The organism is Parabacteroides sp. merdae-related_45_40 (genome assembly GCF_001915675.1).
This window is the reverse complement of sequence record NZ_MNQY01000043.1, coordinates 1-57,671: the sequence shown is the minus strand read 5'-3', so window position 1 is coordinate 57,671 and position 57,671 is coordinate 1. Positions and strand designations below refer to the sequence as shown.

Genomic DNA, 57,671 nt, shown 5'->3' with positions numbered 1-57,671 from the left:
ATGAAGCTGATACGGGTAGCCAGCATAGAGTTTGCTGCGTATTTTATCATTTCCGCACTGGGTATATCGGTAAATATTACCCGGAAATTGTTCAGCAGGAAAGGACGGTAAAGTTTACTCATCAACTCCTTGGCTCTTTTCGATTCCACTCCTACCACAACCCTGTCTGGCGACATGAAATCTTTGATGGCTGCTCCTTCTTTTAGAAATTCAGGATTGGAAGCTACATCAAAGGGAACATTCACACATCGTTTATCAAGCTCTGCCTGAATAACAGCCTTCACTTTTTGGGCAGTCCCTATAGGAACTGTTGATTTGGTGACAAGCAGGGTATATTTCTGAATATTCTCACCAAATTGTTTTGCCACTGCCAATACATATCGTAAATCGGCACTTCCGTCTTCATCGGGAGGTGTCCCCACGGCACAGAACACAATGTCCACATCATTCAAGACAGACGTTAGATGGGTCGTAAAGCTCAACCTTCCTTCACGAAAATTGCGCATCACCATTTCATCCAATCCGGGTTCGTAAATAGGAATCCGACCGTTCTGTAAGTTTTCTATTTTTTCTCGATTCACGTCCACGCAAGTGACATGAACACCCATTTCCGCAAAGCAGGTGCCAGAAACCAATCCGACATAACCTGTACCAACAATTGCTATATTCATAACTATCTTTTAACGTCTTTTCCTGCATGTCGCATATACCTGTGAAAAGAATCCTATGATTGTTTTTCTCAATCCCACAAGTCTCATCGTGAATATAAGCGGATGCTGAATTTTGTTCTCAAACTTCTTTAATTGTATATCTTCCATATTTAATATGACAGGAAGAGCCACTTTCAAGAAAGGGATACCATGATGTGTTGATCTAAATGGCAGTAAATGGATTCCCTTTGTGTCTCCCAAATATGACCGCTGCTCGATGTCCCATCTGGATTGATTGGAAAAGAAATAATAAATATTCATCATAGGCATAATAAATGGGACAATATCAAAATACTTCCTATAAGGACCATCCTTTAATCTAAAGATTAGCGGATTTGTCTTTTCATTACTCTTTGTTAATAGGGATGTCAATTCTACTTGAGGATTGAAAGCAAATACCCTTTCGACTTTGAGGATGGAACCATACAAAATGGCCGCATAACCACCTGCTGAACTGCCAGACATGATAGTACGGTATCCATCGGTTTCATTTTTCAGAAATTCGATTAGTCTTTCCGGAGAATCAATGCTTTGGTTGATACCGGACAAATACCACTGCTTGAATACATCACGAACAAAAATATGTTTATACGCTTTTTCTATCCTTAAATTATACCATTCAAAGAAGTTTTTCTCTACAATCCTTTTCCTGAAAATATCTTCAACGTTTGGATAATATAGATCATTGCTGCAAAAATAGACAGCACAATACGTTTTATCCTTACATTGTTCATTATACTCAATCAGATAGTTGTGTTGGGTATCATACACATTACGTACAATATCCGAATCTGTTTGAAAAACAAACATGGATTTATTTATTGTTTCCATAATTGCGGAAATAAAACTCTTATATGAATTGTAATAAAATGCTTGACGGCTGTCACAAATCCGATGTGCCTTTTTTCAAAAAGGAAAAAAGGTATCGGTTCTGCATACCCTAAGGGGGAATAAAGATTTTTTATCCGCCTAATGAACGGGATCTCTTTTCTTGCCCATGCAGGCAACTTTGGATTGCTCTCGCAAATGCCTAGATATCCAGTAGCAACATAATTCTTAAAGCCGGCTTTCCGTACCCTATATCCATAATCAATATCTCCAATGGCATGACGATAAGTCCAATCAAGATTGCCAACCTTTTTAAAAACACATTGTGGTATCAAAACGCAATTTCCATTAAACTTTTCACATTCCTGCAACTTTCCATTAGGAGTTATTTTTTGCGAACCATCATATCCGCTATACGTAGTAACGCCTTTTTCCCTTAACCTCATTGGTGCTACTATTACGGCCTGATGATTGCATTTTGCAGAATTATCTAACAAAGTAAACAACGCACCGTCAAATAAATAGCTATCATCATTCAACCATAGATAAAAATTATAATCTTGTTTGGCAGCTTCTTCCCATGCCCTATACATTCCTCTGTTCCAAAATAAGTTACCATCACCTTTGATAATATGAACTTTCGGGAATTGCCTTTTAATCGCTTCCGGTGTTCCGTCCGTACAACCGTCATCGGTTAGATAAATATCGAGGCGCAAATAATTTGGCAATACTTGTTTATAAAGATTTTCCAAACATCTCAATGTTTTATTCTTCCTGTCATGAACTGTCAGTAATACGGCTATGTTTGCCTCTATCTGTTCCATTTTAAGATCCTTGATATAACTTGAATATTTGCCTTACGTTTGTTGGCAGAAAAAACTTTCTCATAACCATTTCATATCCGTTCTTGATTATCATTTCCTTTTCACCGCTGTTTGTCCTTAGCTTTTTGATTGCTTTTACGATCTCAGTCGATTGCTCTGGTATCAATAAAGAGCACAACTGTTCTTTATTGAAATCCCGCAATCCGGGAACATCATATAATATTGCCGGAATTTTGCAAGCCAAGGCTTCTATAGTAGTTAAGGAGATGCCTTCATAGTGTGAAGTCATAAGATATACATCAGAAACAATAAGGAATTTTCTCACCTCTTTTTGATTTCCCATAAAACGAATTTTGTTCTCAACTCCAAGTTTTCTTGCCAAAGTTTTTTCTTCTTCGGTAGTATCTCCTTGTCCAAGGTGAAGATACATTAGATTATTTTTTTCTTTTAGCAAATCGGGAAGTGCTTTGATAATGTCATGATGCCGTTTATTAACACTACAACCTCCTACGGAAATTATAACAAAACTATCTTTTGAGATGCCAAGTTCTTTTCTAACAGCTTGCTTCTCTGCCTTATCAGCCGGAAAGAATCGTTTATTCCCAAACCAATTATAGATTTTTATCGTGTCATTATGATAATATAAACGTTCATTATCGTACACACTATCTGATATCGTTTGGAATTTACAACTCAACAAATTCTTTGCACTCCATCTTAACCATATATGGTAAAGGTATGAAATAGGTCTGGACTTAAAGCAACTATGAAAAGTGTAGACAGAACGTATTCCCGCCAGACATGCAACCAAAGCCATATCCCATTTCATATTCGATGCATGGGTATGAATGACATCTATTCCTTCTTTTTTCACCAACCGGACTATTTGTTGGCAATAACTCCATCTGGTAATCAATCCACTCGGACAAGGTAGATGATATACTTTGTAACCTGCATCTTTAAACATGTCGGCATATTTACCCAACCTTTCTGCCGAATTTATAACATACAATTCACACCCAAGGCTTCTAAATTCATCGGCTGCATCAACATACATGATCTCAGCCCCAGAAAATTTCAATTCGTATAAAACATGCAATATTTTCATCGCTTATAGAATTACAACTTTTTAGTTACTTTGTGGATCAACAATTATTCAATAAATATACTACAGCTTCATTTCATCATTCATAAAAGAAAAAATCTGATTCAGCTAACCACATTTCAGTCATCTTACTTTTTTTGAAGAAAGCTCTGATTTCCATCTCTTTCTGTGCGGAAAAAACACGCTGATCCCCTAATCGAACCACTTTACCAGGACTACCTGCTATAAGTATTCCATCATCATGGTAACCTAAAAAACTCTTATTCACAAAACTCCTACTTGCCACAATGGTATTGTCGGGAAGTTGAGTACCCCGCATAAGGGTAGTAGAATTTCCAATCCAGTTCCTATTCCCCACTTCGATAATTCCCACACAATCCTTTACCAAGCCGTCTTTCTGAAGTATATAATGAAAGTTCGTATCACAACAAACACAATCGAAAGCGAACTGGCTATACGCTCGAATAAATATCCGATTGTTACATAAGATTTTACATCCACCTGAAAAACAGACATTTTCTCCCAGTTGCAATATTCCATCATTGATGCGCAAAGTACAGCCTGAAGAGAATCGAACGTCACCTTCTAGTACCATCGTACCATTTATCATAAACAATAATGAGGGAGCTGGGGTTGGATAAAAATATTCATGATTCTTGGCAAACTTGACTATTCCAAAACGAGGAGAACAGAGAAGCTTTACCGAAGAATTACTTATGATTAATTGCGTTTTCCCATAAATGACAATCGGCAAATGAATAGCTTGCTTGAAAGGAAGCAACTTAAAGTTTACAACCAATGTCTTCCATACATGAAAATGATATTTTCTGTATGTCTTCATGATTAATCGAAGTAAAGCATACATAAATCACCAATAACAATTGTTTTCTACTTTATCGCTATGTACCGTACGATATGCGTCTGGACTAACCCATGCAGGATTAGAAAAATATTTCAAATAGCAATCTTCTGGAAGCCCCACATCAAGTGCAATTTGTGGATTTTTCCAACGAATACCCTTGATACCAAACATCAATTGCAAGCCACCGCCAAAATGAACGGCTTGTTTGCCTATTTTTTTCACATGTGCAGCCAAAGGAAATCCATAAGCTCCGCATCCTATCAGACAGATATCAAAATCCGCTTTTCCTATTTCCCGCTTCATCCATTCCAGTGCGTCAAACCAATCTTTGAAACCTTGGTTGTCGCCACCCAGACTTTGTACAGCCTTTACTGTCCTTAGCTCAAAGTCCGGCAAAACATCTTTATTGTCAAACAAATCAGAACGACGGGCGTATTGCGCTTCGATCAGTTCGGCAAACGGATGAATCACAACAACCTTCTTCCCTTTCAATACTCTTGACCAAGGTCGAGATGTTACGAATGGATCAAAGAAAGATAAGGGTATAAATAATGGATTGCACATATAAGGTCGGAGAATATGTAATCCTCTCTGTACGGTCTCAAAAGACCCACATATATCCAGCAAAGAAGCGTCTTGAAGCATCATTTCGCAAAACCGGGAAAGATGCTCAATGTCAGGAGGGAAGAATCCACTCCAATTTTGCATTTGGTTCATGACGTTCTTGTTCCACCACCAATCAGAGACATCACCTCTCAGATATTTTTTTAGAAGAGGTTTTCCTTGGCGAATGCTTAAGTAATTGAGAATGCAAGCCATTTCCGTAGCTCCGAAGCGTGCAATCATGCAAGGCCTCTTGGAATCAAGTAAAGTATAGATTGCATCCGAAGCTTTCAGAGGATCGGTTTCTTCAACTATGACGGCTGATTTCTGAAATCCAGTCATCTTGCCATAAATTTTACGCAAGCTCCTCCATAGCACTGTTTCTATGTACGTCATTTGTTTACCAATTTAAATATTGTGGATTAATTTTATTCAAATCACATTTATCACCCCATGTAGGATACCTTCTTAACCTCCAGCGAACTTTCGTCAGGTTTATGTAAAGAATAGCGACTCTTGGATAATGCGCTATCAAGCTGAGCTCAAAAGGATAAAACAACTTTTTGACATCAAAGGAAAGACGTTGTATAAAACGGAGCAACGCTTCGTTATCTTTAAGAGAAAGTCTCCTTTTAAAGTCATGAAACAAAAAATACCTAAGATAAATATTCAAAGATTCATTCCCTTTTTCACTTACCCGCAAGCTATCTTCCATACCGATATTGTAATACATCAATTTGGATTCTTCAGCTTGAGGCGTATTGGGGTTTTGAGTCGTTTGACCTGGCACATCCCCCCTATACTTATTTAAAGGAATACCACAATAAAAAACTGGCGCTATCAAAGCAACAGCTTGTATAAGAAGATAATCTTCGTGATAAATCATGTGTGGAATATACCTATGCGTCCGATTAAATACGCTTTTCTTTAAGACAGTTCCGCTTGTCTGCCCAAACAGAGAAACATTATGAAACAGATTAATTTCTCCTTGATAATTCTCAAATCCTTTTGGTATACAATAAATAGAGCGAGAAGCACCTTGAGCGATAAATGCACATAGAAACAATCCGCATCGGGGGTTGTTTTGAATATGTTTGGTCATGATTTTCAGATAATCGGGATGCCATTCGTCATCGCCATCAAGCAAGGCTACATATTCACAGCGAGCTTCTTCTACCCCCCTATTCCGAGCGACACTTACGCCTTGATTTTCTTGATGAAATATCCGTATCCGGTTGTCGTGAAAATGTTGCTGGATTATCCCCACTCCATTGTCAGTCGATCCGTCATCGACTATAATGACTTCAAAATCCAGATACTCCTGTTTGAAAACCGCATTCAAAGTATGCACAATCGTATGCGCTTTGTTGTACAAAGGAATGACAATAGAAATCATATTACTTTTATAATTTTGTTATTAATATACTTCGATCCGCGATTTAGCATGAATGCCGTTACTATGGATAGTGTATAACATACTATTATCAATGTACCTCCATAAGAATAATAGTTTTTCGATAAATAAATAAAAATACCATGTACAAGATATAATTCATAGGAAATTCCTCCTAAAAATTTAAGACTAGTCAAGTTTACAATTCCTAATACCTGAATCACCCATACCATCACTATGGGCAATGTGACGTTTAATGCGATGAGAGAAGCGATTTTCATTCCATCAGAGACAAATCTGAGATAAATGAATATAAAAACCAACAAAAACAATATTGATCCAACAAAAAATGAGATCAGTTTTTTCCGCACAAACGATTGAACACCCTGGCTCATACAGGCATATTCTATACCAATATTAAAGGACAAGACGGACGTATACCACCAATAACCCCAGCCCAACAATAAAATGCAAGCGATATAGGCAAAAGAGCCAATCCACATCCAATTCAACGCTTTTCTACCTTGCACTCCGCATATGGAAAAAACGGCATGAAAAAAGATGTATAAAATGAAAAGTGCATACATATACCATGAATTGGGCAAAGGAGGGTTGCCTAAAGTCATTTCGTAGCAAATATTCCATGCAGACAGATGTTCAAAACACATCCTTATACAGATAAAAATACAGGTCGCAATGAGTAAAGGCGGTAACAGTTTCAAAAACCTTTTTTTATAGAATGAGTCCAAGTAAATTTTCCCTTTCTTATGTAAAGAAGCCATCAAACCATATCCGCTTATGAAAAAGAACATGGATACGGCCCCTCCTCCGAAAAAGGTAAACTGACTGACAAGCATACGAAAAGACGGCGATAAGCCCGGAAAAGAAGTGACACCGGACAAATGATGCAAAACGATTAACAAAACCAATATGCCCCGCAGGGAAAGGGTTCGGTCTACATTGAACGGACTGAACAATATCTGTGTTCCATTCCACCGATGTCTGAAAACAGTTAATCCCGCAAGAATCACCAATGCAATATAACAAATGCAATATAAGTACATGAGTTTATTTATCTGTCACAGGTAATCGAAAATACTTCTATACACGATGTCGTTAGAAGAAGCCAACCAAATAGATGGTGTGCTGAAAAAGCGGAAAGCAAAGCACAGCGGAACAGTTATCAAATAATAGTCACATAAACTCCCCTTTGCCGTAAAGAAATAGGGAACCACTAACGGCATGAAAAAGAAACGGATGATGAAATAACGGGTCTGCATGAGCGGCATCGAGGTCATGAGCAGGCACATGGAAATCAAAATCAAGAACAAGTTGTTAATATAAAGTTCGCACTTTCGCCGTTCGCTATCAAAGAAAAACGCTTTGACATAAAGAATAACCGTAACCGCCAAGAACGGATATACCGCCGAAGGCTGTATAATATCTTTCAATGCATATGCATTTGAAGCGGTAGCTAACCGCTGGAATGCATAAAAGCTACTGGAGGAAAATATGGACAGGTTGGTAAACAGGATGTAAAGTAATCCAAATCCCAAGACGATGTAGATGTAAAAGCGAAAAGAAGCTTTCTTTCCTAAACGAATAAACAAGAATGGAATAAAAAAACCTGTCATTGTATGCGTGAAAAAAGAGATAACCAGCAAAGGATAAAGAATACGTCCGTTGGTGCATCTTTCAATAATGGCATACAGCATCATTGACATGGCGAACTGCTGGCGCAGCAAATTATTGCAGATGCCATTCACTTCTGTCACAAAAGCAAATAGGCACAAAGAAGCAACAAGGAAACGGGGGGCAGCTTGAATATAGTTCCAAAATTTATAAATGGCAGCAAATGTGAACATATAGGTCAAAGCAACAATGAAATTCGCATAAGAAAGGAAATCTCCGTCAAACAGATAATAGCCTATCAGATTAAATGCCTGCCAGACATATTCCTTTGTCGTGAAAAAAAGATAAGTGAGTGTGTCGGTTATTGCCGCATTATGAAAATTATAATAATAGTTCCCCGCCCAGTCACTCGGCTCTCCTAAATGGAATGACCGTGTAGACTGCAAACACCACATGAACAAGGTAAGAATAATGACCAAGTAGAATGCCATTGATTTTTCTTTTGAAACAAAAACAAAAAACAATGTTGACAGTACCCCCAAAAAAGGGTTAAGCAAAAAAATCAGAGCCAATGCTGCCTGAATTTTCCAAACTGCTTTATTGTCGGTTATTTTTATCTGACAGTCCATCAATGATACCTCCCAATAGTTCATGATTCCTTTTTATTTGTCTTTATCAAAATAAATAGGCTATACAAGATTCTCCTTTCTTCCTTTTGGCAGCAGATGCAATAGAATGAGACTGCAAATATTAACATGGTCAATGTCACCGAGAAGACCAAGGAAGATATGGAATTTACAGCAATCGCCATCATACACGGATATGCAATGACCAATGTGAGCAGGACGGATGCGGATACAGGTAGTATCGCTTTAAGGATAAAATAGCGAGCCGGTATGTTACAATCAGTTCTTGCGCAATACAAAGCTATGGAATAAGTCATTATCGCACCAAAAAGCAATGCGATTATATACATGAAATAAGGTTGAAAACCCATATGGAAAACTATATATATAAGAGGTAGCTGAATGATATTGGTAAAACTGCTTAATATCTTAAAACGCCTGATACGACCAGTGGCTTCTATTGCCCTTGGAACGGTTACACACAAAATGTCGACAAAGGTCTTCAACAACTGAAAACGGATAAACACCACAGTCCACTCTGGAACTTCTTTTAGCCATATTTTTAAGATGTAGGGTGCCTCCAGAAATACAGGAATCGCAATTATCGAAAATAGTGCAGATGAGAATTTGGATCCATAAATTACAGATTTCAAAAACAGATTCCCATCATGGGCACCTGCACTCTTTCCAATTACCGGATTCAAAGCTTTAGTCATACCCGATGATAAAGCTTGTAGCTGCCCGTTCAGTTGAGTCGTGATACCCTGTGCCGCATTCAGAAGCGTTCCAAAAAAGTGGTTCAAAAGAACGCTTTGTCCCTGTATACTAATGATTACAATCATTGTATTCAACAGATTCCATCCGAAAAAACTTGCCATTTCTTTCATCGTATCCCGATCGAAATAATGTTGTATGGACAAGGTACATTCAGCATAATGTTTATGGCAATATAATAGCATGATAGAAAGAGTGATAAACGGAATACATGCCATCAATACCCCATAAACTATCAGCCTGTCATGCGATGCATATACACAGGCAAATGCCACAAACAGTTTTAAGACAGATTCCAGAATACCTACAAAAGCATAATAGCGCATATTCTCACGGGAATTAAGTACCGCATCGTATGGAACAGTCATGACCGTAAACATCGTACTAGCCACTAATCCCCCATAAACTATTTGGGCGGCATGAGCTCTTTCCATGGGTATGTTCAGAATCCCGTTAAAAAAAATATATCCATTGATTATCAATGCTATTCCCGCAACAATTGCCACAATGAAATGTAACAGGATACTAACATTGAATATTACCGTTTTCTTCTCATAGTTTCCGGAACCTTCGGTGTAGGACATAAAGCGTTGTGTGGCACTTGCCATGGATATATTTAGGAATCCCAACATCGCAATGGTGCCCCCAACGATATTAAATACGCCAAAATCCGAAGCCCCCAACGCCTGAAGAATGATACGGGTGGTGTACAAAGAGATGAACATAGTGATGCCCATCCTAACATACAGATAACCGGTATTCCTAATTACACGTGCGACCGTTGTCGACATAGTATCTATTACTTTCCTGTTATATATTCAAAACCTTTATCTGATCGTATTGCCAGTCATTGCAACGAACCTCATCTACAAAGCGCTATGGTATGCAATAATCAATTCTCATCTGTATAGTAATTATAAGAATGATATCCATATTTATAACCATAGTGTCCACCCCCCATGTCAGTCCCGTTAAGAACAAGCGACATGTTTTTATATGTATTTTTACGATAGATTTTTTCCAGTTCCGGCAACATGGCGCGATCCAGAAAACCTGCCCGAACTATAAAAATAGTGTAGTCGGCATATTGTCCAATGATCTGAGAATCCGCCATGATGTTGACAGGGGGACAATCAATGAAAATATAATCGTACCGAGTACGCACCTCCGCCAGCAGTTGTCCAAAACGGGCGTTGAGAAGTAATTCGGTCGGGTTCGGCGGAATGGTACCTACCGGAAGGACATGTAGATTATCGGACAAAAACCGTTTCCCATTCTCATCAGTGTATTCTGAGTCAGCATCCAGTTCTATTTTCGAAATGAAAAGTTTCTCGATGTCATTGAATTCACCAGCCAGATAATCACTCAACCCTTTTTTGTGAAAGTGAATAAACTTGGATATGGCATTCCTACGCAAATCGCCATCAATAATCAAGACTTTACTTCCTTTGACAGCCAGACTAATTGCGGTATTTATTGTAAGAAATGTTTTTCCAGAACCTTGAACGAAAGAAGTCAGTATAATTATTCTTGATTTTTGTTCCTTATTCACAATAAATTCCAGATTAGTCCGCAATACACGGAAAGCCTCATTCATGATGTCGCGTTTTCCATTCTCAACAAGTATGGCTGGAGAGTCCCAATCTGTTTTCTTTCCGTGAAAGTAATTTTTTCTTCTCTTTTTGGAATTCCACTGCGGAATTTCTCCGAGGAACGGTAAGGAAAGTTCCACCACATCCTTTTTATCACGTACTTTCGTATCTAAACTCTTCTTGATGAGAAGAATGGTTGCTGGTATCAATAAAGAGAGGACAAATGCGAACAGAACAATTTTTCTCTTTTGTGGCTCTACAGGAATATCATTTCCATAAGGAGGTGTTATGACACGTGTATTGTTGGTGATGAATGCCTGTGCCAGTTCGTTTTCCTCCCGCTTTTGAAGTAAAAACAGGTAGAGAGATTCCTTCACTTTCTGTTGCCGTTCAATAGATAGCAGGAACTTAGCTTGGCTTGGATTTGCCGCAAGATGTGCCGTAACCTGACTTTTGTCTTTTTGAAGGCTTCCTATCTGCATCTCAAGTTTGTGGTATTGGTTATCTATGGAAGCGATGATGGCTTTACGTAATTCAGCCAGAACTTCGTCCATATCCATAACCAGCGGATTCACTGTGCTACTATTGGCCATCAATCCATTACGTTGCAGTAATTTCCCATTATATTCCGATATTTGATTTTCGATACTCATATTCTCAATGCCGGAGTTGACAGGTAACAATTTCTCCTTGTTGGCATTGTCCAACAGATAATTCCGAACATAGCGAGTCATATATAATTGGTTGTTCAACGATAAGAGTTGTGCGTCAGCAGCACTGTTCTGTGATATGTATAAGTCAGAAGCTGCCTGTACATCCGGAAGCAAGTTCTCACTTTTATAAGAAGATATGTTTTCATCCACGCTTCCCAACTCACGTTCTATTATATTAATACGCTCGTTGATAAACATGGAGGTGGCCACCATTATCTGATTTTTGTCTTTCATCCAATTCTCGTTATAAACAGCTACTAACATGTTGAGTATTTCTTCTATTCTAGATATGCTGGTATCTTTGAAAATCAATTCCACAATAGAGCTTTTTTCATTGTACTGCGTGACGGTAAGTTTGTTGTTGAAATTTCTTATCGTAGATAACAGGGGATCTATCGTAACATGCAGGACATATTCGTTATCGGCCGTATATATGGGCGTAGGCTCAATGAGCAATCGTCCCAATGGAGATGCTATCGTATCAGAAAGAGTGGCACTGATGTCGGAAGGAAGTGAAATCGCATCCCCTTTCCAGATAAAATCTGATAACTTAACTTTGTTGCCTTGGAGGTGCATAGTAAACTCTCCGGACTCGTTACCCTGCCAATCGGGCATGGATACCAAGACGGGTAAGAAAGGACCATATAGTTCCTTACCATGAAACCTTCCCGGAATGGCATAATGAATGTATAGATTCAACCGCTTCACAACTTCGGTCATAATGGAAGGAGATTGCAGGGCAACTATTTCGTCCAAGACATTCGATTTAGGCTGGATGATACCTAAATCTTCAAAAGATTCGAAATTCGAGGGAAGCGATTTGCCTTGCATGTCACTTTGAATTTGTATCGTCATGGTACGACTAAAAACAGATGGGGATCTTAGTACATATACTACTCCCATACTAGTAATCAACAATATGGAAACCACAAACCATTTCCAATTTAAGATACAAAGAGAAATAAAATCTTTTATTCTAATAAAGTCTATTCTATCTTCTTTAGGAATTTCCATAAAATACGAATTATAAAAAGATTGATATTAATGAGGCAATAAGTGAGGTCACAGAAATCCAGAAAGATGTACTCCGAATCGTATTGCCATTGACCGTGGATTGATTGGCACGGACATTACCCGGTTCCACATAAACAATGTCATTCTGTTGCAAATAGTAAGCTGGGGATGAAAACAGATCCTCTGCGGAACATAAATTTACGCTATAAGAATACCGTGTGCCGCCATTCTCTCGTAATACAAATACTTTGTCCCGTTTGCCATAGATGGTCAAGTCTCCGGCCATACCGATAGCATCAAGCAGTGTGACCTTGTCCCGGTCTATGCTATAGCGCCCCGGCGTTTTCACTTCACCCAGAACCGAGATGCAAAGATTGGCGAACTCGACTGTTACCACAGGGTCTTTTAACAATTCGCGGGAAATCAACTCCTCTTTTATCAATGAGGCGATTTCTTTCCTTGTTTTTCCGTTTACATTTATTGCCCCCAATACCGGAAATTCTATATACCCCTCCAAATCAACCGTATATGAAAGAATACCGGAATTATTACTTGTCGTGCCAATAGCTTTAGCCGTGATTGCCAAATTGAATAATTCAGCCAACTGAGGTTCCCTGCTGTTTATCAGAATCGTTATCTTATCGCCGGGGAGCACTTTGATATAGTGGGGAGAGAGTGAAGTGAAAAGTTCACTCTCTCCGGGTTTCAAATCTTGAAAATAGGCTATTCTTTTACTTGAAGAACAAGAAGCTAAAAAGCACAAGAATGTCAATACAAGCAGGTACTTGTCTAATTTCCGGTAAAATACTTTCATAAAATCAATTGGGTTAAGGATTATCATTCCTTTTCGTTAGTTTCATTATCGTTTTCTCTGAAGAAACAGTTGTTATTATATACTCCCGTTTTTCGTTTTCGTTCGATTTCCCTTAGTAGCAATTCTGGCAGAGTAAATAGAATCATTCCACACCGCTTCAATTGCTTCTTGGGTTCTCTGAATATTCTGTACACGAACTCCAAGTGCCATTTGATGATCCACTTTGGAGCACGCCTTGCTTCCACGCCACTATAGAATTTAAAAACAGCCCCAACCGCAATCATGACCCCTCGTTTCAAATGGGGCTTTAATCTATCCATAAAATATTCTTGTTTAGGAGCTCCCAAAGCTATCCAAATAATATCAGCCTCGTCAGTTTCTATTTCTTTGGCTATGTTGGCATAATCAAATTCCTCTACCGACATATAAGGAAGTTCCAAGAAGGTCATATCAGCCACATCCGGGTTTTCTTTTGACAAATTGCTCTGCAACCCTCTCAATATGGCTCGTGATGTTCCCAAGAAGATCATCCTGTACTTCCTGCTATGAATGATGTCCATAAAGATTTGGCTTCCGCAATATTGCTCATAACGCTTTCCGTAAATCCAATGGATATACAACGGGACGTAACTGCTGTCACAAATGGAGAACATCCCACCATTGACTGTTCTCAGATAGTCAGACTTCCTGTTCGCTGTGCCCAACACTACACCATCTACTACACAGATATAGTCAGAACCTAATTTTTCCAGCTGCCGTGCTATAGAAGTATGAACCCGTTGTTTGTCAAACTCGTAGTGGATATTAAAGAATGTATTCATAATAACATAATGAATAGGTTTATTGTACAATCAATAAGTAAACTTAATCAGTCAGAAGAAATTATTTTTTTAATATTTCCTCATAATGCCTTACTAACTTTTTTGCTTTTGCTTCCCATGTTAGCTCTTGTCTCTTTTCTAACATTCTGGTTGATATGTCATTCAAGACAGCTCGGTTTTGATATAATAGTGAAAGTTCATGAGCAAAATCTTGAACTGATTTATAAGGATTAGATAATTCAACTGTAATACCTGCAAAATCTTTTACTATAGGACCAAAACCGCAAGTGTTAAAACACAGTATCGGCAATCCTACCGTTATGGCTTCAAGCACCACCGTGGATGTAGCTTCCATGATTGAAGTAAAAAACATCAAATCAGATGAAGCCATCATCTTCAGAATTTTATCATGAGACACATTCCCATGCCAGTGGCATTTCGAGGCTATTCCACAAATTTCGGCCATACGTTTCATTTCATTCACGGCATCATCGTTCCCTGTACCACAAATATGCAGTTCCACATTCCGCTGATTCATGGCTGTTATTGATTTAATCGCTATTGGAAGTTGTTTGCGAAAGTCAAATTTTCCTATCCATATAATTTTAAAAGGCTCGTCAGATTTACTTGTTTTTCTCCGAAAAGTAGAATTGGAGTCAATTCCAGTTTCATTGATTAGTAAACTGTTTTTCTGATAGTGATTCGATAGGATATCACTGACACTTTTTACAGCGGAAATTAATATATCCGCTTTTTGAATGGCTGCATGAACCCTTGACGAATATAAGTATTGATATTGGTTAATTATATTTTTAAGATAATTAAACAACCTCTGCTTCATTGGAACTCCTAGCAGATATTCCATTGGCATCAATTCCATCCCTCCGATGGGTCCCCAAACAAAAGGAACTTCTTTGATCTTCCACAAATAACCTGGTTCACGAAATCCAATCATATTCAGTTGATGAAGAATATCTATTCGGTTTTTTTTTATAATTTGTTTCGCTATTTTCAACGTTTGTTTTTGCCAGTTCCGATAATACCAGTAAAACCTCCAGTCACCTTGGTTCCAACACATCTTTCTCACTTTAGTGGGAAGTGGATTGTAATAAAAATGAAGATGATCCTTTTGAGAAAGTGACATCATAGCCTCCTCTATGTTATCCCGAAATTCACCCTCAGTTATCACATACACATTGCAGTATCTGGCGATGTTGACAACCCAATTCCACCCCATTCCTTGTTCGCTGCCCCAATAAGGATTGACAGCATAGGCATTTACAAGAACATTTATCATTTTCGTTTAGTGCTCAAATTAGAGTATACACCAATGTATAGGCACTTTTATAGTACCTATCTAGTGTTATGTTAAAAATTAAACGTCAGATAATCCCAAGTCTACTTATCTTGTAACTTCACTGTACTGATTATACTATGATTGAGCCCTAATTTGACTACCAACCACTCATCTCACACTCAGCCAATCTTTGTGCATGACTCAGTGACAAACTTCTTATACCTTTATATATAGATATGTATTCCACCTCCGGATCTTCTTCTCCAAAGATAGAACGTAGATTGGCGATAGTTACCAGCATATCTTTTGCCGCACCCTCCAGTTGAAACCAATTTAAAGTTCCGGGGGGATCGAAAACTTGGGAAACATTATAATAATCATTAAGAGACATGGAGATATTTTGGGCATCATCCCAACCCTGTGTCGATTCGCAATAGTTACCTCCAATTTCCAAATCACTCTCTTCAACCTTAACTAGTACAGCATTACTTGCCGAAGCCAACTGCATGATTTGACGAATCAAATCCTCATTATCTGTTTGGAACCGGATCTGTATGGTTACATCCGCAGTTCGAGAAGGACTATTGGCTCGCTGCCGGGTAAGACAGGCTTGTCGTAACCGAGCTTCCTCTGTTTTACGCTCAGCCTTTACATCACAATCGTCCAGCATTTTCCGCACATGGAAGGTCACGGAATGGGGCTTGGCTGTTTTTTCCATACAAGTGAAAGGCAGTAAAACCGTAATAAATTTTTCACTAACGGCCTTGACCGCATCTATGTCACACGACACGTACATCGCCCGAATGGCTTTTATCGCTAAATCGGCATTATGATTACATGTCTCCAACAATTTTATATATTTCTTCGCTTTCTCCATACCGTGGAAATGCCATGCCAACTCCAACACATTGTCCGGTTCTTCGGGATAATGACGGTGAAGTGATTTTTTATATTCTTCTTTATTCATTGTATATTATATGGAGAGAATTACCCCTTGATTGTTTTTGAAGTGTTTAGATATTTTTTGCAGATATTCCACGCTTTGTCACAAACTATATAGTTTCGCAATATCATCCGGATGTAAAAGCAATGAACAGTTTTCACCTAAAACTCTTTTTTAATATGAACAACACGAATTTCCGAATCCGCCCGTACTCCAAAAGGGAGTTGGCGAGGCTCTATTTTCCGGATACGGTCAACGAGGAATCTGCCATCGCAAACCTCCGCAACTTAATGAAGCATAACCCCCACCTGATCGCCGAATTGAAAGGAGCGTACTATAAGACTTATAACAAGACGTTTACACCTAGGCAAATAGGCATCATCGTACAGTATCTCGGTGAACCGTAAGCGGGGACTGAAGCCATTAGTTATTCACTTCCCGAGCCGCTAGTTATTCACTAGGTATAGCCGTTAGTTATTCACTTGACAAGCCATTAGTTATTCACTTCGGAAATGCCTTAAACGAAACAACCGGAATGAAACCGAAAGCATCGGAAAGTGAGGTTTTCGACTTCCTTACTTTTGTATCAGTCAATGACATTGATAAAAATAACAGAGTATTCACTATTAAAATTTTAACATTATGGCACAGCCTTTTTATGCTAGAAAAATCGATTTGAACATTGGCCCTCGTAAGGGAGAAACTGTTTACAGTGCTCAAGCTTATTATTATGGTACAATCACTACCAAGCAGGTGGCTACCCAGATCGCACAAGAGTCGGCCTTGACACCAGCCGACGTGATCGGGGTCATCGAACGTCTCGCTTATTTCTGCCAAACCCACATGGCGCTTGGTTACAAGATCAAGCTGGACGGATTGGGCATCTTCTACAACGAGTTGCTCACCGAGAAAAGCGTAAGCACACCCAAGGAGGTGACAGCCAAGCTGGTGAAAAGTATCCGACCGGCGTTTAACGCCGAGTATACGATCCTTAACGGGACGTTCCGTTATGCGCTCCTGCCCGAGAAAACCAATTTGGTGAGAATCGACTTTAAGGGTGGGGTACCTATCGTAACTCCCGAGGAAGGGGATTCCGAAAGCCCCGGTGAGATCTGATTTTCATAAACTATACATTATTTACCTCAAAATTTGAACAGACATGAGCAAATCAAGTAAAATCGATTGGAAGAAAATAGTCCAAGCTATCGTACAGGCTATTATCGCAGCCTTAACGGCATTAGGTGTATCTTCCTGTGTTTCTCACTTCTAAATTCTAGTGACAATGACGCAAGAAACATTTCCCATGATTGTCGGCGGAGAAGAGACGCTCAACGAGCGTACCCTGCTGACGCAAGTGGAAAGCGGATTAATGATGAATGGGGCGGACTCTGTCCGCTTCATCGTCATACATTGTTCCGCTACCCAAAGTGACCGTGACTATACGGTGGAACAGCTTCTCCGTGACCATAAGGTACGGGGATTCCGTACCATCGGCTATCATTTCTATATCCGCAGGAGTGGAATCGTGACACAGCATCGCCGACTGCTGGAAGTAGGTGCCCATGTCCGTGGACTCAATCGTTGCAGCATAGGTATTTGTTATGAAGGCGGATTGGATGAAAGCGGCAAAACCGCCGATACCCGTACCCCGGAACAGAAGGAGCAATTGAGGGAACTCCTGTGGAAACTCCACACGCTCTTTCCTCATGCGCTTATCGTGGGGCATCGTGACTTGCCCGGCGTAAAGAAAGCTTGTCCCTGCTTCTCGTGCGATGAATATCGTTACTTGTTCCATTAACTATCCCGGGAAATGTGTCGCTATGATGCCTTGCAACATTCGAGAGACATTTCCCGATATTCTTTTCTTCATAACACTTTCTTTCCAAAGCTTAAGGCTATGAATATCAGTTCCACAGAGTTGATAATAGCCGTTTTTCAGTAGCCACTCCTCCTTACCTCGAACCTCCGGACCATATGCACCAATCAAGGAAAGGAGATTCAATTGGAACCTCACGTTCATACCTTTCAATCGCCAATAATCTTTCTCATTCATATAGGTATATCGTTCGGGATGCGCCAGTACAGGTATATAGCCTTTTGCCTTGATCCGAAGCAGAATATTATTTAATCCCATCGGAGGATTAAAATAGGAAGTCTCCACTAGCAAATGTTTTTGAGCCTTGCCAATCGGCAACAAGTCTTCCGAGGCCAGTCGCTCCTCAAATAAGTTATCCAACATGTATTCCGCAGCTAAATGGAGAGCTATACCTCCGGAATAATATTGAAGAAGAAGCTGGAAACGTTCTCTCAATTTCTCGCTCGTGTTGGGAATGTCTTCCATGACATGGGGAGTAAGCCAAATAGATTTAACTCCTAGTTTCTCCAAACAATCCAACGTATCCAAAGATTCACCCAACGTCTGTATACCATCATCCACCCCGGGTAATATATGTGAATGGTAATCAGTAAATCCCTCCAAAATACCGCTTCCCACAAGACTGGTCTGCTTTTTGAAAAACCACATCCTATTTATTCCTCTTTCGTATATCCAGCGTAGCCGTAATGGTAGCCATATTTGTAGCCATAACGGTTACGAATAATGAGAACTCTTATTGATATAAAATTAATTGATTTCATTGATGCTACTTTTTTCCTTGTAAAGGATGATACACCGGTTGATGATAAGATGTATCAATGCCCACAACAACATATTTAGTACCAATAACCAAGTAAGATTTAAAACCGGGGACAGCAGGATATTCATCCCTATGAAAAAGAAGGAGATTAACAGGACCGTCACCAATACCGTACGGACACGCATACCAGTCCGCAACAACTTATGATGGATGTGATTCTTATCCGGTAAGAAGGGATTCCTGCCTTTACGTAATCGATGCAACACCACACGGAAGACATCAAGAAGAGGAACCAAGAGCGTCGAGAATGCTATAACCATATAAGGGTTTGTCCGGACCTCCCCATCTGAATGTACGACACTTAGTTGTATTACCAAGAAGCTGAGGATATAACCGATCGTCAAGCTTCCTGTATCCCCCATGAAAAGTTTGTGCCCACGCTGAGCGTTGCCAAAAACGTTATAGAACCAGAAAGGTATCAATATACCTAACGTAGCTAACGCCAACAATGCATAAAAATAAGATCCGTTAGATATACAGATAGCCGCCAATACGGTAAGCGCGATACAACTCAAGCCGGAAGCCAAGCCGTCTATACCGTCAATCAGGTTAATAGCGTTGGTTATATAAACGACTATCAAAACCGTCAAAGGAATACCCACCCACGAAGGAAGCATATAAATTCCGAACAAACCGCCTAACGAGTTAATCCATGCCCCCGGCAACACCAATAGGATCGCCGTAAAAACCTGAACAACAAATTTGTAACGATAACCGACACCCACCAGATCATCTGCCACACCAATGAGATAAAGTAGCATACAACCACTGACCCAAAACAGTAACTCCAACAAACTTCGATCGGTTAGCAAACGAGCTATCGGAATCCCAACGCAATGGAACAGACCGATTATCAAACAGAGCGACACGAGTATCGCCGGGAAGAAAGAGATACCTCCCAAGCGGGGAACAGGTATGGAATGCACCTTACGCTCGTCGGGCTGATCAAACAATCGTTTCTTATAGGAGATCAACAAGATATTGGGGATAAGTATCAATCCCTGTAAAATGGATATCAAAAAACCACCTGATAAAAAAAGACCGGTCTCTATTATCGTTCTCATATTTTTTGAATAAAGCTTTGTGGGATATAGGAGGTCGCTACGGCACAGACCCCCTGAATGGCGACAACCAAACGGCTGTTTTTCTTGATCCTGCAGATATATCCTTCCGCCCCCTTGAATTTCCCGTCAATCACTCTCACACGTTCTCCCCGACAAAACTTGGTACTGTCAGCCCCCAAATATTCCATTCCTTTCTCGCCGGATGACGTGACCAACATGAAAATATTCATCTCCCGGTCCGGAATGATAAGTGGCACCTTTTTCAATTCCTTATCTCTTGTATACAGGATCACCTTGTCCGTGAATTGCCTCTGTATCTCCATCGCACGCAATGTCGTAGAATGAAAGAACAGGATTGAACTGATAATTGGTTTACGTATGATCTTTCTTACTCCATTCCGCATGACCACCGCATACTCACAAGGGAAATAGCAATCGATATCATCCTTCTTGAGGGATTCCTCGATCTCAAAAACTTTGTTATAAAATACTTTTAGCGCAAACCAATGGTTGCCGTCAAGTGTTATTGTTTTCAATGAATTATACCGTTTTTATTCATGTACAAAGAGGATATACCTTCCATTCCTGTATTTCCTTATTTTTTGATTAAAGGATATACAGCAATCAAGGTTAATCCGGCTATTTTTATATAAAATTCCGAAATGAGGACCATTCCTGACTACAGTGAATGGGAAACCCTAACCCTATATTTCTACCGTTTCTTGGTAAGAAACAGTACAAATAGTTATTTATCTTATTATCAAATATATAATATATATATAAACTACTTTTTTACTCGGTTTACTCAATTTGATACTCGAAAAAAGATAAGGTTGTTGTCGAAAAAAGTATACACTCTCATTTTCCAGACCAGACAAAGAATAATAGAGAAGAAAACAATTAACGTATTTATATACGCTATTTGTTAACGAGTTACATCAACAGAGGATACAATTTATATCCAAAAATCCCCCCTTTATTTTTTTGTTTTGCAGATTATAATTACATTTGCGACGTATTTCTAAGATTTCTTACCAAGAGACAGTAGAATTTAGATCTTTTAAAATCCCATTATTCGCATTGTCTATCAACGAGTTATCCAAAGAGTCCAAATAAATAAGAGTTGTTTTCTCGGAGGTATGTCCCATTCCTGCGCTGATAACCGCAACAGGGATATTATGATTGCGTGCAGCGGTAGCCCAACTATGGCGGGGAGTGTATGAAGATAGAGGCAATGTCTCACCGATTAACTTCCCCAATCGCTTTAATTTCTGATTATGGTAATTCAATCCCGTTTGGTATTGCAAATAAGCCCGATCCGGATTTTCATCGGTAATGATTGGAAATACATAGGGAGTTTTCGAAGAGTCCGATAGATATCGTCTCAAGATCGCCTCTATACAAGGTTCAATACGCAACGTCAGGTTTTGACCGGTCTTATGGCGACAGTAAGTAATTACCCCTTTACCTATATTTTCTTTTTTCAAATAAGCCATATCCACAAACGCCATCCCTCGAGTACTATAGCTGAATACAAACAAATCCCGGGAGAGAGCCAAAGCCGATGAATAAGACAGGTCAAGTCTCTGCAATTTCAAAATGGTCTTTTCACTAACGGCACGTTTCGATGTCTTGGCGATCCCGGTATATACCTCATGAAAAGGAAAAGCTTGCTCCACAAGTTGCTCTTGTACAGCTTTATTATAAGCGGCACGCAAGATTCTCATATAAAATGAGCTACTATTCTTACTCACTCTCCTTCCCCATAGCCATTTCTCATATTTGCAAGCCGTATCGGAGTCTAATGCGGTGAGAGGTATATCACAATTCTCTAAAAAAGAGGAAAAGCTGTTCAATGTTCGTAAATAATTACGGGAAGTACTGAATTGACCGCTATCATGAAGGAGTCCAATCTCTTTTCTCAAATAGTCCAACATTCCGGTTTCAGTTTTTGGAGATCGAAATCTCCCGATCACATCGGACAAGATGTATTCATTCCCTACAGCATCTAATTCCCGAATGATTTTCCGGATCGCAGCTAAGTCCGCATTTATTCGTTTCTGATAAGAAAAAATAGTTTTTTCATTGTCAAACGTAACAACCAACTCTCGTTTCTCCCCATTCCACCAATGAGGAAATATCCGCATATCGGTAGTTATTTGCCTATTCTCCTGTCTGTGACAAAGTTGGTAACAGACAACACCCGCTTTGCCTCTCACCGTCGATGGACGAAACTTTACTTTTATTGTAGCCATACTTTTTTAAGCCAATTTTACACTAGCCAACCCGAAATGTCAATAGGTAGACAATAATAATTATCATAGAAAATCTATCATAATGTCCTCATTCAGGGGCTATTTAAAACATATGACTCACCCAAAAAGTTGTTTATAGGAGATATCTATCAGATTTTGCTAAAAAGATTGAATTTATGAAAAGAATAGTCTGCAACTAACACTTAATTATTTCGACGATATTCGGTTGGAGTGACCCCATAGCTTTGTTTAAAAGCCGTACTAAAATAACGAGCGCTGGAAAAACCGACACGGTCCGCTACTTCCTGAATACTCATATCCTTATGAGATGAAAGCAACCGAGAAGCCTCGACCATACGAAACCTAATCACATAATCACCAACCGAGACATCCGACAAATGACTGAACTTGCTATAAAGCGTCGTTCTACTCATCGCCATCGCAGAGGCGATAAAAGGCACATTCAAATCCGGATTACTCAAGTTCTCCCGAAGCAACGTATTCAATTTACACATGAATTGTTCGTCCGCATTGCTTGTCGCATCCTCTTTTGGAGAGAATAGACAACCGGACTCACGATAACGCACACGAAGTAGGTCTCGCTGTCTTAATATATTCCGCAGAATCACCAACAAGGAATCTATATCAAACGGCTTCGCCAAATAGATATCCGCCCCTGATTTATACCCCTCTACCGAGCTTGCTTGATCCACCCTTGCGGTCAACAGAACCACAGGAATATGGCTAACCGCTACGTCGTTCTTGATTCAGTAACACAGCTCAAAACCATCAGTCCGAGGCATCATGACATCACTGATTACAATATCCGGCTGACATTGACCCAAGATTTCCCAAGCCTCTTCCCCGTCTCCGGCTACAAAAACCTCCTTAAACTCTGCCTGCAAGACACCGAGTAAGTAGTTACGCAGCTCTATCTCATCTTCAACCACCAACAATGTATATTTAGCAAGCTCCGTATCTACCTGTACCCCGCACACATCTGTTTCCGGCTTGTCAGTGCCCTTCACGCTTAAATCGATAACGCTATCCGGTTCCGCGGCAACAAACGCTTGCGTGAAAGGAAGGTCGAAATAGAAAGTGGCACCTCCATCCTCATTATTGTAAGCACCTATACTTCCGCCATGCAACTCTATAAGTTTCCGGGCATAAGCCAACCCGATCCCACTCCCTTTACGGTCGTGTTCACCTTGGTAAAAACAGGTAAAAAGACGGTTTATATCCACATGTCTCAATCCGATCCCCTGGTCCGCAAGGAAAACCCGCACATTCTTATCCATACGCTCCGTACCAATGACTAATGAGGTATCCGGATCGCTGAATTTCATCGCATTTATCAATAAATTAGATAAAACGACACGGCATTTGGAAGTATCAAAGGGTACTTTCTCTACTGAAGCATCCAACTGGAACCGCACAGAAATCCTACGGGCTTCGAATTCCATGATAAAATCATCCGTTACCGATCGTATCCAATCGTTAAGATCGTAAAAACGAATATCCATAACATCGCCGTTCGTATCAGACTTCTGGGCATCGAGCACCATATCGACGATCTCCCGCATCCGGCAAGTTTGCAACAACAAACCATCCAATTGCCGGGATACATCTTTATCCGTCACCTTTCCGGATTTCAGCAAACGTTTGAGCGGAGCATAGATCAAAGTAAGCGGCGTACGTAATTCATGGCTGATGTTCACCATGAAACGGACTTTTTCCTCATAAAACTTTCGTTCATGTTCTTCCATGGCCCAAGCAAGTTTCCTTTCTTTGCGTCGCATGACAGACCAGATCATCCCTCCAATTGCCGCAAACACAATCACCCCCATCGCGATCAGGAACCAAGCGCGTCTCCACAAAGGAGGCTCCACATCTACTGTCAATAATCTCAAAGGAACACTCCAGTCTCCATTCTTCTTGCTATAGGAAACCCATAATTCATAGTTGCCCGGAGAAAGTGCCGGAAATGTAAATGCATGGCTTGAAGTCTCCAACAACTCCTCACGGTCTCCCTTGATGTAAAAACGGAATAATTTCTTCCGCATCAAATCCTTCTCTTTCACGATAACACTTAACCCAAAAGAAACATAATCCCACGGAATGGAAATAGCCTGTTCCCCGGATATACCATCGGGATGAATCGGAGCCCCATCTAAAGCCAAATTAATCATGCTTACAGAAAAATCCTCTTCCTCATGAATGTCATAGTCGGGCCGTATCCTAACCAGCCCTTCCACCCCAGAAATATAAATATTACCGGAAGAAGCCTCAAAAGCAGGTTCCGGAAGAAACTCACGTGTAAAGACACCGTCAGATTCCCCAAAAACGATTACACGCTTCTCATCCGGTACATACGCATACAACCCTTCATGAGTACTTATCCAAAGGCGATCAGAACGATCAAACGCAAGAGACGTTACCCCAATAAAACGATCCTGATCAACCGTGTCCAATCTTTCCGAGAGACGGTCATAAACATATAGACCGGAAGATGTCCCCAACCAAAAACGGTTATCTTTATCTTGTTTTACCGCAAGTATCGTACCGATATCCTCATTCCTCACAAATAACGGACGTAGTTGCTTATGCGGGATATCCAACACATACAAAGCTGCGGAAGAACTTATGTAACAAGAATCGCCTTGTATGAAACGGGGTGCAAGCAAACTTTGCGGTAACAGATCTTCCGGTAAAGGCTCAAATTGTTGTTTCCGCCGATTATACACAGACAAATGATTATCGGATAAAAGACAAAAACAGTCCTCGTCTAAAGGAAATAAACGAATCGAATTACCTCGTAAGAATAAATCCTTTCGCACATGCCCCCAATTTAACAAAAACTCCCGGCATTCTCCTGTATTTTTATTAAAATGATAAAGCCCTACACCAAACAAAGATAACAACAATTCCGAATCGCTATACGGCATGATAGACACCACCTTCATCCCCGCAGTCTGAGGATATTTCCGGAAAGTCTCTTTTTGCGGATCAAACAAATCAAGACCTCCCCCATCCGTTCCTATCCAGATTTTCCCATCACGATCTTCATACATGGAAGTGACCGACTGAAAACTCAAACCGTAAGAAGCCCCGGGAGGAGCATCCCGATAAGTCGTCATAAAAACAGGTTTGATGCCGATCAATCCTCCCCTGATACTGCCCGCCCAAACATTATCCTCATCATCGATATACAGACAGGCGAAAGAATTTACCGGCAACGAATGGCGATCGCCCGGAAGATGCATAATCGCTCTTACGGTCTTATTTTTGTAATTATATATATTGATACCACCTCCGTCCGTCGCCAGCCAAAGTTCGCCATCTTTCTCGCACATATCTTGCACGATATTATGAGTCAATCTCTCCGGGGTTTCCAAATGCTCCTGCAATCTCCCCTCTCGATCATAACAAAAAACACCTTTATTATAGATAGCCACCCATATTCTCTTGAATGAATCTATATACATGGAGGGGATATTCCCTTTGGGGATAAACGACACACGTTCCATATCTCCGGTGTCTAGCGAATACCACCAAAGCCCTTTTTCCAGAAAAGACAGTATGACCTTCCTCTCTTTTTCGTCATACAAATAAACATAATTAGGCGAAAATTCAAACGGACTTTCCTTGAACTTACACCGGATCATTTTCTTTTCCGCATAGGAATAACAAAAAACACCTTGCTTCCCTAAAAAATAGATTCCTTCCGGCATGAGGAGGCTACAAGCAGCGACCAAAGGTTGACCGTCTATTTCCTGACGTACAAATTTTCGAGTACCACGATCGAAATATGCCAATCCGCGACTAGTTCCTACCCAAACATTCCCCTCCGCATCTTCCTCTAAAAAAACAATATCATTATAAGGAAGAGAATTCGGATTCTCTCTCTCCTCCTGATAAACGGTTATTTTTTCCCTATCGAAACGATTCAACCCAAACCGGGTACCAATCCACATAACACCTCTTTCATCTACCAGTACACATTTCACGGAAGACTGCGATAATCCGTTTTCCAAAGAAATTTGTTTAAAATAATACTTAGGAGCTGCATAAAGAGACTCCGCTAAACACACAAAAAACAGCAATAGATATAATTGTAAAAACCTCCAAAATACTCGCATAGTTGTATATCACCCATTGTTCGGCAAAAATACTAAATCGTCCGAAATATAAGGCTTGCAGAGTCTAAAAAAACGTTTTTTGAATTTTCACGGACGATTTTGGACCCAAGAAAATATCCTTAAAGCATAGATTTGCAGCAAGTGAAAAATTAAACAAAAAAGCATATCATTAAAAATTATTCTTATGTTACGTACAACGGGTATATATTTTATTATTTTGGTTATGATACTTGTAAAATGTTTCCTTCCGGACGAAAAACCGGAGATCATTCCTTTCCCCTTGCAAAGTGTATCAGACAAAGGTGATTTCACATTCAACAAGGCAACCCTCATCAGTGTAGAAAATGAAAAACAGGCTATGATCGCTCGGGAGTTGACCGATCTATTCACGCTTTCCGCCGGATTCACCCCGGAAATAAAAATACAAGACAAACGAGCCAATATCATATTCCGCACAGACAGAGAACTAGCGGCCGAACATTATAAACTGAATATAGCCCCCTCTTGTATTCTAATAAAAGCATCCGGACAAAAAGGTTTCTTTTACGCAATGCAAACCTTACGTTTTCTGCTTCCTCCAGCAATAAACAGCCAAACTCAGGTAGAGAATATTCAATGGAACGTACCGGGAATGACCATACTAGATGGCCCCCGATACAGCAATCGGACCGTGGCAATACACACACCTTTCACTCTCATCTCGAAGGATAATCTCAAAGAATTGATCGATCACCTAGCCATGTTAAAAATAAACAGACTTCATTTCACACAAGAAGTTCATGATACGACACCTGAAGGACAGCAAAAAATGAAGGATATGAACCTGTATGCTAAATCCAAGAAGATCACGATCTCAAACGGGACAACACACACCCATGATATCATATCGTATCTCCCGTTCCAAGCAGAGCGACTTATCTGGAAAGCAAATATCTCCGATTGCGATGAGGATAAGAAAAGGTTATTCCAATATTTAGCGCCCATCGCAGAAAGAAGCTGGTCTGGTAATTTGTTAGCCCATCGCCTCACGCAAGATATCGATCAAGATAGGCTTCAATCCGCTTACGAAACATTCCACGGCGATCACCATCAGTATCAATCCCATCAAACGCATCATCACGTTATTTCCAGTCTCTCCCAATATACGTACCAGCCGGGTAGAAGCTTGCAAGATCAAGAATGTGATAAAATAGACCAATGCGATTATTCCGATCAACGTACCCTTTAAGGTGAATGTCGAAGCGTCATCCATAAGCATGATTGCGTTGGCGATCGCTCCCGGACCACACAACATCGGAATCGCCAGAGGAGTAATGGATATATCATCCGCATAGGTTTTCACCTCTTCCTCTTTCAACTTTGCGTTGGAATAGCGTGCCTGAAGCATATCAAACCCGATCTTGAAGATAATAAAGCCGCCAGCTATGCGAAAGCCGTTTGAGGAGATACCAAAGAACTTAAACAGGAACTGACCGGAGAAAGTAAAAACCATCAAGGTGATGAACGACACGATCGTGGCCCTTCGGACAATCGCTTTCCGTTCATGGTCATTCATACCATTGGTCATGGTCAAGAAAACCGGCATCGTACCGAGTGGATTGGTCAACGTAAAAAACGAAGTGAAACATAATAGGGCGAAAGGTAACAAGTCTTCCATATCAATAATTTTTTAATTGGCTAATGTGCCAATATGCCAATTAGTTGAAGAGAGAATGATTGGCACATTGGTACATAACATATTATCACATTATTTACTCATCCCAGACCAAATAGGCTGAGACCAACCAATGATTCAGCTTATTCCCATCCACTTCTGCCACTTCCGGAATACTCACCGTCAGCGTATGATGGCCGGGTTGGATATCTTTCAACGCTACCTCTTCCGGTATCACATCCGATCCGGGACACCAATTAGAGCGGGAAAGATCCGAAGACGCCAAGGGTTCCTCTACTTCTTTCTCCGAATATCCCTTCTCGGTGATATAGGAAGCCAGACGCTTTCTCAACCAAACCCCGGTAGCCGGATTAAAACGACGGAAAGAAGCGCAGTCCGTACGCCAAGGAACAAAATCCAAGACTGGAACTCCATCAACGGAAACAATATTCTGTTTTTCCACGAACTCATCCCCGCCGGAATGACCGCCATGTCCCGTAACGATATATTTCAGACGGACATCACGTGCGCCTTGAGGAATATCAAAATCCAATGACACGTCCTTCCGGGCGAATATATCCGGATATTCCTGCCCGATATAATAAACCGTATTCATCAACGGCTCTACATGTTTCTTCGGCAAAGCGTCGCAAGTCAGATCGGACTCATCCACATCAATCGTCATGCTTGCGACGTATCCTTCCGGTGTCCATGTATCGATAAAGATTCCAACATAAGCACCACCTTCCAAAAGAGGATACAAATCGGTTATGTCTTGCTCCCAGCTTACGCTATCTTCCCAATGGTCGACATACACCGGTTTACGATGTTTCGTCAAGCTATCCTCGGGACTACTGTAATGCCCTACTCCGAACGGAGTCATGAAACGCATCAATTCCACGGTAGGTTGATAATCCGTCCCGGGGATGATACCGATCATCTTCTCCAGTTTCACGCTATCCACCGCAGGAAACTCCTTCTCGCCTTTAGCGATATTCAACAAATTAATGCCCGAGGCATTTGGCAATACAAAACAAGACCCGGATTTATCCCAGCGATCTCCATTCGAAGCTACCGTAACCCGGAGTTTGACGGAAACGTTTCGCTTATATTTCGGCAATGTTACCTTCTTCAAGATAATACGGCCATTCACCAAATGATAGATACTGTCCGGTCCCGGAGCGTTAAAAGCGGCGGGATATACATCCGGAGCGAAACGTATGCGGGTATCATTAAATACCTGTACGGAATAATCTCCCATCGACGGTAATTCTTTATGTCCGCAAGAAGCGGTACATAGAAAAACTCCCGTCAAGGAGACAAATAAAGCCAATTTTTTAATCATTTTGTCTAGAATTTAGTAAGCTCCTTAATAAGCTGCTTTTGTCCGGCAGTCTTATCGGCGTGCGTACAAGGACCGGTCACACAACCGCCCTCGCAAGCCATCACTTCTATAAACTGCGCAGGAGCCTTTCCGGTTTTAGCGTAAGCGCGTAATAATGCCACATTTTTCTTTGTCAGGTTGGCTACCTGCACGGCATTTACGTTCTCGTCCTTCAAATAAACCTTAACGGCGTTGATCACACCACCACTTTGGGCGAAGCCATGCGCCTCACGGACAGCGTTAAATAATACGGAGAAAGGCTGGGCCTCCTCGATCTTGATACCCAATCCCTCCAATACGGAACCTACTTCCTCAAACGTAAGTGTAAAATCCACGCACGGATCTAGTTTCACCTCTTTTCGTTTCGCCACGCACGGGCCAACAAACACGATCTTCGCATCCGGATATTTTTCCTTCACGATACGGGCCGTATAATACATCGGAGATCCAGTAGAAGAGATGTATTTCTTTAAATCCGGGATATGTTTCTCGGCCAATTGCACGTAAGACGGACAGCAACTAGTGGTCATGAACGGTTGTCCTTCTTTCAATTTCTCGATCAATTCTTCCGCCTCATGACGGGTGGTTTCCATAGCGCCTTGCGCCACCTCGACCACTTCCTCGAATCCCAAGGACTTGATAGCGCCATACACTTTTTCCTTCGGAGCGCTAAACTGAGCTAAGATAGACGGAGCGACAATCGCTACCATCTGTTCCTTATTCCGCAAGCGTTGCAAGATATCGAATACTTGCGAGATCTCGAAGATAGCACCGAACGGACAAGCATTCACACATTTACCGCAATATATACATTTAGACTCGTCGATATGCTCCACCCCATACTCGTCCTTGCTGATCGCCTTAACCGGACAAACTTCCTCGCAAGGGATCGGGATATAAACGATGGCATGGTACGGACAACTTTGGTGGCATTTACCACAGCTGATACAAGTTTCATGATCAATCTCGGCCTGACCGTTTTTCTTGAATCGGATAGCGTCCTTCGGGCAGTTCATATAACAACTACGAGCCACGCAACCCCGGCAAAGATTCGTGATCTCATAATTCACGGAGACACAAGAGGAACACGCCTCATCCACTACACACATGATATTTTCCTTCTTATTCTCCGAGCGGAACAAGGCACGCTTCGCATACTCTGAAAGCGGTGTCAACTCATCTTCCTCGTCCTGCATATCAAAACCAAGCAAAGGCAAGGTTTTGTATTTCCAGACGGCACGTTCCTTATGTACACAGCAACGGCCCCTCACTTTCGATTTTCGGGGACTCAACTCGATCGGCAAGCGATCAATTTCTTCTAGAAGACGGTTTTCTTTCCAGAGCTTTACTAACTTCGCCAGCAATCCGTGACGAACAATCATTACGTTGTTGGTAAATGCCATAATGTTATCGTATTTGTGCTTTTAGTATATCGTATATCGCATCACTTCTTTACAAACGCGAAGGTAAATAAAAGTTTCTAAACAGAAAGAAAGCTTTCTTTAAGAATTATCGAAGCACTATGAATATCTCCGCCAAACGGAGGATTTAATTTAGACAAGACAAGTTCCACCTCCGTGATCTGTGGAAATCTCTCTTTCAAAGCCTTCAAGATACGCCCCGCCGCGTGCTCGAGAAGTCTCGAGGGGATAGCCATTTCTGCTTTCACGGTTTCATATACTGTGGCGTAATTGATCGTATCGCTTAAATCGTCGCTCCATACCGCGTTCTCCAACGGAGCTGTCAGTATCAAATCTACGATAAAAGTATTCCCAACCCGGGTCTCTTGGGGTGCCACGCCATGATAGGCATAGAATGTCATCCTTCGTAATTCAATCTTTGTTGTCATAATCTTTTAATTTATCTGTAAATGTATAGAAAGTAAACCTTCCTGCAAAAAAATAGTCTTATATTTGTCAACCAAGTAACAACACATTATGATGGGAATAAAACAAAAAGATGAAAATTCCGCAGGCGGATTACACAACGCCTTGGCTGCGGGGACAACGATAAAGGGTAATATTATCACAGAGACAGACTTTCGCTTGGATGGAAAAGTAGAGGGAGATATCAGTTGCAACGGCAAGATCGTTATCGGCCCCAAAGGTAGCGTAACAGGCAATATCGTATCCGAGAATGCTGAGATTCTCGGTGAGGTAGATGGCTCCGTAAAAGTAAGCGCAAAGCTTATTCTAAAATCAACAGCAATTATCAAGGGAGATATATATACCCAATCCCTAGAGATCGAACCAAACGCACGGTTCAACGGAGCCTGCTCGATGTGTTCCGAGAAAAAGAAAGCAGACAAATAGACTGAGGGCCGCACTTTTCGATACGGCCCTTAGTCTTTCTTATTTTCGTCCAGCCTCTTTTATCAACGAGACTATCTTATTATTCAGGTTATCAGCCTGTAAAAGCTGTTCCAACGTAATATGCATCCGGTAGCGCCAATAATGCGTTGAATTCGCAGGAACGTTAATACGCTCGGATTCTATATCCTTCCGCTTGATAGAATCATCCATAGCAAACCAATCCTGCAACGGAATAATCGTCAGCATGGAACGAGTCTTCAAATGATTAGAAATAATCTGGGCAACGATTTCAGCCGTACATTCATCCGGGGCCTCACCGATCCGTTGCAATACATGGTTGTAATAACGCTGTGTCTTCTCCGTATCTTCTTTCCACCAATTACGAAGAGGAGTCATATCATGTGTAGAAGTCGTACAAACCGAATGATAAGGCAGATTGAACATATCGGAAAATTCCCGCTGTGGGCTCTTCGGCATACGCTCAATCTCCAAGCTTAGTATTTGCAACTTATTCATAACCTCGGGAACAGAGGCGGGGATCATACCGAGATCCTCTCCACAAACCAACATCTCCGTGGACGCAACCAACGGTGTCAAACGCTTAAACGCTTGCGCCTTCCAAAAATCATTATGGCGATGATAGAAGAAATGCCAGTATAACTGATCGAACGCATAACGGTCGGAACCACTCAATTCCCGATAGATATAGGATTGATTCGCCGAGATCCGGGGATGAAACTTATCGGTCTCTCTTGGGTCACGAAGAAATAATACCTCATTCGCAATCGTAAACAGGCCATTCTTGATCCGTAGGGAAACAGGATCCGCCTTATCCGCAAACAACGCCTCAATCTTCCTTTGCGTATCACAGAACGGTTTTAACACATAATGCCGGGAGGAGGATTGTGCCAAATAAGCACCTATCACCTCTTCTGTATTTTCCTCAAACAATTCCGATAAGAATTGTCGATTGATATGTGGGGTCGTGAAACGAGACTCGTTAAAATTCAATCCATACTGCTCGATCTCTTCTCTCGAGAACGGCAACGCTGGATTGAAATGACCACAAAGCCCTTGCACATATTCACAAGGAACCTCCCATATTCGGAAAAATCCCAAGATGTGATCTATACGGAAACAATCGAAATAATCACTTAACTTAGCGAAGCGTTTTTTCCACCAAGAGAAATTATCTTTCTCCATCGCATCCCAGTTATAAGTCGGGAACAGCCAGTTCTGACCGTTCATGGAAAAGTCATCGGGGGGAGCACCCGCTTGACCATTCATATTAAAATATTTCGGTTCCGTCCAAGCCTCTACACTAGTGCGGCTCACGCCAATGGGCAAATCACCTTTCAATACAACTCCATTCTTACGGGCATAATCCGATACCGACTTGAACTGGTTGTGCAATACATATTGCAAGAAATAAGAGAACGAGATCTCCGGCCATGCGTCACTATCTTCCCGGCATAGGGCGCGAACACGTGTCTTATTGTAAGTAGAATTACCTTGCCATTGAGAGAAATCCGATGTCCCATAACTTTCCCGCAAGAAGCAATAAGTAGCGTAAGGCATCAACCATGACTCATTTTGCGCCAAGAACTCTTTAAACTCCGGCGTATCTAATACGGCCTTACCCTCCCCTGCGAAATATTCTTGACAATAACCCAATTTATATTTCAGTACTTCCTCGTAATCAACCGTATCTTTTGCGTTTAATTCTTTTTGCTTCCCTGCATAAAAAGCAGCTCTCTCCGGATCTTGCAAGGTCCCCAAAGCCGATAAATCCACATACATGGGATGAAGGGCATAAATAGAAATAGCGCTATACGGATAGGAATCCACCCAAGTATGGGTCATCGTCGTATCATTCATAGGTAATACTTGAATGATACGTTGGTGCGTCTTTCTAGCCCAATCCACCAACATGTGTAAATCTCCCAAATCACCTACTCCAAAGCTCTTTTTCGAGCGCAAGGAAAAGACGGGGATAACCGAGCCGGCACAACGCCATAACGGTAAGCTATCCCGGAAGTAAAGACCAGATATAACAACGGTCTCACCCTGTTTCTGGGGAACAAGACTTAGAATACGATTCTCATCACTCTCCCAATACAAAGGTTGACGGGAATCATTATCCCAAACCAAAAATTTATATTCTAAAGGATACCGTATCTCCGCAGCGTCTAAATCAATATGCCATTCCGGGAAAGTATCGCAACTCAACAATAAAGCCTTGTCCGGATGCCAGTTACCTAAGCATTCTTGATTTCCAGTAATGGCTACACACTGATTCTTTTCCACCCGGGGAGCGGATATCTTTATCACCAATTTTCTTCCACTTCTAACGACCCTCTCATGTGTATTGCAGGGATGAGCGAATAAACTTTTGGTGAAAGCAGAAGAATAAAAGGCTAGATTATCCGGACGGATTTGCCAATAATCATAAAGGATGTAAGAATCAGATTGTCCATCCAATACAATCCGGTGATTCTTCTCCCACTCCTCAAAGATCTGCTTATCATTAACACTTAAGAAATATCTATATTCTATATCTTTTATATCGGGTGGAAGATCCAGTTCCAGTTTCCAGTTTCCATCCCCAGAGTAATTCATCTCCTTAGCCAAAGCAGGTTCCCAAGAGCCTAATTCCGGTATGGAGCCCACTACACATAACTTCTGTCCCCAAACGGTATGGAAGTTTATATTAAAAGTGACTTTCATGGTATATAGATTTAGTCAATTATTTAACCGCATTTAGAGGCTCCGCAATTCGTGCAGATCAAACAACCTTCTTGATAAATTAAGGTCTCCAACCCACAGTTCGGACATTTCTGCCCTTTCGCTTCCATGCCGTTCGGTAAATATTTCTTCAAGGCACGTTCCACGCCATTCTTCCATGTATTGATAGACTCGCTATTCAACTCCATACCCTGTACCAATTTTATAACCTGATCGATAGGCATTCCGTAACGGAGCACACCGGAAATCAATTTAGCGTAGTTCCAATATTCCGGATTAAACTTGCCATCCAAGCCTTCGATTGTCATTTTATAACCGCGTTTATTCTTGAACTGGAAGTCGTAATGCTTATTACCATCCTCATCATAGCTCTTGATGATCGTACCTTTAGAAACGTTTTTAGGTAACATGATACCCTCGTCATCATCGGCCAAACCGGTAAAGATCTCATACGGACGGCCATTCAACAAGCCGACGAAAGCGATCCATTTCTCACGGTTATTCTGGAATTTTACCACATCCGCATCCAATTCACGAGGACGGGTAGATACGATAACCGGTGGTTGCATGCAGTTACAATCCTCTTTTTTCTTCTTTTTATCTGTCGCAATCAAGACACCGGAACGAGAACCATCTCGATAAACAGTACATCCTTTACATCCGCATCTCCATGCCTCAACATACAAAGAGTCTACCAACTCCTCACTTACATCGTTCGGCAAATTGATCGTTACGCTGATAGAATGGTCCACCCATTTCTGAATGCGTCCTTGCATACGGACTTTTTGTAACCAATCGACATCATTGGAAGTCGCTTTATAATAAGGAGACTTAGCAACTAGCTCCTCCACTTCTTCTTGTGTATATTTCTTACTTGCCGAATAACCATTCGCTTGCATCCACGTTACAAACTTATGATGGAATACGATATACTCCTCGAAAGCGTCGCCTGTCTCATCCACAAAATCCACACGAGCCTCGGAATCGTTCGGGTTTACTTTGCGGCGGCGCTTATATACCGGCAAGAATACCGGCTCTATACCGGAAGTGGTCTGTGTCATCAAGCTAGTCGTTCCTGTCGGAGCGATTGTTAAGCAAGCGATATTACGACGGCCGTATTTCAACATATCCTCATATAAAGCAGGATCAGCCTCACGCAAACGGTTGATGAACGGATTTTTTTCCTCACGCTTCGCATCGAATATCTCAAAGGCACCACGTTCTTTCGCCAACATTACGGATGAACGATAAGCGGCCAAAGCTAATGTCTTTTGTATAAGTTCCGCACAATCGGTTGCTTCTTCTGTTCCATAACGCAAACCTAAAGCGGCAATCATATCGCCTTCCGCCGTGATGCCCACACCTGTACGACGTCCTTGCAAAGTCTTTCGTTGGATCTTTTCCCACAAATGACGCTCTGTTTGTCTTACCTCCATGGATTCCGGATCCGAGTCGATCTTAGCCAAGATCATCTCGATCTTCTCCGACTCCAAATCAATAATATCATCCATAATCCGCTGGGCCAAACCTACATGCTTCTTGAACAAATCATAATCGAAATAAGCGTCCGGAGTGAACGGATTTACCACATATGAATATAAATTGATTGCTAACAAACGGCAACTATCATACGGACAAAGAGGTATCTCGCCACAAGGATTCGTGGAAACCGTACGGAACCCCAGATCCGCATAGCAGTCTGGTACAGACTCACGTAAGATCGTGTCCCAGAATAACACACCCGGTTCAGCGGATTTCCAAGCGTTATGAATAATTTTTTTCCATAAGCCAGAAGCATCGATATCCTTCACATAAACGGGAGAATCCGAATCAATTGGATATTGTTGCTTATAGGTACCGCCATTAACCGCGGCATTCATGAAATCATCATCAATCTTCACAGATACATTTGCACCTGTAACCTTACCTTCCGTCATCTTAGCGTCGATAAACGCCTCCGAGTCCGGATGTTTAATAGAAACGCTCAGCATCAAAGCTCCACGACGGCCATCTTGGGCCACCTCACGGGTGGAATTCGAATAACGTTCCATAAACGGAACCAACCCGGTAGAAGTCAACGCAGAATTCTTAACCGGAGAACCTTTCGGGCGGATATGCGAAAGATCATGGCCTACACCACCACGGCGCTTCATTAATTGTACCTGTTCTTCGTCAATACGAATAATCGCACCATACGAATCCGCTTGCCCGTCCAATCCGATAACAAAACAATTAGAGAGTGAGGCAATTTGATAATCATTGCCAATTCCCGTCATCGGACTTCCTTGCGGAACGATGTAGCGGAAATGATCAAACAGGTCGAAAAGTTCTTGTTCCGACAACGGATTCGGATACTTTTTTTCCACACGGGCAATCTCACTTGCCAAGCGATGATGCATATCATTCGGAGATTCCTCATAGATATTTCCAAACGCATCCTTCAAGGCATATTTATTTACCCATACTTTAGCGGCGAGCTCGTCACCGGTAAAGTAATCCAATGAAGCCTTAAACGCTTCGTCAAAAGTGTAAGTTTTACGATCCACAATTATTATATTTATTTTGCGACTGCAAGTTTACGCATACTTTACCAGTTATCCAAATTACCCTACGTTAAAAAGAATACTTATTGAAAAGTTTTCCAAAACCAAACTCGCAACCCCACATTTTCAACTACTTAAACAAAACCAAGCATCAAATAGTTTTCCAAAAAGAAAACTTAACACTTATACAGATCTTCCAAAACAAAGAAGGACGCCTCTTTAGAGAGACGTCCTTATCCTACTATATAGGGATTCTTAATTTAGTTCTTGAGCAAGACCTCGATTTCCTCTACGGAAGACCGGAAAGACTTACTAGTCTCAATCTGGTCTTTGATCGTCTTACAAGCATGCAAGACCGTCGCATGGTCTTTCTTTCCTACGATCTTTCCAATATGGGAAAAAGAGGAGTCCGTATATTTCTTCGCCAAATACATCGTGATCTGACGGGCTTGCACGATCTCACGTTTACGGGAATTAGTCTGGATAACCGATTGCTCCAAGTTGAAATACTTGCAAACGATCTCCTGAATCATCTGTACGGAGATCTGTTTCTTCTCCAACCGAACCGCTTGGCTAACCACACGTTTCGTCAACGGCAGATCGATCTCACGATTATTGATAACCGCATTAGCCATTAAAGAGACGAGAATACCTTCCAAGTCACGGACATTCTCCGTCACATTATTAGCGATAAAGTTAAAGACCTCATCCGGAATCATGATTCCGTCATGGTTGATCTTATTCTTCAGTATCTTTTTACGTAGATCCAGATCCGGACGGCTCAACTCAGCCGTCAATCCCCATTTTAAACGGGTGATCAAGCGCTCTTCCATCCCTTGCAAATCCACAGGAGGTTTATCAGAAGTCAAGATAAGCTGCTTACCTAACTGGTGCAGGTGGTTGAAAATATGGAAGAATGTATTTTGAGTCTTATCCATACCGATCAACTCCTGTATATCATCCAACAGCAGCACATCGATATTTTGATAGAAATTCAAGAAGTCATTAGTCGTATTCTTACGGATAGCATCTGTAAACTGTACCCGGAACAAATGCGAAGATACATATAACACTTTCTTTTCCGGATGCAACTCCCGGATACGGGTTCCGATCGCATGGCATAAGTGAGTTTTACCCACTCCTGACGGGCCAAAAATGAACAACGGGTTAAACGTAGTCTTTCCCGGATTCTGGGCAACAGCCTCACCCGCCGTACGAACCAGCTTGTTGCTCGTACCCTCGAAATAATTATCAAAATTATACTTCGGGTTCAACTGAGGGTCCAAATCCTGCGGAGCAGTCGTCATAAAAGGATTCGGAGCCTTGTTTGCGTCCTTGGGAGTGACTTTCTTTACAGCGGTGGAAGCATTCTCCGCCGGATAATCAACCGTACCACCAGTGGTCTTATCCACCATGATACGGTAGTTAAGAATGGTTCCTTGACCGATTACACGATACAATGTAACTTTCAAAACATTAACATACTTCTCTTCCAGATACTCATAGAAGAATTGACTAGGCACCTGTATGGTAAACTTCTTGTCTTCGTATGATAACGGAACGATAGGTACGAACCATGTGTCAAAAGCTGCCTTAGGCACAATATCCTTTATGACCGCAAGGCACTTATTCCACAATGTTTGATAATCAGTCTGCATGTTTTCTTTCTCTCCCACTAATACTTTTTACATTCGGACTACAAAGTTTAGAAATTAATTCCGAAAAAAAAAGTGCTATTTTGTTTGGTAAATATGAATTTTCAATATCCCTTTTAGATTCAGATAGTTACTAATACCTATCTGATTTACTGCTATTTAGATCGACCAACGTTCAAAAACCCTTTATTTTAGAGACCTCTACAAAAGCGTAAACGCTGACGTCCGGTGACGGAATAAGGCCTCAGGAAGTATCTATCTCACTTTACCTAAAGGCCTTATGCGTATAATCAGCAGGAGTCCCCTAACTTTTTGTCTAATTAGAATGATTCTAAATAACGTCTTTTATACTATGATTTTTTAACATAATCAAAAAACAGAGAAATGGACGTATCTTTTCGGATTCTCCCTCAAATCTAGCAATAGCTTGGAGGCGTTGTCCATCGTGCTGTTCAGATTATCATACAATCCTTTGTCGTTCAACAATAAGCCGATGCTATTATCCGTCGAGTTCAATTTATCCGTAGTCAACTTCAAGTTCGCCAAGGTCGCATTGATGGAATTGACCGTTGTAGCCAAATCCAATTCTTTCAAGTTGGCGCTCACCTCCGAGAAATTATCCGTCATCGTCTTCAAGTTATTCACGATACCCGGTACATCCTTACTCAACATCTGATTCAACTGACGGGTAGACACCTCTAGGTTGCTAGTCGTTTTTTCGATATGATTCAAGGATTGAGCCAAGGCCGGATGAGCGATCAAGGTTTGCAAGCTACCCAAAATCGTGTCGATCTTCGGCAAAAGGTTCTCAACGCTTGGCAAGATCTTCTCCTGTACGGATTGCATCATATCCTCTTCCATTCGTCCCTCGAGCGTAGAACCCGGCTTCAAAAAGTCATCCACGTAAGTGTTCAAATGGATATGCAACTCAGCTCCGCTTAAGAAAGTATTGACAACCGCTATATAACTTCCCTTATTCAGCCTCATCTTATCTTCCAAACTAACCTCAACGATGATCTTACCGGTCGTATCATAGTCATAAATAATATCACGAACCAATCCCACCTTAAAACCATCCACAAATACAGGGCTGGAAATCGTCACCCCCTTTACGTTGCTGAATGATACGTAGTAATGGTTCACCGGTTGAAACAGGTTAATACCCTTCAGATAATTAATGCCTAAATACAATAACGCCAGACTTACGATCGTCACAAGTCCGATCTTCGCCTCTTTAGTGAATACACTTTTCATTTCCTTTATTTATAATGTATAATTTATTCCTATATCATTAATATTTCACCTTCTTCCCATCCTTAAAAGCGATGATGAAGGCATCTTTAAAATCCTTCGCGATCGTTCGGCGCATCTTCCGGATCGAGTTAAAATCCGAAGTCTCGCCATACGTGTATTTATAGATACCTTTCTCCACATAGAAATCCACGTTCTTGTACCCCTTAAATAACCGGGAGTTCGCAGGAAGCTTCTTATTGGAAGTCAAGAATTGTATCTTATATATAACCTTTCCTTTCGTGTTCCTGTTCACGGAAGTGGTAGAAGAAACTGAGGTTTTCTGTCTTGTGGCTTGCTGTTTTTTATTTAAGATATCAGCCTCGCTCCCCGGAGGCGGAGTTTCCTCATTCGCTACGGGAGCAGCGACAACTCCGGAAAAATTTCCTTTACGACGATCGTAATTCTTCTTATATTTGCAAAAAGCATCGTACAACGCTTCCGCCAATTTATTTTGTCCGGCGGCGGTTCTCATGAACTGCTCTTCTTGACGATTCGAGATATACCCCAACTCGACCAGAACACTGGGCATGCTCGTTTTGCGAAGCACCAAAAAACCAGCCTGTCTTACGCCACGGTCTACCCGCTTACAAGCCCCGAACGATTTCTGTATCTCGGAAGCCAGACTAATACTTTGCTCCATATGCTTATTCTGCATAAACTCGAAAATGATATATGACTCCGAAGAGTTCGGGTCAAACCCCTCATACCGTTGTTGATAATTATCCTCCAACAAGATCGCTGAGTTCTCGCTCATAGCCACCTCTAAGTTCTCTTCGCTACGGGCCAAACCCAGCGTATACGTCTCCGTACCTTGCACGGTACTTCCACGCTTTACGGCATTCGTATGGATAGACACGAAAAGATCCGCCTTATTCCGGTTCGCTATATTCGCACGTTCGTCCAACTCGATAAAACGATCCGTCTTACGAGTATAGATCACACGCACATCCTCCGCATTATTCTCTATCAATCGACCCAATTTTAAGGCGACAGCGAGATTTATCTCCTTCTCATTAATATTCGCCCCTCTAGCGCCCGGATCCTTCCCGCCATGCCCAGCATCGATCACGACCGTAAAAGTCTTCTCTCTCGCCTGAAGTCCGGGCAAGAAAAAAAACAACGCAAATAGCAAGTTAATATATAGAAAAGACTTTTTGCTCACTTTCTAAAATTATTGCAAATTCGGGAACAAATGTAGCGCTTTTTTGCTGATTGACAGATGTCTTTTTTTATAATTAAAACAAAAAAAGAGGGCAGTTTCGAAACTACCCTCTTTTATGATATATTAAAGTATCTATTATTCAGAAACAACCTCGAAAGGAACCTCAACGGAAACCTCTTTGTGAAGTTTCAAAACAGCCTTATAGCTACCTACTTCCTTAACAGACTCCTTGATATAGATAATCTTACGATCGATATTCTCGAAACCAGCCTTAGCCAAAGCCTCAGCAACTTGGATATTCGTTACAGAACCGAAGATCGTACCTGTAGAGCTAGTCTTAGCGCCAATCGTCAAAGCTACACCCTCTAACTTAGCGGCCAAAGTCTGAGCGTCTTCCTTGATCTTAGCCAATTTGTGGGCACGTTGCTTCAAGTTCTCAGCCAATACTTTCTTAGCAGACTCTGAAGCGATCACTGCCTTACCCGTGGGGATTAGAAAGTTACGTCCGTAACCGTCTTTTACTGTTACGATATCGTCTTTGTAGCCTAAATTCACTACATCTTCTTTCAAAATAACTTGCATATTCTGTCTCCTCTTAATTAATTATTTCATCAAATCGGTTACGTAAGGAAGCAAAGCCAAGTGACGAGCACGCTTTACAGCCTGAGCTACACGACGTTGGAACTTCAAGGAAGTACCAGTGATACGACGCGGAAGGATCTTACCTTGCTCGTTCAAGAATTTCTTCAAGAATTCAGGATCCTTATAATCGATATACTTGATACCGTTCTTTTTGAAACGGCAATATTTTTTCTTCTTAACGTCTACTGAAGGCGGAGTTAAATATCTGATTTCTGATTGAGTTGCTGCCATAATTAATTATTCTCCTTTACTGTTTCTTTAGATGATTTCAGATTTCTTCTCTTAGCTGCATATTCTGCGGCATACTTGTCTTGACGGAAAGTCAAGAAGCGGATCACACGCTCGTCACGACGGAAGTTCAACTCCAACGTAGCGATAACACTCGGATCTGCCTTGAATTCAACCAACTGGTAGAAGCCTGTTGTCTTCTTGTCGATAGGATAAGCTAACTTGCGCAAGCCCCAGTTCTCTTCATTCACGATCTCAGCTCCTTGAGCTTTCAGAAGGTTCGTGAATTTCTCTACCGCTTCCTTCATCTGAGCGTCAGACAAAACGGGAGTCAAAATGAAAACGGTTTCGTAATTGTTCATAAAACGCTGTTTAATATTGATTAATAAAAAATTTTGCGGTGCAAAGGTAGTGATTATTTGATAACTGGCAAATAGTTATACAACTTTTTTCAATCTCAGACTCATTTCACTCGTTTTAGCACCAACATCCAAAAATTCATGGCCTCCTCATTCCGGATCGTTTTCGCTTGCAAGGATAAAGTGGCCGTACCTTTCGATAGAGGAATCGTACCGACAGAGCAAGGAGCAAATCCTTTCACATAAGACTCCTCCCGGAGAACCCTATCCAAATCCGCACCGAGCATGGGTTGGTCATTTACTTGATCCAATGTAAATACAAGATTCTCGGCATCCCGGTCCGTACGAAGTTCAAAAGTAGAGCCTATATTTCGTTTATCGCAAGTATAATAGATAAAAGCCTTGAACAAGCCGGATTCCTCCACCTCCACATTCCAGCTTATCTCCGCTTCCGGGTTTTTCCAATTCGTAAAATAAGAACAATTCGGATAACGGTTGGAGCGTTCGATCGGGCCAGATATCCTCGCATCCCGGGCCGGTAGCTTTGAATAGGTTTCCTGCGGATGACCGATTATAAACGGACGGGTATCCTTCTTCGGGAAATCCGCCAGTAACTCATCCTTAAACCAATTCAAATAACGCTTCATCCGCTCATATATCTCGGGTTCTTTATCCGATACATCCTTCCGTTGCTCACGATCTATATCCGTTTTATATAAATGACCTTCCGCATCCAATAGATAATATGGGATACGCACACTCGTCTTACCTCCCCAATAACTATATAAAACCCGATCTATAGCAGGAGCTTTCTCATCCAGCAATCGCTGTCCCCAATCGATTCCGTCCAGCTTCCTTAACGGGGTATATTCTATTCCCGCCAAACCTAATAAAGTAGGGATTAAGTCTATAGCCCCGGACAACTGGGTTTCCACGGCCCCTTTCCTTATATGTCCCGGCCAACGGATACAAAACGGCGAACGAACACCCCCTTCATCCGTAGAGCCTTTTCGCCCTTTCATTCCACCATTCCACCGGAAACTATTCGGGCCGTTATCCGAGAAATAAATAACAATCGTCTCTTGTTCCAAATCCAATGAATGTAACAAAGACAATACACGTCCGATATTCCAATCTAAATTCTCGGCCAAGGCCAAAGCCGCTTTCGTAAACGTAGTATCTTCTTGCTCCGGGAAAGTAGCTCGCTGCGACAAGGTACGATCTTTTACACGGTTCCACCAACTATCCGGGACTTGCATCGGACTATGAGGTGTGTTATAAGACAAGAACATAAAGAATGGATGTTCTTTATGATCACGTATATAATCCAAGGCTTTATCGGTCAGATCATCTATGATAAAGCCCTCGCCCGAAATAATCTCTCCGTTATGTTCCAACACCGGGTTCCAATAATTCCCCCAATGCCCGGAACAAAAACCATAGAACTCCTCGAAGCCCCTTGCGTTCGGATGGTAGGGATATTGCGTACCACTATGCCATTTTCCAAATAGAGAGGTAGCGTATCCGGCCTCCCAGAAATATTCCGCGATCGTTTTCTCTCCCAGATTAAAGCGCTCGCCTCCCCCGGTCGTAGAATTAACGCCACTCCGTACATGATAGCGTCCGGTCAAGAACTCCGCCCTCGTCGGGGATGACACCGGACAGACATAAAAATTCTCCAAGATCGTTCCCTCATGAGCGATACGATCTATATTAGGAGTTTGCACGAAGGTATTCCCCGTGAAGCCCAAATCGCCCCAACCTTGGTCATCCGATAACATTACGATGATATTGGGGAGTTGTTTTTGAGCGAAAGCCGGAATACAACCGGCCCCCACTCCCAAAACACTAAACAATACGCCTAACTTTGTCATTCGATTCAACTTTTTGCCTAATCAAGATTACCTTTATTGCGGACGGCTATATCCTTGATCCAACAATTTCTTCAACAACGCAGAAAGCTCATTCGCAATGCCTTTCTCACGCAAGAAGAGATTATTACTCTCCAAAGAATCGGTCCGCATATTATAAAGTTGGCCTTTCGGTCCATTCTTCACCGGGGATAAACGGGCGGGAGCCGTAAAACCACCGGAGCCCAGACAATCGATATATTTCCAATCTCCCTTCTTGATCGCTAATTTGCCGGAGCCGGACAAGTACATGATCTGGTCTCTCGTCGAGGCATTCATATCACCATCCAATACTTTCTTAAAGCTAAAGCTATCCTCTGCCTGTCCTTTAGGAAGGGATTGCCCGGTTAAATCCGCCAATGTAGCCAATATATCTACCAAGCCAACCGTTTGGGAACAAACCCCAGGGCGCTTGATATGATCCGGCCAATGAACAATCAGCGGAACATGATGACCGCCGTCCCACGCATCACCTTTCTGCCCACGGCGGCTCCAGTTACTTTGATGCCCGTATTGCTGGATATCCTCCTCTTCCCATGCGCCTCCGTTATCACTGGCGAAAATGACAATCGTATTCTTCTCCAGACCTAATTCCTTTAGTTTGGCATTCACCCGAGCCACGACATTATCGATATCGCCCATAAAATCGCCATAGGTACCTAACTCAGTAGATCCCTTAAACTGAACGGTGGGCAGCCATGGGGTATGCGGACCGGTTAACGGCATATATAAAAAGAATGGCTTGTCCTTTCGTCCTTCCCGATCGATAAAAGCGATACCCTCATCTACGATTGTCGGGAAACATTCCTCAAACTTAAAGGAGCGCGACATCTCTCCGTTACGCCACCAAACGCCCCGTTCCCAATAAATATCATTCTCGTTCGTATGTTTACGATCCCAAGCGTAAACCGTCTCATCCTGTTTCTTCGGATAAGCGTCCGCCGTCAAGATGACATCCGGGTCCACGACACGGTCATTGCGCACGAACGCATAAGGCGGCATATCCAAGGAAGCCGGAAGGATGAAAGAATAGTCAAACCCTAATTCCGTAGGGCCTCTTTTTACAGGGGCGGAGAAATCCGTATTCGTATAACCAAATTTCTTAGGGGTAAGAATCTGTGGTTTCGAGTCATCTTTCAACTGCCAGTCGAGCCCTAGATGCCATTTCCCGACACAAGCGGTCGTATAGCCGGCATTGCGCATCAAGGAACCGATCGTCAAACGCTCCGGTTCGATATATGGAGACAAGTACCCCCAATACTCGGACTTCTTCGGCGTACGGAAAAAATAACGTCCTGTCACTAAACCGTAGCGTGAAGGCCCACTCAACGCACCCGCAGAATGGGCATCCGTAAAACGGATACCGTTCCGGGCCAATTGATCGATGGCCGGCGTACGTACCCTAGCATATGGATTATTGCATCCAACATCCCCGTAGCCCATATCATCCGCCAGAATGATCACGACATTGGGGTGCTTTTGGGCGAACACCACCGGCACATATAGTAAACCGGTGGCTAATAAAGACAACTTGATCTTCATATATTATTTTCTATTCGTTAATAACCTTGATTCTGAGTCAGGTTCGGATTCGCCTGCCGTTCGCTTAATGGAATCGGGAACAATAGCTGGGTTTCCGTATACACCTTACCCCAATTCGTCTTATAGCCGATAAAGTCCACATATTCCCCGGATTTATCATCCCGGATCTTACGGGTACGTAGCATATCAAACCACATCTTATTCTCATAGCATAAGTCAAAGTAACGTTGGTCCCAGACTTCCTCCAAGAATGCGCTTGCGTTGGTCTGCTTAAACGGCGCTAATCCGGCCCTTCCTCGTATTTGGTTCACGATATCGATGGATTGCTGGTTCGGAGTACCATCCGCGTTCACTTGCGCTTCCGCATACATTAATAATACATCCGTGTAACGATATACACTCCAGTTCAAGTCTGACTTCGCCGTATTATCAATAGCCACTTGATCAAAAAACTTATAGATATAATAGCCATTCAAATCCATAAACTCCAACTCTGCCGCTCCCGGAGAGAACTTACTCGGATGCCCCTTGTAGTTTGTAAAGAAATATTGCTTCTCTTCCGTACGCTTATCTCCTTTCTCAAAGCTTTCCACGAATTCTTTGGTAGGGATCAGGCTACCATATTCCAAATCGTAGGCGGAAATGCCGGAACGAGAAGGTAAAAAGATACGTACCGACTCGTTATGCCGCTTGTTCAAGGAGAACTGAACTTGATAAATAAACTCTCCCTTATTATTCTGCGACGGAAGCCGTAGGCTCTCATAATCCGTGAAGAGCGTATACTCATTTGATTTTATAACCTCCAATGAACGTTTAGCCGATTCTGCGTAATAAGATTTACCTCCTTGCAAAGGATAACCGGCATACGTAAGATAGACATCCGCAAGAAGCGCTTTCACCGCTCCCATCGAGACACGCCCTGTATGATCGCTAAAAGCCAGATCCGATTGCTCGGCCTCCAACAAATCCGGAATAATGATCTCATCATAGATTTCCTTTACCGGGGCACGAGATACTTGCAGCTCTCCCAACTCCGACTGTACGGTCGTAATCTTAGGGACATCGCCAAAGATACGTACCAAATAGAAATAATACAAGGCCCTCATAAACTTCACCTCGGCCATGTAGCCATTAATCAAGGAAGCATCCAGATTCTCGAACTCCCCGAGTTTTTGAAGCGCAAGGTTACAGTTCGCGATACCGGCATAACAATCTTGCCACCAGTTCTCGATATATAAAGAACGATCACTCACCAGTAGATCCTGAAAGTCCTTATAATTCGATTGGGAATTCTCGGAAGTAGCTTTGCCAGTCATATATTCGAGCAATAAGATCGTATTACATCCCCAACCCGGGGTCATCTTATTAAAGACCGTATTCTTCAAATAAGCCGAATTCGTCAAGGCCAAAGCGGACTCCTTACTTGTCAACTTTGAATCGGTAGTCATTGTACCGGTAGGTTGCTCATCCAAGAAATTATTACAAGAAGACAAGAATAACGCACATAATGAGACGATATAGATTTTATTTATTTTCATAACTCAATCGCATTAGAATTTAACATTTAAACCAAAAGTAAAAGTACGTGCCTTAGGCTCGCTGAAGTCGTCGATACCTTGTCCGAAAGCAGCATCCTCATAGGTCGTAACCTCCGGATCATAGCCTTTGTACTTCGTGATACAGAACAAGTTCTGAGCACTTGCGTAGATTCTCAAATCCTGTAACCTTATCTTTTGGAGCAAGCTCTTGCTGAAAGTATATCCCAAGACGAAGTTCTGCCCCCGAACGAAAGAACCGTTCTGCATCCAATGTGAATCCGGATAAGAATCATAATACGATTTCATCGGACGACGCTGGGCAACCATCGTATGCTGGTTTTGCGGAGTCCAAGCGTTCAAATTCGACTTGAAGCCATTCGCTACACCCGACCGATCCTCGGCGTTATGAGTAGCGCAATTCACGACATCATTCCCGAACACGAAGCGGAGATCGAACGAGAAATCGAAGTTCTTATAAAGGAACGTATTAGAGATCGTCATGGTCCAGTCCGGGGAGGTACAGCCGATAATCGTATTATCCTCGCTATTGATCTTCCCGTCGCCATTCAAGTCCTCATACTTCACGTCTCCCGGGAGGCGGTTGTATTTAGCCGCCTCGGTAGCCTCGTCCTCACCCCAAGTTCCCAGACGACGCAATCCCCATAGCGAACCAACAGGTTCACCGACACGCAATATCAGCATATCCCCTTGCGGATGACGCGGAGCAGGATAGATATCCTCATCATTTTCGCCCAAGCTCAGGATTTTATTCCGATTCACGCTAAACAATACCGTAGACATCCAATTAAAATTGTCAGTCTGTATATTATGCGTATTTAATGTCAATTCAAAGCCTTGGTTCTGCACAGAGCCGATATTTCGCATGATCGTATTCAATCCGGAAGTTCCCGGGATCGGGGCATTCAATAACAGATCACTCGTCTTTTTATAATAATAATCCAAAGACAAATCGATACGCTGATTCAATACGCTTACATCGACACCGGCATCCCATTGCAAGGTCTTCTCCCATTTCAAGTCTGGATTACCAAATGTACTACGATATAAAGCCGTATAATAATTATCTCCAAAAATCGCATTCTCCGATCCTAAATTCTGGAAGAAAGCATAATTGCCGATCTCTTGGTTTCCGGTCTCGCCGATACTGGTACGTACCTTTAGATTATTCAGCCAATGAACACTTTTCAAAAAGCTTTCCTCCGAGGCTCTCCACGCAAACGCAAAAGAGGGGAAGAAGGCATACTTATTATTCTTTCCAAACTTAGATGATCCATCGTAACGGCCTGTGGCCGTAAATAGATAGCGGTCTTTCAAGGTATAATTGATACGTGCGAAATAAGAGTTGATAGACCAAGCATAATCATCCGATTTCGACGGTATCGTCACTGTTCCCGCTCCCAGATTATGCCATTGGTAAAAATCATCGCTGAAATTCTGCGAGGTAGCTTCCACGCTCTCGGCAGCCCGTTGCTGCCAGCTTGCTCCAAGCATCACATTCATACGATTGTTCTTATTGAACTCCTTATTATAATTAAAATAATTCTCACTCTGCCAATACAATTCCTTCAAGGTCGCTATTGTAGCGATACCTCCCTGTGTCTTACTGAACTGGATCAGATCCTTACCCGAATAATAATTACGTTTCCTATTACTGGCATCTACGGCGAAAGTAGACTTAAAGTTCAAGTCGTCCGTGATCTTGAAATCCAGATATAGGTCGGCGATCGTCTGGATATTGGAAGTCTCGTTCACCATCTCTTCCAGATACCGGGAAGGTGTATCCTGTACCGCACCGGGGAAATCACGGTTGCTTCCCCAAGAGCCATCGGGATATTTTACGGGAATCAACGGAATAGCTTCCTGTACTAAACGCTTTACTCCATAACTCTTGTAATTATCGTTTCCCTTATTATAATTGAACGACATATTGGCACCCATCTTCAACCAATCCCGAAGCTGGGAATCCAAGTTGATCCTACCGCTATACCGGTCTAGGAAACCGTTACGCATCAAGGCATCCTTATGCATATACCCCAAATGCACGCTATACAAGGTCTTATCGGCTCCGCCCCGGATGCTGACTTGGTGATTATGGTTGATAGCCGTTTGATAAGCCTCATCCTGCCAATCGGTATCATACAATGGGTTACCATTAGCATCGAACAAATTCGGCAGATCCGCCGGCGTCACTTTCTTGTACTTGCCTTGCGCATACCCTTCCGGATCATATTTCTGCCCGTTATCCATCGTGGTATTGTAATTCTGCCACCACTCGGAAGCGTTCATCAAGTCCAGTTTCTTCGCCATTTTACCGATAGAGACATAACCGTCGTACGAGATCTGCGCTTTCTCGTTCTTGATACCTCGTTTCGTCGTAATCATGATCACGCCATTTGCTCCACGGGCACCATAGATAGCCGTGGCGGAGGCATCCTTCAATACCTCCAAGGATTCGATCTCACTAGGATTCAACAGATTGATATTGCTTACGCCAATCACGCCATCTACCACATACAGAGGCTCATTCGATGAGTTGATAGAGTTATTACCACGGATACGCACCCGTACTTTCCCGTCCGGCGTACCGCCATTCTCAAAGATCTCCACACCGGAAGCCTTTCCCGCCAAGGCCTGCCCAACATTCACCACCGGCTTGCTCAACAGCTTCTCCGCCTTTACGTTGGTAACCGATCCGGTCAAGTCGCTCTTCTTCATCGTACCATAACCTACGACTACCACCTCATCCAATGTTTGTGTATTCTCGCCCAGCTTGATAGAGAAACTCGTCTTTCCGTTCGCCGAGACCTCTTGCGTATTATAGCCGATATAGGAAACTTGAAGGACAGAGTTGTCATTTACCTCTAGCGTAAACTTTCCGTCGAGATCGGTAATCGTACCGTTGGTAGTTCCTTTCTCCACCACGTTCGCCCCGATCACAGGATCGCCGTTCGTATCGACAATCACACCCGATACTTGCTTTTTCCCCTTGACAGTCTTGACCTCTTCCGGCACGATGATCACATAATTCCCGTTTATTTTATACGTGTATCCCGTATTCTTTAACAGCTGTGATAAGACCTGCAATACTTCCATGTCTTTCTGATCCATCGAGACCTTTCTCGACACGTCCAATTGGCTATCATTATAAGCTATCTTATAAGCAGAGCTTGACTCTAGTTTCTCAAACGCCTGTTTCAATGAGATCGAACCTTCATGGAAGGTCACTTTCTGCGCATCGATAGGCAAGCTCCCAGCCATAGCGAGGCTCAGGCAAAGAATAGCGACACGTATAGATTTATTCCTGTTCATGCGATATTAGATTTTTTAGTTAAACATTTATATCTCCTTTGTAGTACGTACTCGCTATTAGGACAAGGGAAACGAGGAGCGCACCCAACGGAAAAACGTTAACGAATTATAAAAGCCTAATATCTCCTTAACTCAATCAATATAGATCCCATCCTCTTTGATCTGATACTCCAAGCCGGGTATCATCTCCTTGACCAACATCATGATGTTCTCCAACGACTCATGCTTATTGAAATGGATCGTAAGCCGGTTGGAATGATAAGCGGAAGTACGCAAATGCACCTTCACGTTGTAGACACGTTCCAAGGTTTTCAAGATTTCCTCGAAAGAGTCGTTGTTAAACAACAAGCCTCCCTCTTTCCAATCCGAGTAATCCGAGGCCACCACCTGCCGCACGTCCATCTTTCCCCGGGAAGGGATGTAGACAAGCTGCTCGTTAGGTCTCAATATACATGGAGCCACCGAGGGATCATCGGGAAGGATCTTCAAGGAACCTTCCTCCAAGGTCGTTGTTATTTTCTCTTGGTCCGGGTAGGCGGATAAATTGAACTCGGTGCCCAGCACTTGTACCCGCATCGCTTTCGTCCGCACGATGAAAGGTTGCTCGGGGCGTTTTCGCACCTTGAAATATCCCTCTCCCACCAGATAGATCTCCCGCTTATCCCCAATAAAGTCAGATGGATAAAGCAGCAAGGTACCGGAATTCAACCAAACCTCGCTACCATCGGGCAAGGTGATCCGCTCCCGCTTGCCGGAAGGCACGAACTGTTCCATAAAAGCCAGTTTCTTGACATCCTGCGCATCCCTGTATAGATAATAAGAAACACCCAACGACAACAAAGGAATCAGCCAGATAGCGGCGATACGTACCCACGCCGGGATACGCAGACGGCGGCGGGGCCTCACGCCCAATGTATTCTCCAACCGGGCGAAAGCCATCTCGCTCCGCTTATCCGCCTCCGGGAAACCGATCTCATTCCAGATATCCCGTAAAGCCTCTTCCTTTTCCCGCTCGTCTCCCGGCTCCGCCAATCGCTGATGTACCCGATCCACCATCTCCCCGGAGAACGAATGATGGAAAAAGTATTTTAATATCTTTTTTATAGGACTCATTCCTGCTTTTCTATTTTATCTTGTTTATAGGACCTCCTTTTCCCGCTTTACCCCCAAGCCATTAACACATCATAACAAGAAGGAAAGTCAATACCGCGTTCCGCAATTCCTTTAGCGCTAGGTTCAAGTGGTTTTCCACGGTCTTTTTCGAGAGTTGTAGATTCTCGGCGATCTCTGTGTTCGACAAACCCTCGTCGCGGCTCATCCGGTAGATCATCTTCCGCTGTGGTGGCATGGTCTCCACGATCATATCCACTAGCAACCGTAAATCCTTGGCAACTAAATCCTCGTAAGGCGTATCACTTCGTTCCCCGTCTTCCTCCCCGGCTCTCTCCAAGCTCACGAGATTCACCCGGCGGGATTCGATATAATTGAACGCCGTATGCTTCGCCAGCACATAGAGGTAGGAACCGAACGTCCTCACTTCCGTGAAACGACTCCGATGTGTCCAAAGCTTTAGGAAAATCTCTTGGGTCAAGTCCTCGGCATCGCTCTCGGACTTCACGAGTCCCAGCACGAAATAATAGACTTTCAGATGGTAACGCATGAACAATTCCCGGAAAGCGGTATGATTTCCAGCGGCAAATTGTTCTAGGATGGATTTTTCATCTGTCATCTCGATTAACTCCTTTCACGATACGATGGGAGCAAATAAAGTAATAATAACCGGCCGTAAGAACGCTCTTCTTGTTAATAAATACAAAATTGAAAGGAATCCCCCGTATATCAAGCCCTCCCTTCCCGAAGATTTAAGGCTTCTAAAGGCATCCTTTAGCCGTTTTCTCCGTACCTATTCATCTTCTACCATCCGTTGTATGATCATCCACCAACTGTTAGAAGATCATGCAACAGATGGTGGATGATCATTTAACGGCTGATAGAATATGAAAGTCTACGCTCGAAATCCTTTAAATGTAGGTTTCTTTCGCCTAATGTGTGATGAAGAATCGCTTACCGCTTCCTTATGTTCTTTTTTTTGTCTAAGTTTGTTCCTTCAATGACATTCAATATGTATTGGTTACATCATTCTATCAATTTACTCAAGATCGTGCCCTTTTTGGGTGGTTGGTTATCCGACCGGTTGCTGGGAGACCCGGAAGGTTGGCCCCATCCGATCGTATGGTTTGGCAAAGCGATCAGCGCCGGAGAGAAAGAGTTGAATAAAGGCTCCGAGCGGGTCCTAAAAGGCGGCATACTGGCAGTCGTGCTTATCCTTGGCGTGTATTTAATCTGCGAGAGAATATTGTCGTGGGCTTGGATCATACATCCTCAGTTCAGTGGGTTGCTGACGGCTGTCGGCGTATTTTATTGCCTATCCGGAAAGACGCTTATCAAGGAAGTGAAGGCGGTGTTCGAGGCCGTGGACCGTAGCACGGAAGAAGGACGGCGGCAAGTGGCACGGATCGTGGGGAGGGATACCTCGAACCTGTCGCCGCAAGAGATACGGGCGGCGGCGTTGGAGACCTTGTCCGAGAACTTAAGCGACGGCGTGATCGCCCCGATGTTTTGGTTTGCCCTGCTGGGGTTGCCGGGGATGATGGCTTACAAGATGGTGAATACGCTGGACTCGATGATCGGTTATAAGAATGAGCGTTACCTTGAGTTCGGACGGATAGCGGCGCAAATCGACGATATCGCCAATTACATCCCGGCCCGCCTCACGGCCTATTTGATGTTGCTGGTCTCCAATAATTGGGGGAAAAGGGATTTCGTACGGCGTTTCGGCCCTGAACACGCAAGCCCTAATTCCGGTTATCCAGAAGCGGCCTTGGCGGCGGTCTTGGACTGCCAGTTCGGGGGGACGCACGATTATTTCGGCAAACCGGTGGAGAAGCCTTATATCGGAACGAACGCGAGGCCTTTCACGACCGAGGATATGCGTATCGCCATTCAAGTGAATAGTAATACGGAACTGTTGATGGGTGTGATCGTCACCCTTATTTTACTAATAATATAATATTAATAATATGGAAATTAGATTAAACAAACTGATAAGCGAAGCCGGTGTTTGCTCACGCCGGGAAGCGGACAATTTCATCGAGATGGAACGGGTAACCGTAAACGGCAAGCAACCGCACGTAGGCCAGAAGGTCACGGCGGAAGATATCGTATTGGTGGACGGTGAACGCTTGAATGTAGAGAAATATATCCGCCTGCAAGAGGAGGAGAAAAAGGAGGTGCAGCAAGAAAAAGAATTACTCGGCACGCTCCGGAAAGCGAAACCCGAGAACAAGGGAGGCCGTGAAGGCGCTAAAATGGAGAAGTTCGGAAAGTTCAATAAATACGCTGCCGCCCGTAAGGCGCAGAAAGAGGGAGGCTGGAAACCCAAGACCGCCAAGCTTACCGACGAGGAGAAGTTATTGCGGGATGCCTTACGCCCCAAGTTCGGAAAGGCACTGAGCAAATCGGCGGTGGCGCAGCGGATCGCCGCCAACCCGAAATCGGCCGCCCTTCGGAAGACGAGCAAGAACAATCCGATCAACAAGGCTAAACGTGCCGCCCACCGGAAAAACAGGAATCACGAAGGCGATGAGTAAGAAAGTGATCTTAGTGACTGGAGGACAGCGGTCCGGCAAGAGCGGATACGCACAGAGGCTCGCCTTATCGCTGTCGCCCAACCCGGTTTACCTAGCTACCTCCCGCATCTGGGACGAAGAGTTCCGGAAGCGGGTAGAACGCCACCAGCGAGACCGTGGCCCCGAGTGGACCAATATAGAGGAAGAGAAATACTTGAGCCGCCACGATCTTACCGGTCGTGTCGTGGTGATCGATTGCGTAACCCTTTGGGGGACTAACTTCTTCTTCGACAATCAAAGCGACGTGGAATTATCTCTCTCCCTCCTCAAAGCGGAGTTCGATAAACTCTCCCGGCAAGATGCCTGCCTGATCTTCGTGACAAATGAGTTGGGTATGGGAGGTGTGCCGATAGACGAGGTGCAACGGAAATTTACCGATATGCAAGGCTGGCTCAACCAATACATCGCCTCGAAGGCGGACGAGGTTGTCTTGATGGTCAGCGGAATCCCCGTCAAGATCAAGGAATAAGAACAACGACTTATATAAAATACTACTATCATGATACAATTTCACATCGAGGCCCCGGACAAAGGGCTGGAGGCCGCTTTACAAGACAAGATCGATAATCTGACAAAGCCGAAAGGCTCATTGGGAACGCTCGAGGCGCTCGCCCTGCAAGTGGGATTGATCCAGCAAACCTTATCGCCTGTCTTGCGTCATCCCGTGAACGTAATCTATGCATCGGATCACGGCATCGCCGACGAGGGTGTAAGCAAATCTCCCAAGGAGGTAACTCGCCAAGTGATCCATAATTTCTTGAACGGAGGAGCGGGAGTTTGCTACCTTGCCCGCCAGCATGGGTTTGAGTTGAAGATCGTGGATGGCGGCGTGGATTTCGATTTCCCCGTTATCCCCCAACTTATCGACCGCAAGGTGCGCAAGGGAGGAACCCGTAACTTTCTTCACGAGGCGGCCATGACCGTGGAGGAAATGGAGAAAGCCCTTCAATACGGAGCCGATATCGTGACGGATTGTTACAACGAAGGCTGTAACGTGATCAGTTTCGGAGAGATGGGTATCGGGAATACGGCGGCTTCCAGCATGTGGATGACTTGCCTCACGCAAATCCCATTGATCGACTGTGTGGGGGCCGGTAGCGGACTGGACAGCGAAGGCGTACGGCATAAATACAACGTACTGAAACGCTCGTTGGAGAATTACAAAGGGGATGGAAGCGCCTTGGATGTAATGCGCTACTTCGGAGGGTATGAGATGGTTATGGCTGTAGGAGGCATGTTGCGTGCCGCCGAACTGAAGATGATTATCCTCGTGGATGGTTTTATCATGACGAATTGCGTATTGGTGGCTTCCCGCTTATATCCGGAAATGCAATCGTATTGCGTATTCGGGCATTGCGGCGACGAGGCCGGACATAAACGGATACTGGATTTCTTGGGGGCAAAAGCATTGCTCGATCTAGGGCTACGGCTGGGAGAAGGTTCCGGCTCGGTATGCGCTTACCCGATACTTGACTCGGCCGTTCGTATGATCAACGAGATGCATAGTTTCAAGCAAGCGGCAATCACTAAATATTTCTGATATGTTGCGGATACTCGCTGCGTTTATATTCTTTACTCGGTTACCGTTCTGGCGGTTGGCGGAGGTTCCGGCGGCCTGTTTCAAGAATATCGTGAGCCATTGGGCGTTGGTCGGTTGGCTGACGGCTGGTTTGTCGGTATTGGTATTGTACGCTACCTCCTTGATTCTTCCGTCATCCGTGGCGATCTTATGCGCCATGATTACCCGATTGCTGATAACTGGCTGCCTGCATGAGGACGGGCTGGCGGATTTCTTCGACGGTTTCGGCGGCGGCACGAGCCGGGAACGCATATTGGCGATCATGAAAGACTCGCATATAGGCAGCTATGGGGTAATCGGACTGATTTTCTACTTCGGACTGTTCTACCTACTAGTAAGCAGTCTCCCGATCGAGCTAGCGGGATGTGCCATACTGGCTGGAGATCCTTTTTGCAAAGGCGTCTCCAGCATGATCATCAATCGCCTGCCTTACGCGAGGAAAGAGGAGGAAGCCAAGAACAAGACCGTATATAGCCGAATGACCTCTCGAGAATATGTATTTAGCATCATTTGTGCTTTCTTACCATTATTATGGCTTCCCCAACCTGTTTACTTACTAGCGGGTATATTCCCGGTTATCACTTGGTACTTCCTCACCTCTTTCATGAAGAGAAAGATACAAGGATATACGGGAGACTGCTGTGGAGCGACTTTTCTTCTTTGTGAGTTAAGCTTCTATATGGGTTTCGTGATCATCTATCAAACTATATAATTATGGAGATTTATTTAATCAGACATACCTCTGTCGATGTTCCCGCCGGCTACGCCTACGGGCAAACCGATGTTCCATTGAAACCGACCTTCGAGGAAGAGGCGGAAGAGGTAAAAAAAGGCTTGAGCGATCATACGTTCGATAAGGTTTGGACAAGTCCCCTTACCCGCTGCGTGCGCTTAGCTAATTATTGCGGCTTTCCGGAGGCGGAGAGAGAAGACCGTATCAAGGAGGTGAATTTCGGGGAATGGGAAATGAAATCGTGGAATGAGCTATCCTCCGATCCCCGCTCAGAGGCTTGGTTTAAGGATTGGGTTAATAACCCGACTCCAAACGGTGAATCCCTACAAGATCAATACGACCGGGTTAGCGACTTCTTGAATGAGCTTCGCAAAAGCGGGCTGCAAAAGGTATGCCTGTTCGCGCATGGCGGGGTATTGACTTGTGCCCGGGTCTACGCTGGCGAATATCCTTTGCAAGACGCTTTTAAGAACGTACCCTCTTACGGGGCTATCGTAAAATTAGTGCTGGATTAACCAAAATCCGGCACATTTCGAAAGGATTAGATGCGGCCACGCCACATCTCTACAACGGCTGGTGTATATACCAAAAAAAGGAGCCAATCTTTCGACTGACTCCTTTCACCTAAGACGGCGGCTACCTACTCTTCCACTGTTACGCAGTACCAT

The 57,671-nt window shown here is 42.9% G+C and carries 48 protein-coding genes and 2 pseudogenes (1 of these 50 running past the window's edge); 12 read left to right on the top strand and 38 right to left on the bottom strand.

Annotation, left to right across the window (positions count from 1 at the left end; all coding sequences use genetic code 11):
- The 15 genes from BHV83_RS04935 to BHV83_RS04865 form a co-directional block, all read right to left on the bottom strand.
- Window positions 1-671: the 5' portion of a UDP-glucose dehydrogenase family protein gene (locus tag BHV83_RS04935; protein WP_048928343.1), read on the bottom strand. The gene continues 643 nt to the left of window position 1, outside the view; 671 of the gene's 1,314 nt are visible here — the first part of the coding sequence; its start codon is at window positions 669-671; its stop codon lies off the left edge, out of view.
- Between the two features lie 9 nt (window positions 672-680).
- A complete protein-coding gene (locus BHV83_RS04930) occupies window positions 681-1,541 on the bottom strand; it encodes a hypothetical protein (protein WP_227154289.1) in 861 nt (286 codons plus the stop codon).
- A complete protein-coding gene (locus BHV83_RS04925; RefSeq protein ID WP_005865542.1) occupies window positions 1,529-2,362 on the bottom strand; it encodes a glycosyltransferase family 2 protein in 834 nt (277 codons plus the stop codon). Before BHV83_RS04925 ends, BHV83_RS04930 begins: the two co-directional genes overlap by 13 nt.
- Window position 2,363: 1 nt before the next feature.
- Entirely contained in the window at window positions 2,364-3,470 is a 1,107-nt protein-coding gene (locus BHV83_RS04920; RefSeq protein ID WP_005865540.1) for a glycosyltransferase family 4 protein, read from the bottom strand.
- A gap of 76 nt (window positions 3,471-3,546) precedes the next feature.
- Window positions 3,547-4,308 carry an acyltransferase gene (locus tag BHV83_RS04915; RefSeq protein WP_286756582.1) on the bottom strand — a complete coding sequence of 254 codons (762 nt, stop codon included), beginning with the start codon at window positions 4,306-4,308 and terminating at the stop codon, window positions 3,547-3,549.
- Window positions 4,309-4,335: 27 nt separating this feature from the next.
- The gene (locus BHV83_RS04910; RefSeq protein WP_227154285.1) at window positions 4,336-5,274 is read right to left on the bottom strand and encodes a GT-D fold domain-containing protein; all 939 of its coding nucleotides are present in this window, start codon (window positions 5,272-5,274) and stop codon (window positions 4,336-4,338) included.
- A 58-nt stretch (window positions 5,275-5,332) separates the two neighbouring features.
- Complete coding sequence (locus tag BHV83_RS04905) at window positions 5,333-6,328, bottom strand: glycosyltransferase family 2 protein (protein ID WP_195320165.1); 996 nt, start codon at window positions 6,326-6,328, stop codon at window positions 5,333-5,335.
- Window positions 6,325-7,389, bottom strand: a complete 1,065-nt coding sequence (locus BHV83_RS04900) for an acyltransferase family protein (RefSeq protein WP_005865532.1) — start codon at window positions 7,387-7,389, stop codon at window positions 6,325-6,327. Before BHV83_RS04900 ends, BHV83_RS04905 begins: the two co-directional genes overlap by 4 nt.
- Before the next feature lie 15 nt (window positions 7,390-7,404).
- Window positions 7,405-8,448, bottom strand: a complete 1,044-nt coding sequence (locus BHV83_RS04895) for an EpsG family protein (protein ID WP_286756577.1) — start codon at window positions 8,446-8,448, stop codon at window positions 7,405-7,407.
- Between the two features lie 158 nt (window positions 8,449-8,606).
- Entirely contained in the window at window positions 8,607-10,094 is a 1,488-nt protein-coding gene (locus BHV83_RS04890; protein WP_227157556.1) for an MATE family efflux transporter, read from the bottom strand.
- A 155-nt stretch (window positions 10,095-10,249) separates the two neighbouring features.
- Complete coding sequence (locus BHV83_RS04885) at window positions 10,250-12,676, bottom strand: GumC family protein (RefSeq protein WP_009018606.1); 2,427 nt, start codon at window positions 12,674-12,676, stop codon at window positions 10,250-10,252.
- A 10-nt stretch (window positions 12,677-12,686) separates the two neighbouring features.
- Entirely contained in the window at window positions 12,687-13,490 is an 804-nt protein-coding gene (locus tag BHV83_RS04880) for a polysaccharide biosynthesis/export family protein (RefSeq protein ID WP_005865524.1), read from the bottom strand.
- Window positions 13,491-13,513: 23 nt separating this feature from the next.
- Entirely contained in the window at window positions 13,514-14,311 is a 798-nt protein-coding gene (locus BHV83_RS04875; protein ID WP_005865522.1) for a WecB/TagA/CpsF family glycosyltransferase, read from the bottom strand.
- A 61-nt stretch (window positions 14,312-14,372) separates the two neighbouring features.
- Window positions 14,373-15,608 carry a glycosyltransferase family 4 protein gene (locus tag BHV83_RS04870; RefSeq protein WP_195320167.1) on the bottom strand — a complete coding sequence of 412 codons (1,236 nt, stop codon included), beginning with the start codon at window positions 15,606-15,608 and terminating at the stop codon, window positions 14,373-14,375.
- A gap of 157 nt (window positions 15,609-15,765) precedes the next feature.
- The gene (locus BHV83_RS04865) at window positions 15,766-16,575 is read right to left on the bottom strand and encodes a hypothetical protein (RefSeq protein ID WP_005865518.1); all 810 of its coding nucleotides are present in this window, start codon (window positions 16,573-16,575) and stop codon (window positions 15,766-15,768) included.
- A gap of 122 nt (window positions 16,576-16,697) precedes the next feature.
- Between BHV83_RS04865 and BHV83_RS04860 the strand changes: the two genes are divergently transcribed.
- The 4 genes from BHV83_RS04860 to BHV83_RS04845 all read left to right on the top strand — a co-directional run bounded on the left by BHV83_RS04860 (window position 16,698) and on the right by BHV83_RS04845 (window position 18,349).
- The gene (locus BHV83_RS04860) at window positions 16,698-16,958 is read left to right on the top strand and encodes a DUF4248 domain-containing protein (RefSeq protein ID WP_009018605.1); all 261 of its coding nucleotides are present in this window, start codon (window positions 16,698-16,700) and stop codon (window positions 16,956-16,958) included.
- A 235-nt stretch (window positions 16,959-17,193) separates the two neighbouring features.
- The gene (locus tag BHV83_RS04855; RefSeq protein WP_005865514.1) at window positions 17,194-17,667 is read left to right on the top strand and encodes an HU family DNA-binding protein; all 474 of its coding nucleotides are present in this window, start codon (window positions 17,194-17,196) and stop codon (window positions 17,665-17,667) included.
- Between the two features lie 43 nt (window positions 17,668-17,710).
- On the top strand, window positions 17,711-17,821 hold the full coding sequence (locus BHV83_RS04850; RefSeq protein ID WP_005865512.1) for a smalltalk protein: 111 nt from the start codon (window positions 17,711-17,713) through the stop codon (window positions 17,819-17,821).
- 12 nt (window positions 17,822-17,833) lie between these two features.
- Window positions 17,834-18,349: an N-acetylmuramoyl-L-alanine amidase gene (locus tag BHV83_RS04845; RefSeq protein ID WP_005865510.1), complete on the top strand. Its 516-nt coding sequence runs from the start codon at window positions 17,834-17,836 to the stop codon at window positions 18,347-18,349.
- Here BHV83_RS04845 and BHV83_RS04840 read toward each other — a convergent pair whose 3' ends face one another.
- The 5 genes and pseudogenes from BHV83_RS04840 to BHV83_RS04815 all read right to left on the bottom strand — a co-directional run bounded on the left by BHV83_RS04840 (window position 18,350) and on the right by BHV83_RS04815 (window position 26,705).
- A complete protein-coding gene (locus tag BHV83_RS04840; protein ID WP_005865508.1) occupies window positions 18,350-19,075 on the bottom strand; it encodes a tyrosine-protein phosphatase in 726 nt (241 codons plus the stop codon).
- Between the two features lie 99 nt (window positions 19,076-19,174).
- Window positions 19,175-20,311, bottom strand: a complete 1,137-nt coding sequence (locus tag BHV83_RS04835; RefSeq protein WP_005865505.1) for an MraY family glycosyltransferase — start codon at window positions 20,309-20,311, stop codon at window positions 19,175-19,177.
- Window positions 20,308-20,847 carry a UpxY family transcription antiterminator gene (locus tag BHV83_RS04830; RefSeq protein ID WP_005865503.1) on the bottom strand — a complete coding sequence of 180 codons (540 nt, stop codon included), beginning with the start codon at window positions 20,845-20,847 and terminating at the stop codon, window positions 20,308-20,310. Before BHV83_RS04830 ends, BHV83_RS04835 begins: the two co-directional genes overlap by 4 nt.
- Before the next feature lie 495 nt (window positions 20,848-21,342).
- Window positions 21,343-22,566, bottom strand: coding sequence for a tyrosine-type recombinase/integrase (locus BHV83_RS04825; RefSeq protein WP_286756564.1), 1,224 nt, complete (start codon window positions 22,564-22,566; stop codon window positions 21,343-21,345).
- Between the two features lie 203 nt (window positions 22,567-22,769).
- Window positions 22,770-26,705 (bottom strand): annotated as a pseudogene (locus BHV83_RS04815) (hybrid sensor histidine kinase/response regulator transcription factor).
- Window positions 26,706-26,889: 184 nt separating this feature from the next.
- On the opposite strand from BHV83_RS04815, the pseudogene BHV83_RS04810 reads away from it, so the two are divergent.
- Window positions 26,890-27,291, top strand: a pseudogene (locus BHV83_RS04810) (glycoside hydrolase family 20 zincin-like fold domain-containing protein); the annotation flags it as partial.
- Window positions 27,292-27,717: 426 nt separating this feature from the next.
- On the opposite strand, the gene BHV83_RS04805 reads toward BHV83_RS04810, so the two are convergent.
- The 4 genes from BHV83_RS04805 to folB all read right to left on the bottom strand — a co-directional run bounded on the left by BHV83_RS04805 (window position 27,718) and on the right by folB (window position 31,592).
- Window positions 27,718-28,362 (bottom strand): MarC family protein, encoded by a 645-nt coding sequence (locus tag BHV83_RS04805; RefSeq protein ID WP_005865493.1) that lies wholly within the window; start codon window positions 28,360-28,362, stop codon window positions 27,718-27,720.
- Between the two features lie 94 nt (window positions 28,363-28,456).
- Complete coding sequence (locus BHV83_RS04800; RefSeq protein WP_286756557.1) at window positions 28,457-29,704, bottom strand: PNGase F N-terminal domain-containing protein; 1,248 nt, start codon at window positions 29,702-29,704, stop codon at window positions 28,457-28,459.
- A gap of 5 nt (window positions 29,705-29,709) precedes the next feature.
- Window positions 29,710-31,146, bottom strand: a complete 1,437-nt coding sequence (locus BHV83_RS04795) for a monomeric [FeFe] hydrogenase (protein WP_005855092.1) — start codon at window positions 31,144-31,146, stop codon at window positions 29,710-29,712.
- Between the two features lie 77 nt (window positions 31,147-31,223).
- Entirely contained in the window at window positions 31,224-31,592 is a 369-nt protein-coding gene (gene folB / locus BHV83_RS04790; RefSeq protein ID WP_005855090.1) for a dihydroneopterin aldolase, read from the bottom strand.
- A gap of 91 nt (window positions 31,593-31,683) precedes the next feature.
- On the opposite strand from folB, the gene BHV83_RS04785 reads away from it, so the two are divergent.
- The gene (locus BHV83_RS04785) at window positions 31,684-32,055 is read left to right on the top strand and encodes a bactofilin family protein (RefSeq protein ID WP_005855088.1); all 372 of its coding nucleotides are present in this window, start codon (window positions 31,684-31,686) and stop codon (window positions 32,053-32,055) included.
- A 39-nt stretch (window positions 32,056-32,094) separates the two neighbouring features.
- Here BHV83_RS04785 and BHV83_RS04780 read toward each other — a convergent pair whose 3' ends face one another.
- The 14 genes from BHV83_RS04780 to BHV83_RS04715 all read right to left on the bottom strand — a co-directional run bounded on the left by BHV83_RS04780 (window position 32,095) and on the right by BHV83_RS04715 (window position 52,731).
- Window positions 32,095-34,782, bottom strand: coding sequence for a 4-alpha-glucanotransferase (locus BHV83_RS04780; RefSeq protein WP_286756552.1), 2,688 nt, complete (start codon window positions 34,780-34,782; stop codon window positions 32,095-32,097).
- Between the two features lie 23 nt (window positions 34,783-34,805).
- Entirely contained in the window at window positions 34,806-37,346 is a 2,541-nt protein-coding gene (locus BHV83_RS04775) for an adenosylcobalamin-dependent ribonucleoside-diphosphate reductase (RefSeq protein ID WP_005855085.1), read from the bottom strand.
- Window positions 37,347-37,603: 257 nt separating this feature from the next.
- On the bottom strand, window positions 37,604-39,001 hold the full coding sequence (dnaA, locus tag BHV83_RS04770; RefSeq protein ID WP_008774487.1) for a chromosomal replication initiator protein DnaA: 1,398 nt from the start codon (window positions 38,999-39,001) through the stop codon (window positions 37,604-37,606).
- Window positions 39,002-39,367: 366 nt separating this feature from the next.
- Window positions 39,368-40,252, bottom strand: coding sequence for an MlaD family protein (locus BHV83_RS04765; RefSeq protein ID WP_005855082.1), 885 nt, complete (start codon window positions 40,250-40,252; stop codon window positions 39,368-39,370).
- Between the two features lie 37 nt (window positions 40,253-40,289).
- On the bottom strand, window positions 40,290-41,453 hold the full coding sequence (locus BHV83_RS04760) for an N-acetylmuramoyl-L-alanine amidase family protein (protein ID WP_009018600.1): 1,164 nt from the start codon (window positions 41,451-41,453) through the stop codon (window positions 40,290-40,292).
- Between the two features lie 135 nt (window positions 41,454-41,588).
- Window positions 41,589-42,035 carry a 50S ribosomal protein L9 gene (gene rplI, locus BHV83_RS04755; protein WP_005855078.1) on the bottom strand — a complete coding sequence of 149 codons (447 nt, stop codon included), beginning with the start codon at window positions 42,033-42,035 and terminating at the stop codon, window positions 41,589-41,591.
- Window positions 42,036-42,056: 21 nt separating this feature from the next.
- A complete protein-coding gene (gene rpsR / locus BHV83_RS04750; RefSeq protein ID WP_005637107.1) occupies window positions 42,057-42,326 on the bottom strand; it encodes a 30S ribosomal protein S18 in 270 nt (89 codons plus the stop codon).
- Window positions 42,327-42,328: 2 nt separating this feature from the next.
- Window positions 42,329-42,685, bottom strand: a complete 357-nt coding sequence (gene rpsF / locus BHV83_RS04745) for a 30S ribosomal protein S6 (protein WP_005865478.1) — start codon at window positions 42,683-42,685, stop codon at window positions 42,329-42,331.
- A 101-nt stretch (window positions 42,686-42,786) separates the two neighbouring features.
- On the bottom strand, window positions 42,787-44,556 hold the full coding sequence (locus tag BHV83_RS04740) for a sulfatase-like hydrolase/transferase (protein ID WP_286756546.1): 1,770 nt from the start codon (window positions 44,554-44,556) through the stop codon (window positions 42,787-42,789).
- Window positions 44,557-44,589: 33 nt separating this feature from the next.
- Complete coding sequence (locus BHV83_RS04735) at window positions 44,590-46,134, bottom strand: sulfatase family protein (protein ID WP_286756544.1); 1,545 nt, start codon at window positions 46,132-46,134, stop codon at window positions 44,590-44,592.
- A gap of 17 nt (window positions 46,135-46,151) precedes the next feature.
- The gene (locus BHV83_RS04730) at window positions 46,152-47,672 is read right to left on the bottom strand and encodes a RagB/SusD family nutrient uptake outer membrane protein (protein WP_057329226.1); all 1,521 of its coding nucleotides are present in this window, start codon (window positions 47,670-47,672) and stop codon (window positions 46,152-46,154) included.
- 12 nt (window positions 47,673-47,684) lie between these two features.
- Complete coding sequence (locus BHV83_RS04725; RefSeq protein ID WP_286756541.1) at window positions 47,685-51,002, bottom strand: TonB-dependent receptor; 3,318 nt, start codon at window positions 51,000-51,002, stop codon at window positions 47,685-47,687.
- A 132-nt stretch (window positions 51,003-51,134) separates the two neighbouring features.
- Complete coding sequence (locus BHV83_RS04720; protein WP_012056241.1) at window positions 51,135-52,115, bottom strand: FecR family protein; 981 nt, start codon at window positions 52,113-52,115, stop codon at window positions 51,135-51,137.
- 61 nt (window positions 52,116-52,176) lie between these two features.
- The gene (locus BHV83_RS04715; RefSeq protein WP_005865466.1) at window positions 52,177-52,731 is read right to left on the bottom strand and encodes an RNA polymerase sigma-70 factor; all 555 of its coding nucleotides are present in this window, start codon (window positions 52,729-52,731) and stop codon (window positions 52,177-52,179) included.
- Window positions 52,732-53,112: 381 nt separating this feature from the next.
- Here BHV83_RS04715 and cbiB point away from each other — a divergent pair, with 381 nt between their 5' ends.
- The 6 genes from cbiB to cobC are packed head-to-tail and all read left to right on the top strand — an operon-like array spanning window position 53,113 to window position 57,518.
- A complete protein-coding gene (gene cbiB / locus BHV83_RS04710) occupies window positions 53,113-54,072 on the top strand; it encodes an adenosylcobinamide-phosphate synthase CbiB (protein ID WP_008774495.1) in 960 nt (319 codons plus the stop codon).
- A gap of 10 nt (window positions 54,073-54,082) precedes the next feature.
- Window positions 54,083-54,652: a S4 domain-containing protein gene (locus BHV83_RS04705; protein ID WP_008774496.1), complete on the top strand. Its 570-nt coding sequence runs from the start codon at window positions 54,083-54,085 to the stop codon at window positions 54,650-54,652.
- Window positions 54,645-55,160 carry a bifunctional adenosylcobinamide kinase/adenosylcobinamide-phosphate guanylyltransferase gene (locus BHV83_RS04700; protein ID WP_044545334.1) on the top strand — a complete coding sequence of 172 codons (516 nt, stop codon included), beginning with the start codon at window positions 54,645-54,647 and terminating at the stop codon, window positions 55,158-55,160. The genes BHV83_RS04705 and BHV83_RS04700 overlap by 8 nt, the downstream gene beginning before the upstream one ends.
- A 30-nt stretch (window positions 55,161-55,190) precedes the next feature.
- The gene (cobT, locus tag BHV83_RS04695; protein WP_008774498.1) at window positions 55,191-56,231 is read left to right on the top strand and encodes a nicotinate-nucleotide--dimethylbenzimidazole phosphoribosyltransferase; all 1,041 of its coding nucleotides are present in this window, start codon (window positions 55,191-55,193) and stop codon (window positions 56,229-56,231) included.
- A gap of 1 nt (window position 56,232) precedes the next feature.
- Window positions 56,233-56,982 carry an adenosylcobinamide-GDP ribazoletransferase gene (locus BHV83_RS04690; protein ID WP_048928354.1) on the top strand — a complete coding sequence of 250 codons (750 nt, stop codon included), beginning with the start codon at window positions 56,233-56,235 and terminating at the stop codon, window positions 56,980-56,982.
- Between the two features lie 2 nt (window positions 56,983-56,984).
- On the top strand, window positions 56,985-57,518 hold the full coding sequence (gene cobC / locus BHV83_RS04685; protein ID WP_005855050.1) for an alpha-ribazole phosphatase: 534 nt from the start codon (window positions 56,985-56,987) through the stop codon (window positions 57,516-57,518).
- Window positions 57,519-57,671 lie beyond the last annotated feature (153 nt).

What these genes read in the sequence shown, in the direction of transcription:
- BHV83_RS04930 (WP_227154289.1), bottom strand. Translation starts at nt 1,541, where the DNA reads ATGGAAACAATAAATAAATCCATGTTTGTTTTTCAAACAGATTCGGAT.
- BHV83_RS04925 (WP_005865542.1), bottom strand. Translation starts at nt 2,362, where the DNA reads ATGGAACAGATAGAGGCAAACATAGCCGTATTACTGACAGTTCATGAC.
- BHV83_RS04920 (WP_005865540.1), bottom strand. Translation starts at nt 3,470, where the DNA reads ATGAAAATATTGCATGTTTTATACGAATTGAAATTTTCTGGGGCTGAG.
- BHV83_RS04915 (WP_286756582.1), bottom strand. Translation starts at nt 4,308, where the DNA reads ATGAAGACATACAGAAAATATCATTTTCATGTATGGAAGACATTGGTT.
- BHV83_RS04910 (WP_227154285.1), bottom strand. Translation starts at nt 5,274, where the DNA reads ATGACTGGATTTCAGAAATCAGCCGTCATAGTTGAAGAAACCGATCCT.
- BHV83_RS04905 (WP_195320165.1), bottom strand. Translation starts at nt 6,328, where the DNA reads ATGATTTCTATTGTCATTCCTTTGTACAACAAAGCGCATACGATTGTG.
- BHV83_RS04900 (WP_005865532.1), bottom strand. Translation starts at nt 7,389, where the DNA reads ATGTACTTATATTGCATTTGTTATATTGCATTGGTGATTCTTGCGGGA.
- BHV83_RS04895 (WP_286756577.1), bottom strand. Translation starts at nt 8,448, where the DNA reads ATGGCATTCTACTTGGTCATTATTCTTACCTTGTTCATGTGGTGTTTG.
- BHV83_RS04890 (WP_227157556.1), bottom strand. Translation starts at nt 10,094, where the DNA reads ATGGGCATCACTATGTTCATCTCTTTGTACACCACCCGTATCATTCTT.
- BHV83_RS04885 (WP_009018606.1), bottom strand. Translation starts at nt 12,676, where the DNA reads ATGGAAATTCCTAAAGAAGATAGAATAGACTTTATTAGAATAAAAGAT.
- BHV83_RS04880 (WP_005865524.1), bottom strand. Translation starts at nt 13,490, where the DNA reads ATGAAAGTATTTTACCGGAAATTAGACAAGTACCTGCTTGTATTGACA.
- BHV83_RS04875 (WP_005865522.1), bottom strand. Translation starts at nt 14,311, where the DNA reads ATGAATACATTCTTTAATATCCACTACGAGTTTGACAAACAACGGGTT.
- BHV83_RS04870 (WP_195320167.1), bottom strand. Translation starts at nt 15,608, where the DNA reads ATGATAAATGTTCTTGTAAATGCCTATGCTGTCAATCCTTATTGGGGC.
- BHV83_RS04865 (WP_005865518.1), bottom strand. Translation starts at nt 16,575, where the DNA reads ATGAATAAAGAAGAATATAAAAAATCACTTCACCGTCATTATCCCGAA.
- BHV83_RS04860 (WP_009018605.1), top strand. Translation starts at nt 16,698, where the DNA reads ATGAACAGTTTTCACCTAAAACTCTTTTTTAATATGAACAACACGAAT.
- BHV83_RS04855 (WP_005865514.1), top strand. Translation starts at nt 17,194, where the DNA reads ATGGCACAGCCTTTTTATGCTAGAAAAATCGATTTGAACATTGGCCCT.
- BHV83_RS04850 (WP_005865512.1), top strand. Translation starts at nt 17,711, where the DNA reads ATGAGCAAATCAAGTAAAATCGATTGGAAGAAAATAGTCCAAGCTATC.
- BHV83_RS04845 (WP_005865510.1), top strand. Translation starts at nt 17,834, where the DNA reads ATGACGCAAGAAACATTTCCCATGATTGTCGGCGGAGAAGAGACGCTC.
- BHV83_RS04840 (WP_005865508.1), bottom strand. Translation starts at nt 19,075, where the DNA reads ATGTGGTTTTTCAAAAAGCAGACCAGTCTTGTGGGAAGCGGTATTTTG.
- BHV83_RS04835 (WP_005865505.1), bottom strand. Translation starts at nt 20,311, where the DNA reads ATGAGAACGATAATAGAGACCGGTCTTTTTTTATCAGGTGGTTTTTTG.
- BHV83_RS04825 (WP_286756564.1), bottom strand. Translation starts at nt 22,566, where the DNA reads ATGGCTACAATAAAAGTAAAGTTTCGTCCATCGACGGTGAGAGGCAAA.
- BHV83_RS04805 (WP_005865493.1), bottom strand. Translation starts at nt 28,362, where the DNA reads ATGGAAGACTTGTTACCTTTCGCCCTATTATGTTTCACTTCGTTTTTT.
- BHV83_RS04800 (WP_286756557.1), bottom strand. Translation starts at nt 29,704, where the DNA reads ATGATTAAAAAATTGGCTTTATTTGTCTCCTTGACGGGAGTTTTTCTA.
- BHV83_RS04795 (WP_005855092.1), bottom strand. Translation starts at nt 31,146, where the DNA reads ATGGCATTTACCAACAACGTAATGATTGTTCGTCACGGATTGCTGGCG.
- folB (WP_005855090.1), bottom strand. Translation starts at nt 31,592, where the DNA reads ATGACAACAAAGATTGAATTACGAAGGATGACATTCTATGCCTATCAT.
- BHV83_RS04785 (WP_005855088.1), top strand. Translation starts at nt 31,684, where the DNA reads ATGGGAATAAAACAAAAAGATGAAAATTCCGCAGGCGGATTACACAAC.
- BHV83_RS04780 (WP_286756552.1), bottom strand. Translation starts at nt 34,782, where the DNA reads ATGAAAGTCACTTTTAATATAAACTTCCATACCGTTTGGGGACAGAAG.
- dnaA (WP_008774487.1), bottom strand. Translation starts at nt 39,001, where the DNA reads ATGCAGACTGATTATCAAACATTGTGGAATAAGTGCCTTGCGGTCATA.
- BHV83_RS04765 (WP_005855082.1), bottom strand. Translation starts at nt 40,252, where the DNA reads ATGAAAAGTGTATTCACTAAAGAGGCGAAGATCGGACTTGTGACGATC.
- rplI (WP_005855078.1), bottom strand. Translation starts at nt 42,035, where the DNA reads ATGCAAGTTATTTTGAAAGAAGATGTAGTGAATTTAGGCTACAAAGAC.
- rpsR (WP_005637107.1), bottom strand. Translation starts at nt 42,326, where the DNA reads ATGGCAGCAACTCAATCAGAAATCAGATATTTAACTCCGCCTTCAGTA.
- rpsF (WP_005865478.1), bottom strand. Translation starts at nt 42,685, where the DNA reads ATGAACAATTACGAAACCGTTTTCATTTTGACTCCCGTTTTGTCTGAC.
- BHV83_RS04740 (WP_286756546.1), bottom strand. Translation starts at nt 44,556, where the DNA reads ATGACAAAGTTAGGCGTATTGTTTAGTGTTTTGGGAGTGGGGGCCGGT.
- BHV83_RS04735 (WP_286756544.1), bottom strand. Translation starts at nt 46,134, where the DNA reads ATGAAGATCAAGTTGTCTTTATTAGCCACCGGTTTACTATATGTGCCG.
- BHV83_RS04730 (WP_057329226.1), bottom strand. Translation starts at nt 47,672, where the DNA reads ATGAAAATAAATAAAATCTATATCGTCTCATTATGTGCGTTATTCTTG.
- BHV83_RS04725 (WP_286756541.1), bottom strand. Translation starts at nt 51,002, where the DNA reads ATGAACAGGAATAAATCTATACGTGTCGCTATTCTTTGCCTGAGCCTC.
- BHV83_RS04720 (WP_012056241.1), bottom strand. Translation starts at nt 52,115, where the DNA reads ATGAGTCCTATAAAAAAGATATTAAAATACTTTTTCCATCATTCGTTC.
- BHV83_RS04715 (WP_005865466.1), bottom strand. Translation starts at nt 52,731, where the DNA reads ATGACAGATGAAAAATCCATCCTAGAACAATTTGCCGCTGGAAATCAT.
- cbiB (WP_008774495.1), top strand. Translation starts at nt 53,113, where the DNA reads ATGACATTCAATATGTATTGGTTACATCATTCTATCAATTTACTCAAG.
- BHV83_RS04705 (WP_008774496.1), top strand. Translation starts at nt 54,083, where the DNA reads ATGGAAATTAGATTAAACAAACTGATAAGCGAAGCCGGTGTTTGCTCA.
- BHV83_RS04700 (WP_044545334.1), top strand. Translation starts at nt 54,645, where the DNA reads ATGAGTAAGAAAGTGATCTTAGTGACTGGAGGACAGCGGTCCGGCAAG.
- cobT (WP_008774498.1), top strand. Translation starts at nt 55,191, where the DNA reads ATGATACAATTTCACATCGAGGCCCCGGACAAAGGGCTGGAGGCCGCT.
- BHV83_RS04690 (WP_048928354.1), top strand. Translation starts at nt 56,233, where the DNA reads ATGTTGCGGATACTCGCTGCGTTTATATTCTTTACTCGGTTACCGTTC.
- cobC (WP_005855050.1), top strand. Translation starts at nt 56,985, where the DNA reads ATGGAGATTTATTTAATCAGACATACCTCTGTCGATGTTCCCGCCGGC.